50 protein-coding genes and 3 rRNA genes (2 of these 53 running past the window's edge) are annotated in these 57671 nt (G+C 70.5%); 14 read left to right on the top strand and 39 right to left on the bottom strand.

Annotated features, from left to right (window positions below; all coding sequences use genetic code 11):
- Positions 1-1077, bottom strand: the 5' portion of a protein-coding gene (locus OGH68_RS07585; RefSeq protein ID WP_264242560.1) for a prephenate dehydrogenase. It extends 9 nt beyond the left edge of the window; the window shows 1077 of its 1086 coding nt (coding positions 1-1077); the start codon lies at positions 1075-1077; the stop codon falls past the left edge of the window.
- On the bottom strand, positions 1074-1436 hold the full coding sequence (gene aroH / locus OGH68_RS07590) for a chorismate mutase (protein WP_264242561.1): 363 nt from the start codon (positions 1434-1436) through the stop codon (positions 1074-1076). Before aroH ends, OGH68_RS07585 begins: the two co-directional genes overlap by 4 nt.
- Before the next feature lie 136 nt (positions 1437-1572).
- Here aroH and OGH68_RS07595 point away from each other — a divergent pair, with 136 nt between their 5' ends.
- From OGH68_RS07595 to OGH68_RS07605, 3 genes are all read left to right on the top strand, one after another.
- Positions 1573-1902, top strand: coding sequence for a DUF952 domain-containing protein (locus OGH68_RS07595; RefSeq protein ID WP_264242562.1), 330 nt, complete (start codon positions 1573-1575; stop codon positions 1900-1902).
- A gap of 129 nt (positions 1903-2031) precedes the next feature.
- Positions 2032-2466: a Rieske (2Fe-2S) protein gene (locus OGH68_RS07600; RefSeq protein ID WP_264242563.1), complete on the top strand. Its 435-nt coding sequence runs from the start codon at positions 2032-2034 to the stop codon at positions 2464-2466.
- A gap of 87 nt (positions 2467-2553) precedes the next feature.
- The gene (locus OGH68_RS07605) at positions 2554-3234 is read left to right on the top strand and encodes a nucleotidyltransferase domain-containing protein (protein ID WP_264242564.1); all 681 of its coding nucleotides are present in this window, start codon (positions 2554-2556) and stop codon (positions 3232-3234) included.
- A 21-nt stretch (positions 3235-3255) separates the two neighbouring features.
- Here the strand turns inward: OGH68_RS07605 and OGH68_RS07610 are convergent, their stop codons facing one another.
- The 14 genes from OGH68_RS07610 to OGH68_RS07675 all read right to left on the bottom strand — a co-directional run bounded on the left by OGH68_RS07610 (position 3256) and on the right by OGH68_RS07675 (position 19727).
- Entirely contained in the window at positions 3256-4041 is a 786-nt protein-coding gene (locus OGH68_RS07610) for a nucleotidyltransferase domain-containing protein (protein WP_264242565.1), read from the bottom strand.
- A gap of 3 nt (positions 4042-4044) precedes the next feature.
- Positions 4045-5076 (bottom strand): ADP-ribosylglycohydrolase family protein, encoded by a 1032-nt coding sequence (locus OGH68_RS07615; RefSeq protein ID WP_264242566.1) that lies wholly within the window; start codon positions 5074-5076, stop codon positions 4045-4047.
- Entirely contained in the window at positions 5073-5846 is a 774-nt protein-coding gene (locus tag OGH68_RS07620; RefSeq protein WP_264242567.1) for an NUDIX hydrolase, read from the bottom strand. Before OGH68_RS07620 ends, OGH68_RS07615 begins: the two co-directional genes overlap by 4 nt.
- Positions 5843-6913, bottom strand: coding sequence for an AAA family ATPase (locus OGH68_RS07625; protein ID WP_264242568.1), 1071 nt, complete (start codon positions 6911-6913; stop codon positions 5843-5845). The genes OGH68_RS07620 and OGH68_RS07625 overlap by 4 nt, the downstream gene beginning before the upstream one ends.
- Entirely contained in the window at positions 6910-7554 is a 645-nt protein-coding gene (pnuC, locus tag OGH68_RS07630) for a nicotinamide riboside transporter PnuC (protein ID WP_264242569.1), read from the bottom strand. The genes OGH68_RS07625 and pnuC overlap by 4 nt, the downstream gene beginning before the upstream one ends.
- A 122-nt stretch (positions 7555-7676) precedes the next feature.
- Complete coding sequence (locus OGH68_RS07635; RefSeq protein WP_264242570.1) at positions 7677-8783, bottom strand: pseudouridine synthase; 1107 nt, start codon at positions 8781-8783, stop codon at positions 7677-7679.
- Positions 8783-9361, bottom strand: a complete 579-nt coding sequence (gene scpB, locus OGH68_RS07640) for an SMC-Scp complex subunit ScpB (protein ID WP_264249958.1) — start codon at positions 9359-9361, stop codon at positions 8783-8785. The genes OGH68_RS07635 and scpB overlap by 1 nt, the downstream gene beginning before the upstream one ends.
- 32 nt (positions 9362-9393) lie before the next feature.
- Positions 9394-10617: a segregation and condensation protein A gene (locus OGH68_RS07645; protein ID WP_264242571.1), complete on the bottom strand. Its 1224-nt coding sequence runs from the start codon at positions 10615-10617 to the stop codon at positions 9394-9396.
- 48 nt (positions 10618-10665) lie between these two features.
- Positions 10666-11229: a hypothetical protein gene (locus OGH68_RS07650; protein WP_264242572.1), complete on the bottom strand. Its 564-nt coding sequence runs from the start codon at positions 11227-11229 to the stop codon at positions 10666-10668.
- A complete protein-coding gene (locus OGH68_RS07655; protein ID WP_264249961.1) occupies positions 11214-12362 on the bottom strand; it encodes a ParA family protein in 1149 nt (382 codons plus the stop codon). The genes OGH68_RS07650 and OGH68_RS07655 overlap by 16 nt, the downstream gene beginning before the upstream one ends.
- A 409-nt stretch (positions 12363-12771) precedes the next feature.
- A complete protein-coding gene (ald, locus tag OGH68_RS07660; RefSeq protein ID WP_264249962.1) occupies positions 12772-13884 on the bottom strand; it encodes an alanine dehydrogenase in 1113 nt (370 codons plus the stop codon).
- A 144-nt stretch (positions 13885-14028) separates the two neighbouring features.
- On the bottom strand, positions 14029-16125 hold the full coding sequence (locus OGH68_RS07665) for a tetratricopeptide repeat protein (RefSeq protein WP_413471090.1): 2097 nt from the start codon (positions 16123-16125) through the stop codon (positions 14029-14031).
- Between the two features lie 1253 nt (positions 16126-17378).
- Positions 17379-18005, bottom strand: coding sequence for an NUDIX domain-containing protein (locus OGH68_RS07670; protein ID WP_264242573.1), 627 nt, complete (start codon positions 18003-18005; stop codon positions 17379-17381).
- An 87-nt stretch (positions 18006-18092) separates the two neighbouring features.
- Positions 18093-19727, bottom strand: coding sequence for a CTP synthase (locus OGH68_RS07675; protein WP_264242574.1), 1635 nt, complete (start codon positions 19725-19727; stop codon positions 18093-18095).
- A gap of 548 nt (positions 19728-20275) precedes the next feature.
- Between OGH68_RS07675 and OGH68_RS07680 the strand changes: the two genes are divergently transcribed.
- Together OGH68_RS07680 and OGH68_RS07685 are read left to right on the top strand one after the other, a co-directional pair.
- On the top strand, positions 20276-22078 hold the full coding sequence (locus OGH68_RS07680) for a glycoside hydrolase family 15 protein (protein ID WP_264249965.1): 1803 nt from the start codon (positions 20276-20278) through the stop codon (positions 22076-22078).
- A gap of 48 nt (positions 22079-22126) precedes the next feature.
- Positions 22127-23749 (top strand): PucR family transcriptional regulator, encoded by a 1623-nt coding sequence (locus OGH68_RS07685; RefSeq protein WP_264242575.1) that lies wholly within the window; start codon positions 22127-22129, stop codon positions 23747-23749.
- Positions 23750-24485: 736 nt separating this feature from the next.
- Here OGH68_RS07685 and OGH68_RS07690 read toward each other — a convergent pair.
- From OGH68_RS07690 to OGH68_RS07710, 5 genes are all read right to left on the bottom strand, one after another.
- Positions 24486-25568 (bottom strand): glycosyltransferase family 4 protein, encoded by a 1083-nt coding sequence (locus OGH68_RS07690; protein ID WP_264242576.1) that lies wholly within the window; start codon positions 25566-25568, stop codon positions 24486-24488.
- A gap of 141 nt (positions 25569-25709) precedes the next feature.
- On the bottom strand, positions 25710-27452 hold the full coding sequence (gene recN / locus OGH68_RS07695) for a DNA repair protein RecN (protein ID WP_264242577.1): 1743 nt from the start codon (positions 27450-27452) through the stop codon (positions 25710-25712).
- An 88-nt stretch (positions 27453-27540) separates the two neighbouring features.
- Positions 27541-28470 (bottom strand): NAD kinase, encoded by a 930-nt coding sequence (locus OGH68_RS07700; protein WP_264242578.1) that lies wholly within the window; start codon positions 28468-28470, stop codon positions 27541-27543.
- A complete protein-coding gene (locus OGH68_RS07705; protein WP_264242579.1) occupies positions 28467-29282 on the bottom strand; it encodes a TlyA family RNA methyltransferase in 816 nt (271 codons plus the stop codon). The genes OGH68_RS07700 and OGH68_RS07705 overlap by 4 nt, the downstream gene beginning before the upstream one ends.
- 7 nt (positions 29283-29289) lie before the next feature.
- The gene (locus OGH68_RS07710) at positions 29290-29559 is read right to left on the bottom strand and encodes a hypothetical protein (protein ID WP_264242580.1); all 270 of its coding nucleotides are present in this window, start codon (positions 29557-29559) and stop codon (positions 29290-29292) included.
- A 42-nt stretch (positions 29560-29601) separates the two neighbouring features.
- Between OGH68_RS07710 and OGH68_RS07715 the strand changes: the two genes are divergently transcribed.
- Entirely contained in the window at positions 29602-29949 is a 348-nt protein-coding gene (locus tag OGH68_RS07715) for an SCP2 sterol-binding domain-containing protein (RefSeq protein ID WP_264242581.1), read from the top strand.
- Between the two features lie 179 nt (positions 29950-30128).
- Here OGH68_RS07715 and OGH68_RS07720 read toward each other — a convergent pair whose 3' ends face one another.
- The 4 genes from OGH68_RS07720 to OGH68_RS07735 all read right to left on the bottom strand — a co-directional run bounded on the left by OGH68_RS07720 (position 30129) and on the right by OGH68_RS07735 (position 34188).
- Positions 30129-30947: an ABC transporter ATP-binding protein gene (locus OGH68_RS07720; protein WP_264242582.1), complete on the bottom strand. Its 819-nt coding sequence runs from the start codon at positions 30945-30947 to the stop codon at positions 30129-30131.
- A 65-nt stretch (positions 30948-31012) separates the two neighbouring features.
- The gene (locus OGH68_RS07725) at positions 31013-32050 is read right to left on the bottom strand and encodes a FecCD family ABC transporter permease (RefSeq protein ID WP_264242583.1); all 1038 of its coding nucleotides are present in this window, start codon (positions 32048-32050) and stop codon (positions 31013-31015) included.
- Positions 32047-33099, bottom strand: a complete 1053-nt coding sequence (locus tag OGH68_RS07730; RefSeq protein WP_413470948.1) for a FecCD family ABC transporter permease — start codon at positions 33097-33099, stop codon at positions 32047-32049. Before OGH68_RS07730 ends, OGH68_RS07725 begins: the two co-directional genes overlap by 4 nt.
- Before the next feature lie 60 nt (positions 33100-33159).
- Positions 33160-34188: an HAD hydrolase-like protein gene (locus tag OGH68_RS07735; protein ID WP_264242585.1), complete on the bottom strand. Its 1029-nt coding sequence runs from the start codon at positions 34186-34188 to the stop codon at positions 33160-33162.
- A gap of 91 nt (positions 34189-34279) precedes the next feature.
- On the opposite strand from OGH68_RS07735, the gene OGH68_RS07740 reads away from it, so the two are divergent.
- Entirely contained in the window at positions 34280-35560 is a 1281-nt protein-coding gene (locus tag OGH68_RS07740; RefSeq protein WP_264242586.1) for a DUF1015 domain-containing protein, read from the top strand.
- A gap of 124 nt (positions 35561-35684) precedes the next feature.
- Here OGH68_RS07740 and OGH68_RS07745 read toward each other — a convergent pair whose 3' ends face one another.
- From OGH68_RS07745 to OGH68_RS07770, 6 genes are all read right to left on the bottom strand, one after another.
- The gene (locus OGH68_RS07745; protein WP_264242587.1) at positions 35685-36425 is read right to left on the bottom strand and encodes a tetratricopeptide repeat protein; all 741 of its coding nucleotides are present in this window, start codon (positions 36423-36425) and stop codon (positions 35685-35687) included.
- On the bottom strand, positions 36410-37531 hold the full coding sequence (locus OGH68_RS07750; RefSeq protein ID WP_264242588.1) for a hypothetical protein: 1122 nt from the start codon (positions 37529-37531) through the stop codon (positions 36410-36412). Before OGH68_RS07750 ends, OGH68_RS07745 begins: the two co-directional genes overlap by 16 nt.
- Positions 37532-37874: 343 nt before the next feature.
- Positions 37875-37991 (bottom strand): 5S ribosomal RNA (gene rrf / locus OGH68_RS07755).
- 110 nt (positions 37992-38101) lie between these two features.
- A 23S ribosomal RNA gene (locus tag OGH68_RS07760) occupies positions 38102-41226 on the bottom strand.
- 288 nt (positions 41227-41514) lie between these two features.
- A 16S ribosomal RNA gene (locus OGH68_RS07765) occupies positions 41515-43042 on the bottom strand.
- The 16S, 23S and 5S rRNA genes sit together here, the layout of an rRNA operon.
- A 522-nt stretch (positions 43043-43564) precedes the next feature.
- Positions 43565-44215 carry a DNA-3-methyladenine glycosylase gene (locus tag OGH68_RS07770; RefSeq protein ID WP_264242589.1) on the bottom strand — a complete coding sequence of 217 codons (651 nt, stop codon included), beginning with the start codon at positions 44213-44215 and terminating at the stop codon, positions 43565-43567.
- Positions 44216-44340: 125 nt separating this feature from the next.
- Between OGH68_RS07770 and OGH68_RS07775 the strand changes: the two genes are divergently transcribed.
- The 3 genes from OGH68_RS07775 (at position 44341) to OGH68_RS07785 (ending at position 46405) form a co-directional block, all read left to right on the top strand.
- The gene (locus OGH68_RS07775; protein WP_264242590.1) at positions 44341-45123 is read left to right on the top strand and encodes a sporulation protein; all 783 of its coding nucleotides are present in this window, start codon (positions 44341-44343) and stop codon (positions 45121-45123) included.
- A gap of 43 nt (positions 45124-45166) precedes the next feature.
- The gene (locus OGH68_RS07780) at positions 45167-45703 is read left to right on the top strand and encodes a YbhB/YbcL family Raf kinase inhibitor-like protein (protein WP_264242591.1); all 537 of its coding nucleotides are present in this window, start codon (positions 45167-45169) and stop codon (positions 45701-45703) included.
- 192 nt (positions 45704-45895) lie between these two features.
- Positions 45896-46405 (top strand): HNH endonuclease, encoded by a 510-nt coding sequence (locus OGH68_RS07785; protein WP_264242592.1) that lies wholly within the window; start codon positions 45896-45898, stop codon positions 46403-46405.
- A gap of 50 nt (positions 46406-46455) precedes the next feature.
- Here the strand turns inward: OGH68_RS07785 and OGH68_RS07790 are convergent, their stop codons facing one another.
- The 4 genes from OGH68_RS07790 to OGH68_RS07805 form a co-directional block, all read right to left on the bottom strand.
- Positions 46456-47229, bottom strand: a complete 774-nt coding sequence (locus OGH68_RS07790; RefSeq protein ID WP_264242593.1) for a sulfite exporter TauE/SafE family protein — start codon at positions 47227-47229, stop codon at positions 46456-46458.
- A 79-nt stretch (positions 47230-47308) separates the two neighbouring features.
- Complete coding sequence (locus tag OGH68_RS07795; protein WP_264242594.1) at positions 47309-48277, bottom strand: SPFH domain-containing protein; 969 nt, start codon at positions 48275-48277, stop codon at positions 47309-47311.
- Positions 48278-48410: 133 nt separating this feature from the next.
- Entirely contained in the window at positions 48411-48839 is a 429-nt protein-coding gene (locus OGH68_RS07800) for an NfeD family protein (RefSeq protein WP_264242595.1), read from the bottom strand.
- A 75-nt stretch (positions 48840-48914) separates the two neighbouring features.
- A complete protein-coding gene (locus OGH68_RS07805; protein WP_264242596.1) occupies positions 48915-49706 on the bottom strand; it encodes an ABC transporter ATP-binding protein in 792 nt (263 codons plus the stop codon).
- A gap of 156 nt (positions 49707-49862) precedes the next feature.
- On the opposite strand from OGH68_RS07805, the gene OGH68_RS07810 reads away from it, so the two are divergent.
- Positions 49863-50663, top strand: coding sequence for a hypothetical protein (locus tag OGH68_RS07810; RefSeq protein WP_264242597.1), 801 nt, complete (start codon positions 49863-49865; stop codon positions 50661-50663).
- A gap of 217 nt (positions 50664-50880) precedes the next feature.
- Here the strand turns inward: OGH68_RS07810 and OGH68_RS07815 are convergent, their stop codons facing one another.
- The 3 genes from OGH68_RS07815 to OGH68_RS07825 all read right to left on the bottom strand — a co-directional run bounded on the left by OGH68_RS07815 (position 50881) and on the right by OGH68_RS07825 (position 53080).
- Positions 50881-51129, bottom strand: a complete 249-nt coding sequence (locus OGH68_RS07815; RefSeq protein WP_264242598.1) for a chaplin — start codon at positions 51127-51129, stop codon at positions 50881-50883.
- Positions 51130-51297: 168 nt separating this feature from the next.
- Complete coding sequence (locus tag OGH68_RS07820; RefSeq protein WP_264242599.1) at positions 51298-51942, bottom strand: response regulator; 645 nt, start codon at positions 51940-51942, stop codon at positions 51298-51300.
- Positions 51935-53080 (bottom strand): GAF domain-containing sensor histidine kinase, encoded by a 1146-nt coding sequence (locus OGH68_RS07825; RefSeq protein ID WP_264242600.1) that lies wholly within the window; start codon positions 53078-53080, stop codon positions 51935-51937. Before OGH68_RS07825 ends, OGH68_RS07820 begins: the two co-directional genes overlap by 8 nt.
- Before the next feature lie 184 nt (positions 53081-53264).
- Here OGH68_RS07825 and OGH68_RS07830 point away from each other — a divergent pair, with 184 nt between their 5' ends.
- From OGH68_RS07830 to OGH68_RS07840, 3 genes are all read left to right on the top strand, one after another.
- The gene (locus tag OGH68_RS07830) at positions 53265-53960 is read left to right on the top strand and encodes an SDR family NAD(P)-dependent oxidoreductase (protein ID WP_264242601.1); all 696 of its coding nucleotides are present in this window, start codon (positions 53265-53267) and stop codon (positions 53958-53960) included.
- Entirely contained in the window at positions 53957-55060 is a 1104-nt protein-coding gene (locus OGH68_RS07835; protein WP_264242602.1) for an S-adenosylmethionine:tRNA ribosyltransferase-isomerase, read from the top strand. The genes OGH68_RS07830 and OGH68_RS07835 overlap by 4 nt, the downstream gene beginning before the upstream one ends.
- 262 nt (positions 55061-55322) lie before the next feature.
- Complete coding sequence (locus tag OGH68_RS07840) at positions 55323-56072, top strand: transglycosylase SLT domain-containing protein (protein WP_264242603.1); 750 nt, start codon at positions 55323-55325, stop codon at positions 56070-56072.
- Between the two features lie 112 nt (positions 56073-56184).
- Here the strand turns inward: OGH68_RS07840 and OGH68_RS07845 are convergent, their stop codons facing one another.
- A protein-coding gene (locus OGH68_RS07845) for an FHA domain-containing protein (RefSeq protein WP_264242604.1) crosses the window boundary here: on the bottom strand, positions 56185-57671 show its 3' portion. It continues 1081 nt past the right edge of the window; the window shows 1487 of its 2568 coding nt (coding positions 1082-2568); the start codon falls outside the window, past its right edge — the gene reads right to left on this strand; the stop codon is at positions 56185-56187.

Raw genomic sequence — 57671 nt, forward strand, 5'->3', positions numbered from 1 at the left:
GATCGACCAGCCCCGTTCCCGCAGCGCCGTGGTGAGGAGCGGCGCCGCCGTGGGCTCGACCATGAGCTGGACCAGGCCGGCCTGCTGGCCCGTCGCGTGCTCGATGCGGACGTCCTCGATGTTGACGCCCGCCCGGCCCGCGTCGGCGAAGATGCGGGCCAGCTCGCCCGGCTGGTCGCTGATCAGGACCGCGACGATCTCGTAGGAGGTGGGTGCGGTGCCGTGCTTGCCCGGTACCCGCACCCGGCCGGCGTTGCCGCGGCGCAGGACGGCCTCGATGCCCTCGGCGCCGTCCTGGCGCTTGGACTCGTCGGAGGACTGCAGGGCGCGCAGCGCACGGACCGTCTCGTCCAGGTCCGCGGCCACCCCGGCGAGCACGTCGGCCACCGGAGCGGGGTTCGCGGAGAGGATCTCCACCCACATCCGGGGGTCGGAGGCCGCGATACGGGTCACATCGCGGATGCCCTGCCCGCAGAGCCGTACGGCGGTGTCGTCGGCGTCCTCAAGCCGCGCCGCGACCATCGAGGAGATCAGCTGCGGCGTGTGGGAGACGAGGGCGACCGCCTTGTCGTGGGCATCCGCGTCCATCACGACGGGGACGGCCTTGCAGAGGGCGACCAGCTCGAGCGCGAGGTTGAGTACCTCGGTGTCGGTGTCCCGGGTGGGGGTGAGCACCCAGGGGCGGCCCTCGAAGAGGTCCGCGGTGGCCGCAAGCGGGCCGGACCGCTCCTTGCCGGACATCGGGTGCGTGCCGATGTACGCGGTCATGTCGACGCCGAGCGCCTCGAGCTCCCGCCGGGGGCCGCCCTTGACGCTGGCGACGTCGAGGTAGCCGCGGGCGACGCCCGCGCGCATGGCGTCGGCGAGGGTGGTGGCGACGTGCGCCGGGGGGACTGCGACGACGGCGAGGTCGACGCGGCCGTCGGGCTGCTCGTCGGTGCCCGCCCCGAGCGCGGCGGCGGTACGGGCCCGCTCGGCGTCGTGGTCGGCCAGGTGCACGGTGACCCCGCGTCCGGCGAGGGCGAGCGCGGCGGACGTGCCGATCAGTCCGGTTCCGATGACGAGCGCGGTTCTCACTGGGCGATGTCCTTGCGGAGGGCGGCTGCGGCACCGAGGTAGACGTGGGCGATCTCCGCCTTGGGCAGGTCGGACTCGACGTGCGCGAGTATCCGTACGACGCGCGGCATGGCTCCGGCGACGTCGAGTTCCTGCGCGCAGATCAGCGGCACGTCGACGATGCCGAGCTTGCGTGCGGCGGCGGCCGGGAAGTCGCTGTGCAGGTCGGGGGTGGCCGTGAACCAGACGCTGATCAGGTCGTCGGCGACGAGGGCGTTGCGTTCCAGGATGGCGGTGAGCAGCGCGCTGACCTGCTCGTCCATGTGCGCGGCGTCGTCCCGTTCCAGCTGGACGGCTCCACGGACAGCTCGTACCGCCACGTCATGCTCCTTACGTGTGTGCCCGCGCGGGTCGTGCGCGGGTGCTTGCGTTTCAGCGTAGTCAGCGCAGAGCGCCGTGAGCGTGGTGACCGCTCTGCGAGACGGGGCACGGCGGCTCGCTGCTACAACTGGACGCATGATCTTCCATGTCGTGCCCGCCGGTGAGTGGACCGCCGATACCGGGCGGGCCTACGCCCCCGCCTCCCTCGCCGCCGAGGGCTTCATCCACTGCAGCTCCGACGAGCCGGCCGCCCTCGCCGTCGCGGAGGCCCGCTTCCGTGAGGTCCCGGACCTGCTGGTCCTGGTCATCGACGAAGGCCGGCTCCGGGCCGACGTCCGCCGGGAGGGCCCCGGTGACGCGTTCCCGCACGTGTACGGGCCGATCGAGCGTTCGGCCGTGGAGTCGGTGATGGCGGTCCACCGGGACGCGGACGGCCGTCCGCGCCGGCTCGTCCCCTGGAGTTGACCGCCCACCGGGGCGCACACTGGGCCGACGGGCGGACACGCGCTGCCCGGTTGCTTCTTCTCCGCCCGGTCAAGGGCCACGATGCTCGTGTCCCGAGCGGGTCGGGGGTCACGAGCCGAGGAGAGTGCCATGGACACACGTCGACGGACGGTCCTGGCCGCGGGCGCGGCCGGAGCGGCCGCTCTGGTGGCGGGCTGCGGGGACGGAGGCGGCGGGGAGGACCCGGCAACGCGGCCGCCCGCTCCAAAGGAGGACGGCGGCACGCCCTCCCCCGCCGATGAGGAGCTCACGAGCACCGGAGAGATCCCGGTGGGCGGCGGCAGGGTGTTCGCCGACAGGAAGGTCGTGGTGACGCAGCCGGAGGCCGGGGACTTCAAGGCGTTCTCCGCGGTCTGCACCCATCAGGGCTGCACGGTCGCGAACGTCTCCGACGGGACCATCAACTGTCTGTGCCACAGCAGCAAGTTCCAGATCGACGACGGGTCGGTGGCGAGCGGCCCGGCGACGAAGCCGCTGCCGGCGCAGCCGATCACGGTCTCCGGGGACTCGATCCGCGTCGACTGACGCGAAGGGGCTTGGTCCGGGTCGCCGGGGCGGACGGACCCGGTCCCGACCGGCGGGTGCGGCGGGGCCTCACGTAACCTCTCGCGCATGATCCCCGAGAGGCTCGTGCGCGACCACACGGTCTACTCCTGCGTCATGGGCTCGCGGGCCTTCGGGCTGGCCACCGACGACAGCGACACCGACCGGCGCGGGGTGTTCCTCGCGCCCACGCCGCTGTTCTGGGGTTTCGAGAAGCCGCCCACACACATCGAGGGCCCCGCGCAGGAACAGTTCTCCTGGGAGCTGGAACGTTTCCTGGAGCTGGCGCTGCGCGCCAACCCGAACATCCTCGAGTGCCTGCACTCCCCCCTCGTCGAGCACGTCGACGACACCGGCCGCGAACTGCTCGCCCTGCGCGACGCCTGCCTGTCCCGCCGGGTGCACGAGACGTTCGTGCGGTACGCGGCCGGCCAGCGCCGGAAGCTGGAGGCGGACGTGCGGCAGCACGGGGCGCCGCGATGGAAGCACGCCATGCACCTGCTCCGGCTGCTCAGCAGCTGCCGCGACCTGCTGCGCACGGGCGAGCTGGTGATCGACGTCGGCGCGGACCGGGAGCGGCTGCTGGAGGTCAAACGGGGCGAGGTGGCCTGGGAGCGGGTGGAGTCATGGATGATCCGCCTCGCCGAAGAGGCCGAGGCGGCGGCCACCGTCTCCCCGCTCCCACCCGCCCCGGACCGCCCCCGCGTGGAGGACTTCCTGGTACGCGCCAGGAGGGCGTCGGCCGCGTGAGACCGGCGCGGCGCTCGGCGCTCAGTGCGCCGCGTCGTACGCGGCCTCGGCGGCGTTGTGCAGCCGCGTGCGGGTCACCAGCCGGTCCAGGTCGTCGAACGCCGACGGCTCCTCCGGCAGCTCTGTCGCCTCACGCGCCTCCTCCAGCACCGTGTGCAGGGCCTCGACGTCCGTCCGGACCCGCTCCCCGTCGTCGAGGACGGCCGGGCCGTGTTCCGCGTCCGCCTTGGCCGCGATCAGGTCCGGCAGGTAGCCAGGCGCTTCCACCTGCCCCAGCAGGGTGGGCAGATGAGCCTGCACCTCGCCGCTGCGCATGAGGTGGATGCCGGTCAGCAGGGCGCGGAACGTGTAGAGCAGCGACTTGAGCTCGGCCGTCTTCTCGAACAACCGCCACTGGGTACGGGCGAATCCCCGGTAGTGGTGCGCGTGATGTGACGTCAGCACTCCGGGCACGTGCGCCACGAGTTCGGCGTGGACGTCCGTCGCCGCGACGACGAGCGGCGACAGCAGCTGCTCCAGCACATAGCCGTTGCGCCGCAGCATCAGCCGGACGAACTTGCGCAGGTCGTGAGTGACGAGGTCCATCTCGACGCCGTCCTGCTCCCACATCCGCGTGGTCGTCTCCTCAGGTTCGCGCAGTCCGACGAGGTCGGCGAGCGGGAGGAGGTGCACGCCGCGCAGGTCCACGTCGGAGTCCCGGGACGGGAAACCGTAGAGGTGCGCTCCGGAGACGGTGGCGAAGAGGATCCCGCCGGGGCGCACGGGCAGGGCCGTGCGCAGGCCGGCGAGGTCGAGCGAGTGGGTCATGGATCAAGCGTCCCAGAGGGCTCCCAGCGTCACGAGTTCACCCCGGTACTCGATCCGGTCCGCCCATGCGCTGGGCCACGCCCTCGATCCCAGGTGCGCGCCCGCAAAGGCGCCGGCCAGGCAGGCGATCGAGTCGGAGTCGCCCTTGGTGCAGGCGGCCCGGCGCAGTGCCGTCAGGGGCTCCTCGGGGAACATCAGGAAGCACAGCAGGCCCGTGGCGAGCGCCTCCTCCGCGATCCAGCCCTCGCCGGTGGCCAGGCACGGGTCGAGCTCCGGCTCGGGCGAGCGCAGGGCCGCGGCGAGGCGTTCGAGGACCTGGAGGCACTCGTCCCAGCCGCGCGCGATGAACGCCTCGGGCGTCGGGTCGTGCGAGTACGTCCACAGGTCGCCGAGCCAGCGGTGGAGGTAGCGGCTGCGGTTCTCGTACGCGTGGGAACGCAGCTGGCCGACCAACCCGGTCGGTTCCGCGCCCTGGGCCAGCAGGTGCACAGCGCGGGCCGTGAGGTCGCTCGCCGCGAGGGCGGTGGGGTGGCCGTGGGTGAGGGCGGCCTGCAACTGCGCCGCGCCGGAGCGCTGTTCCTCGCTCAGGCCCGGCACGAGCCCGACCGGCGCGACGCGCATGTTGGCTCCGCAGCCCTTGGAGTCGAGCTGGCTGGCCTGCTGCCACGGCCGGTCGCTGTCGAGCTTCTGGCAGGCGACCAGGCAGGTACGGCCCGGGGCCCGGTTGTTGTCCGGCGAGTGGTACCAGTCGACGAACTCCTCGCGCACCGGCCGGACCAGCCGGGAGGCGACGAGCAGGCCGCGGGACATGGCCGTGCGGATGCCGCGGGCCAGCGCGAGCGTCATCTGGGTGTCGTCGGTGACGATCGCCGGCGTGGGCAGTTCCATCCGCCGCCACGGCCCGCACTTGGCGAGGATGGACGGCACGTCGTTGAACTCGGTCGGGAAGCCGAGGGCGTCGCCGAGGGCGAGCCCGGTCAGCGCCCCGGTGGCGGCCTGCTTGGTGATGGTTCTGGTGCTCCTCGTGGTGGTCATGTCTGCTGCCGTCCCTCCGGTCGCAGGAGTGGTGGGTGCAGGACGGAGGCGGCTCCGGCCCGGTAGAGCGCGGCCGGTTTGCCACGGCCGCCGGTTCGGCGCGGTTCGCCCTCGACGGCCTCGACGAAGCCGGGGGTGGCGAGCACCTTGCGCCGGAAGTTGGGGCGGTCGAGTTCGACGCCCCAGACGGTCTCGTACACCTGCTGCAGTTCCCCGAGCGTGAACCGGGGCGGGCAGAAGGCGGTGGCGAGACAGGTGTACTCGAGCTTGGCGCCGATGCGGTCGTACGCGTCGGCGAGGATGCGGTCGTGGTCGAAGGCGAGCGGAGCGGGACGGCGGTCCCGGCCCGGGGCCCCGGGAGGCGCCGCCGCGGGCAGCGGCGTCCAGCGGGCATGCGCCGCGTCCCCGCCGCCGCGCGGCTCCGGCAGGTCCGGTACAAGCGCGGTGTACGCGACGGAGACGACACGCATCCTCGGGTCGCGGTCCGGTTCGCTGTAGGTCCGCAGCTGTTCCAGGTGGAGGTCGGCCGCGGTCCGCTCCGACAGTCCGGTCTCCTCCGCCAGCTCCCGGCGGGCGGCCGTCTCCGCGGACTCCCTCGGCAGCAGAAAACCGCCGGGCAGCGCCCAGGCGCCCTGGTAGGGCTCCTGCCCGCGTTCGACGAGCAGCACGTGCAGCCGGCCCTCCCTGACCGTGAAGACGGCCAGGTCGACGGTGACGGCGAACGGTTCGAAGGCGTACGGGTCGTAGCCTTCGGGGCGGGTGGCGCTCATCGTTTCTCCGGGAGTGGGGGCGCGAGGTCCCAGCCCTCGCCGATCAGTGCGTCCACGGCCGCCACAGCTGTGGCGAGCCGTTGCTCGTGCGGGCCGGTGAGCTCGACGGCCGGGCGGCCGGTGCGGGCCAGCTCCTCGCGGAATCGGCCGGTCATCCACGGCCGCAGGTGCTCGCCGTCGCGCAGGCCGTCGTCCTCGAAGGCGACGCCTTGGTGGTCGGTCAGCAGCCACAGGTGCTGCCGCCGGGGTTCGGGGGCCGCCTGGTAGGGCCCGCCCAGGTAGCGCTCGTGCCAGACGGTGGTGGCGAAGGCGTCGGTGTCGCAGAAAAGGACGGGCGATCCCGCCCGCGCCGCCTGCTCCTCCAGCTCCGCCTGCCGGCGGGCGATCAGCGGGAACTCGTCGGACGCGAACGCGACCTCGCTCCACGGGACACCGGGCCGCAGCCGCCGCAGCGCGGCCAGCTTGAGCGCGCTGAACTCCCGTCCGTACTCGGGAACGCAGCGGGTGCGCGCCCACACCCCGCCGCGCCGCCGGTAGTGCTCGGCGAGCGCCCAGGCCATCGTGGTGGTGCCGGTGGACTCCGCGCCGAGGACGACCACCCGGCGGGCGAGCGCGGCACGCACCGGCGGCTCCAGGAAGTCCCAGCAGCCGACGGGGTCCTTGCGCACGGCCGTCCCCGACACCGGGAAGACGCCCCGGTCGGGGTCGACGCAGACCGACTCGGCTCCGAAGCGGCGGCCGAGCTCCTCCCCGTACGCCTCCGAGGTGAAGACGGCGTCCACCCGCTCCGGGACGGCGGCGCGGAACACGGCCATGTGCGCGTCCCAGACAGCGGGGTCGTTCACGTCCACCGGAATGTCGTCCATGGCGCCCACGACCCGTACGCCGGGGTGCACCTCACGCATCCACGCCACGCGGTCGGCGAGCGGGATCGACTCGACGGTCGCGGCGCACACGAGGACGGTGAGCCGCACGCAGCGGTCGGCGGCGGTCCGTACGAGGTGGTGGTGGCCCGCGTGCGGCGGATAGAACTTGCCGAGAACCAGGCCGTGTCCGTAACGCCTCATACGGCCACCGCCTGCCTGCGGGCGGCCAGGTCGCGGGACCAGTTCAGCAGGCCCGCGACGCACAGTGCCATGAAGCCGAGGTAGAGCAGCGACGTCAGATAGAGCCCCTTGTGCGCGTACAGCGGCACGTACACCACGTCGGCGGCGATCCACAGCCACCACGACTCCAGACGCTTGCGGCACTGCCCGTACGTCGCCATCAGGGACAGCGCGGTCGTCAGCGCGTCCCAGAAGGGGACGGTGGAGTCGGTGGCACGGTCGAGGAGGAGCGTGAGCGCGAGGGTCGCCACCACCCCCGCCGCGAGCAGCCAGGTCCATTCGGTGCGGGTGGTGCGTCGCACCGGCAGGACGGAAGAGCCTGGTCCACCCCCGTGGGTCCAGGTCCACCAGCCGTACGCGGCGAGGGTGATGAAGACGATCTGCAGGCCGGCGTCGGCGTACAGGCCCGCCTGGGTGAAGAGCAGGACGAAGAGGACGTTGTTGGCGATGCCGATCGGCCAGTTGGCGATGTGCTGGCGGGCGACGAGCCACACGCAGAGCGCGCCGCTGCCGAAGCCGAGGAATTCGGTCCAGCTCACCTGGGTGCCCAGCACGGTGAACAGCGGCTGCCGCAGCGGTTCGAGGATGTCCGTGAGTCCCACGCCCAAGCTCCTTAATAGTCATGTTGACTATAAAGCGTCCACGGTGGTCGCCACAAGGGCGTAAGACAGCAAAAGGCCCGTGACCTCGGCAGGTCACGGGCCCTTTCTGGGGGTTTGTGCGTTTAGAGACCGACTTCCTTCATCAGCATGCCGACCTCGGTGTTGGTCAGCCGGCGCAGCCAGCCGGACTTCTGGTCGCCGAGGGTGATCGGCCCGAAGGCGGTCCGCACCAGCTTGTCCACCGGGAAGCCCGCCTCGGAGAGCATCCGGCGCACGATGTGCTTGCGGCCCTCGTGGAGGGTGACCTCGACGAGGTAGTTCTTCCCCGTGTTCTCCACGACACGGAAGTGGTCCGCGCGGGCGTAGCCGTCCTCGAGCTGGATGCCGTCCTTGAGTCGCTTGCCGAGTTCACGCGGCAGCGGCCCCTGGATGGCGGCCAGGTAGGTCTTCTTCACACCGTACTTGGGGTGGGTGAGACGGTGGGCCAGCTCACCGTGGTTGGTGAGCAGGATGATGCCCTCGGTCTCCGTGTCGAGCCGGCCGACGTGGAAGAGCCGGGTCTCGCGGTTGGTGACGTAGTCGCCGAGGCACTGGCGCCCGTCGGGGTCCTCCATGGTCGAGACGACGCCCGCCGGCTTGTTCAGCGCGAAGAACAGATACGACTGGGTCGCGACGGTCAGACCGTCGACCTTGATCTCGTCCTTCTCGGGGTCGACGCGGACACCCTGCTCGATCACGATCTTGCCGTTGACCTCGACCCGGCCCGCGTCGATCAACTCCTCGCAGGCCCGGCGCGAACCCATGCCGGCCCGGGCGAGCACCTTTTGAAGCCGCTCGCCCTCCTGGTCCCCGAAGGTCTTGGGGGTCTTGATCTGCGGCTTGTCCGCGTAACGCTCGCGGTTGCGCTCCTCGGAGCGGGCGTCGTACTCGCGCGAGCGCGCGGGTGCCGTGCGGCCGCCGCCGCGCTGCGGCGACTGCCGGGGCCCGCCCTTGGCGCCGCCGCGGGCCGCGCCGCCACGCCCCTTCTTCGGCGCCTCCGGGGAGGAGCCGCCCACGTCGTAGCGGCGCTCCTCCGGACGGGGCCTGCCCGCACGCTTCTGCTGATCGTCCCTGCTGTTGCCGGCGCCCCGGTAGTTCCCGCGCCCGCCGCTGCTGCCGCGGCCGCCGCTGTTGCCACCACGGCTCCCGCCGTTGTTTCCGCTGCTGTTCCTGCCGCTGCTGCTTCGCATCAAATTTCCGTCTTGTCGTCTGCTGCATCGAGATCCGGTGCATCCGGTGCATCCGGATCGAACGACGGAACCCCTTCCGGCGTCTCCGCCTCGATCGCGTCCGCCTCCGGTAGGAAGGGCGCGAGCTCCGGAAGCTCGTCCAGGCCGCGCAGGCCCATCCGCTCCAGAAAGTAGTTCGTCGTCCTGTACAGGATCGCACCTGTTTCGGGTTCCGTGCCCGCCTCCTCGACCAGACCCCGCTGAAGGAGCGTGCGCATCACGCCGTCGCAGTTCACCCCGCGCACCGCGGAGACCCTTGAACGGCTCACCGGCTGCCGGTACGCGACGACCGCGAGGGTCTCCAGGGCGGCCTGGGTGAGCCGCGCGTGCTGCCCGTCGAGCACGAAACGCTCGACGGCGGCGGCGTGCTCCGGGCGGCTGTAGAACCGCCAGCCGCCGGCGACGAGCCGCAGCTCGAAGCCGCGGCCCTGGACGGTGTACTCGTCCGCGAGCTCGCGCAGCGCGTCCGCGACGGCCCTTCGGGGCTGCTCGAGCACCTTGGCGAGGTGCTCCTCGGTCGCGGGCTCGTCCACGATCATGAGGACGGCCTCGAGGGCGGGCTTGAGCTCGCTCACCGCTTCTCCTCCACCACTTGGTCGAACTCGTCCGTCACGGTCACCGCCCGGGCCTCCTCCGCGGCCCAGACCACCGTCAGCTCGCCCAGCGCGTCCTCCTGATCGAGCGCGACGGCCTTCTCGCGGTACAGCTCCAGCAGGGCCAGGAACCGGGCGACGACGGTCAGCGTGTCCGGAGCGTCTTCGGTCAGCTCCTGGAACGAGGCCCTGCCGCGCGCCTTGAGCAGGGCGACCACGACCTCGGCCTGCTCCCGGACGCTGACCAGCGGCGCGTGGATGTGGTCGACGTACACCTGCGGCTTCGGCCTGGGCTGCATGGCCTTCACCGCGAGCTTGGCGAAGCCCTCCGCGCCGATGCTGATGACGACCTCCGGCAGCAGCTCCGCGAGGCGCGGCTCCAGACCGACGGTACGGGGGAACCGCCGGGCCTCGTCGTCCAGTCTCCCGTCGAAGATCTCGGCGATCTGCTTGTACGCCCGGTACTGCAGGAGCCGGGCGAACAGCAGGTCACGCGCTTCGAGCAGCGCGAGGTCGGCCTCGTCCTCGACCTCCGCGGCGGGCAGCAGCCGCGCGGCCTTGAGGTCGAGCAGCGTCGCGGCGACGACGAGGAACTCGGTGGTCTGGTCGAGGTCCCAGTCGGGGCCCATGGCCCGGATGTAGGCCATGAACTCGTCGGTGACCTTGGAGAGGGCCACCTCCGTGACGTCGAGCTTGTGCTTGGAGATGAGCTGCAGCAGCAGGTCGAACGGCCCCTCGAAGTTGACCAGCCTGACTCTGAACCCGGTACTGCCGTCCTCGCTGCCGCCGCGCGACGCCCCCTCGCCGGCGGCATCGGGCCCACCGTCCCCGGGCGACGCGCCCTCTTCGGGAACCGCGTGCCCGCCGACCGCCGCGGGCGACCCGTGGCCCGCGGCCCCGGGCCCGCCGACGGCCGGGGCATCCGCCTCGGGCGCCTCACCGCCGCCCTCGCCGTCGTCCGGCGACGACAGCGGCTCGGCGCCGCGCTCCTCGGCATGCACCGCATGCAGTTCCGGCTCCGGCGCCTCGACCACGTCCGCGCCGCCGGAGCAGCCGTCCGTCGCGCCGGTGTCCGGGGGCTCGCCCACGGTTTCGGGGAGGGGCGGGGTGGGGGAATCGCCCTCCGCCGGACGCGTCGTGCCCGGTCCCCGCCCCAGGGCTCGGCGGCGGGGCGGGCTCGGCGGGTCGTCGTTCGGGGGCATGTGGGTCCAGGGAGCGGGAGGTACGGGGCGCGCCCGCAGGCTACCCGGTCAGCGGCCCCGCAGGCGTCTTACCAGGATGCTCGCGTCGCCCCGCTGCTCGAGGTCCGCGAGGACCACCGCGACCGCCTCGCGGACGATCCGGCCGCGGTCGACGGCCAGGCCGTGCTCGCCGCGCAGCACCAGCCGTGCGTGTTCGAGGTCCATGAGCTCCTCGGCGGAGACGTAGACCGTGATCTTCTCGTCGTGGCGTTCCCGCCCGCTGGGCCGGCGGTTCGCCCCGCGCCCCCGTCGGCGCGGCGGGGCCCCGGCCGCGCCTTCCTGTGCGGGGCGGGCCTTGGCCGCGGCCGGCGCCGCGCCCCGGCCGGACGGTCCCGCGGCGTCAGCGGTCCGGCTGCGACCCTCCTCGGACGCCTCCGCGTCCGCCGCCGAGTGCTCTTCGGACGAGGGCTGCGCCGACGCCTCGTCGGGCTGCTCGCCCTGCGCCGGTACGCGCGGCTCACCGCCGCCCGCACCCGGGTTCGCCTGCTTGCGCGGGGACGACGCCTGCAGCGCCATGCCCCCGGTCGTACGGAAAAGCTCGTCGGCCCCGGGCAGACTCACTCGGCGTGACACCGGGCGAGCACCTCCCTGGCGAGCTGGCGGTACGCGGCGGCGCCCACGGAGTTCGACGCGTACGTCGTGATGGGCTCACCGGCCACGGTGGTCTCGGGGAAGCGGACGGTCCGCCCGATGACCGTGTGGTAGACGTGGTCGTCGAAGGCCTCCACGACCCGCGCGAGCACCTCGCGGCTGTGCACGGTCCGCGAGTCGTACATCGTGGCGAGGATGCCGTCCAGTTCGAGGTCGGGGTTGAGCCGCTCCTGGACCTTCTCGATCGTCTCCGTCAGCAGCGCGACACCGCGCAACGCGAAGAACTCGCACTCGAGCGGCACTATCACCTTGTGCGCGGCGGTCAGCGCGTTGACCGTGAGCAGGCCGAGCGAGGGCTGACAGTCGATCACGATGTAGTCGTAGTCGGCCATCAACGGCTTCAGCGCACGCTGGAGCGTGGACTCGCGCGCGACCTCGCTCACCAACTGCACTTCCGCGGCGGACAGGTCGATGTTGCTCGGCAGCAGGTCCATGTTGGGCACGGCCGTCTTCAGGAGCACCTCGTCCGCCGCCATGCCCCGCTCCATGAGCAGGTTGTAGACGGTGAGGTCGAGCTCCATCGGGTTGACGCCGAGACCCACGGACAGCGCGCCCTGCGGGTCGAAGTCGACGAGCAGCACCCGCCGTCCGTACTCGGCGAGCGCGGCGCCCAGGTTGATGGTCGACGTCGTCTTGCCGACGCCGCCCTTCTGGTTGCACATCGCGATGATCTTCGCGGGGCCGTGGTCGGTCAGCGGGCCCGGGATCGGGAAGTACGGCAGCGGACGCCCGGTGGGGCCGATCCTCTCGCGTCGCTGGCGGGCAGCGTCGGGCGCGAGGGTGGCCGCGTACTCGGGGTCGGGCTCGTACTCGGCATCGGGGTCGTAGAAGTGCCCCTCGGGGACTTCCTCGTAGGCGGCGAAGTGGGTGGACTCTCGGCCACTCTCGTTGCCGGCCATGGCGTTCACGTGTTGGCCGTCCATCGTCTTCATCGTGTGGGCTGTCGTCATGTGCGTCGTGTGCCGGCGCTGGTGCGTGGCGAAGGGGCGGACAGCGACGGAGCCGACAGCCTCGAGACCGGACGACGGGTCCTGGCCCGCCGATGGGGGTGCCACCACGCCCTCAGGGCGTAGAGGGACCGTTCCTGGTTGACCACCCCCGGGAGTAAATGTCGACTCATTCACAAGTCGTCTTACCTCCTTGGACGGTGACCAGGAAACTTATCGATAGGTCAGCGTGGCACCATGCCGACGGTTGGCGACTCTATGGCGTGTCACCGCTCCGCAGCAACACAATCCGCCGGACCCGGCCCGATGTGTCGGCAATCGAACACCCCTCTGTCAAGGGCGCACGAGCTCTCACGCATGCCTCCACCGACACGTTTCAAGGGTGTGCGAAACGGTTAAAGGGTTACGTTCGAGGCGAGTTGAGCGACCACCGCAAAGCGGGCACGGACGAGTCCGGCCGGACCTTGCTCGGCAAGGTCCGGCCGGACTCGTGACGTTGACGACGCTGGTTGACCGCTCAGCCGAGCAGCGTGCTCAGCTCGACGCTCTCGAGGCCGTGCGCCTCGGCGACCTCGCGGTAAACCACCTTGCCGTCATGGGTGTTGAGACCCTTGGCGAGCGCGGGGTCACGGCGCAGCGCCTCGACCCAGCCGTTGTTGGCCAGCGACACGATGTAGGGCAGCGTGGCGTTGGTCAGCGCGTAGGTGGACGTGTTCGGCACCGCGCCCGGCATGTTGGCGACGCAGTAGAAGACCGAGTTGTGGATGTTGAAGGTCGGCTCGGCGTGGGTGGTCGGACGCGAGTCCTCGAAGCAGCCGCCCTGATCGATCGCAATGTCGACAAGTACACTTCCGGGCTTCATCTTGGCGACGAGCTCGTTGGTGACCAGCTTCGGCGCCTTGGCGCCGGGGATGAGCACGGCACCGATGACGAGGTCGGCCTCGACGACGGCCTTCTCCAGCTCGAAGGCGTTGGAGACGATCGTCTGCACCTTGGTGCCGAAGATCTTGTCCGCCTCGCGGAGCTTGTTGATGTCCTTGTCGAGCAGGGTCACGTGGAAGCCCATGCCGACGGCGATCTGCGTGGCGTTCCAGCCGGAGACGCCGCCACCGATGACCACGGCCTTGCCGGCCTGGGTGCCGGGGACACCGCCCGGGAGCACGCCGCGGCCGCCGGCCGAGCGCATCAGATGGTACGCGCCGACCTGCGGGGCCAGCCGGCCCGCGACCTCGGACATCGGGGCGAGCAGCGGCAGCGCGCGGTTCACCTCGACCGTCTCGTAGGCGATCGCCGTGGTGCCGGACTCCAGCAGGGCGTCGGTGCACTCACGGGAGGCGGCGAGGTGCAGGTAGGTGAAGAGCGTCTGGTCCTTGCGGAGACGGTGGTACTCCTCCGCGATGGGCTCCTTGACCTTCAGCAGCAGGTCGGCGGTGGCCCAGACCTCGTCGGCGGTGGCCAGGATGTTCGCACCCGCGGCGACGTACTCGTCATCCGTGATCGAGGAGCCGACACCGGCGTTCTGCTCGACGAAGACCTGGTGTCCGTTGCGCACGAGCTCGTGCACGCCGGCCGGGGTGATGGCCACCCGGAACTCGTTGTTCTTGACCTCGCGGGGGATGCCGACCTTCACGTCGATCACGGTCCTTGGCTCAGGGGATATATCGGTCGATGACACGCGTACCCAGCTACGCACGGGCATACCGGGACACACCACGAGAAGACGTGGTGATGCCAGTCTAATGAAGGATTTCCCACTGTCTAGCCTTGCAAAGACCTAATCTTCGAGCGAACGGCCACGGATTTCGTAGGTGGAATCCTCTGCTCCAAGCATTCTTTCCGCAGCACTGCGGTGCAGCCGTGCCGCTGCGGGGTCGCCCAGCCGGTCGAGAGTGTCGGCGAGCCTGATCCGCAACGCCGCGTGCAGCCGCGCATCACCGGCCCGGCGCGCCAGCTCCACCGCCTCCTGGCAGGTGCGCAGGCATTCCTCGGGCCGGCCCGCGTACTCCTGGACCCGGGCCACCTCGCCCAACGCCCTTGCCCGGGACGGCAGATCGCCTGCCCTGCGGTGGCCGGCGACCGCCGCCCGCCAGCTGCGGAGCGCCTCCCCGTAGCGGCCCGCGTAGGTGTGCACGGTGCCCAGCCGCCCGTACAGCCGCGCCTCGTCGGCGCGCTCGCCGCGTGCCTGACGCTGCGCGAGGGCCCGGCCGTACCAGTCGGCCGCCCGCTGCCAGTCACCGAGCTCCTGGTAGGCGCCGCCTACGGATTCCATCGCCCGGCCGGTCGCGTACGGGTCGTTCGCGGCGCGGCCCGCGTCGAGCGCCGCCCGGTAGCGGGCCAGCGCGTCCTCGGTACGTCCGGTCTGCGCGTCGAGATCGGCGAGATTGAGCAGGGCGGCGGCCTGTTCACGGTGCAGTCCCCGGCGCTCGGCGACGTCCAGCACCAGCTGGTGCAGCCCGTACAGCTCGGGGGCCGCCGCCTCGGTGCCCCAGTGCGCGGCGAGTGCCCTCACCAGGGCCGCGACCAGCCGGCGGGCCAGTGTGTCCAGATCACCGTCGTCGACGACGAGCCGCGCGGACGCCAGCAGCTCGGACCGGCTCGCGCGCAGCCACTCGGCGGCCGCCCCCGCGGAGGCGAAGCGCAGGACGCGCGGCAGAGCTGCCAGCTTCTTACGGGCCGGGGAGCCTTCGGGCTCGGTGGTCGCCCGGCAGGCCTGGAGCCGTCGTACGGTCCGCTCCAGCATCCTGGCGCGCGCCAGCTGAACCTCGGCGGGACGGTCCGTGGCCTCCATCAGCGAGCGCAGGAGCGGCGCGAGGGCGCCCGGCACCTCGAAGGAGCCGCCCGCCCGCCGCACCAGCCCGAGCCCTGCGAAGCTCTCGAGGGTGTCCTGGGCGGCCGGGACGGAGCACCCGGACAGCGCGGACGCGGTGTGCGCGTCCGCCCGCCCGGCCGGTGCGAGCGCCAGCAGCCGCAGCGTCCGCGCGGCGGACTGCGGAAGCGACTCGTACACCAGCCGGAACGCCCTGGCCAGGGGCCGGTCCCCGGCCGAGTGCTCCTCGCCGGGCCGCAGCCCGCGCAGCCGCTTCGCGGCATCGGCGACGGAGACCCCTGGACGGGCGGCCAGCCAGCCGCCGACCAGCACCAACGCGGCGGGCTGACCGCCGCACTCCTCGGCGATCGTCTCCGCGGCCTGCGGGTCGACCGTGATCCGGACCGACCCTGTGAAGGTGGTGAGCAGTTCGATCGCGGACCTCGCGTCCAGACCGCCGAGCGTGCACGGACGTACGCCGGGGATGCCCGTGAGCGGGCCGCGGGAGACGGCCACCACCAGACAGTCCGGGTTCTGCGGCAGCAGCAGGTCGACCTGCTCGGCATCCGTGACGTCGTCGACGAGGAGCAGCATCCGCCGTACGGCCAGGGCCTCCCGCACCATCTCGGTCAGCTCGTCGTCGCCCGCACCGGGCGGCGAGGTGATGCGCAGCCGGTCGAGCAGCCCGCGCGCCGCCTCCTCCATGGGGACCGGCCGGCCGCCCGGCTCGGTGAGCCCGACCCGCAGAACGCCGTCCGGGTAGCGGTCGCCGAGCGTGCGGACGAGTTGCTCCGCAAGCGCGGTGCGGCCGGCGCCGGGCCGGCCGGCGATCAGCAGCACCCGCGCGCGGGGCGCCTTACGGCCGGCGAGTGTGTCGAGCCCGGCCCGCTCGATGTCGGCGACGAGCGCCTTCAGCTCCCGCTGCCGCCCGAAGAACGGCCGCCGCTCACCCCGACCGCCGTCCTGCCCCGGCCGCACTTTCGCACCCCCCACGGCGCCGGACACCGTGACCGGCCCGGCCTCCGGGCCGTTCGGGACGGGCCGGCCCGCGGCGCCGGACGCCATGCCCTTCGCCTGCCCCGGCCGCACTTCCGCCCCCGAACCGGCGGGACCACCGGGCATCGTGACCGGCCCGGCCTCCGGGCCGCACCCGACGGACCCGCCTGTGGCGCCGGACGCCATGCCCGGGTCGGCCTCCGGGCCGTTCGGGACGGAGCCGCCTTCAGCGCCGGGCACCGTGACCGGGTCGGCGGCCGGGCTGTTCGAGACGGGCCCGTTCTCCAGTTCAGGCCCAGACCCCTGCCGCACCGGTCGCGCGCCCTCGCCGGCGCGGCCGCCGGACGCCATGACCGGGTCGTTCCCGACGGACCCGCCTGTGGCGCCGGACGCGATGACCGGGTCGGCCACCGGCTCGTTCAGAACGGTCCCGCTCGCCGGCCCCGGTCGCGCTCCCTCACACGCCGGGTCGCCGGACGCCATGACCGGGTCGGCCTCCGGGCCGTTCGGGACGGAGTCGGCCGGGCGGGCCGGGGCCCGGTTGCCGGTCGGCGGAAGCTCAGCCGGCTCCGGCGCGGCGGACACGCCTGCAGACGTCTTCGCGTCCGGCGACGCCCCCGCCGTCGCGCTGGTGCGTGCGTCGCAGCCGGGAGGGGCGTCGGCGCCTGACAGCTCGTCCGGCCGGGGCTGACGGTCACCGACCACGCCCGGGAGTTCACCCGGCACCGGGCCGTCCGCGGCGGGCCCGTCGCCCTGCACCGCGCGGGGCGTTGCCGCGGACGTCTCGCCCGCCACCCCGAGAACGGGCGCCGTGGGCCCCGCCGACTCGCCGGATCGTGCCGGGGGCGTTCCCCCCGCCGTCGTACGAGGGGCGGCTCGGAGGGCCGATTCGCCGGGGCCTGCCGAAGGCACCTCGCCCGCCGCCGCCGCACGCCAGACGCGGGCGTCGGGGCCGAGGCGGAGGCGCTCGCCGGGGTGTTGTTCCGGGGTGAGGCCGGGCCGGGGGCCGGTGCCGGAGCGGGCCCGGGTGGGCGGCGCCGGCACGGCGCGGGCGGCGGGCGCGGCTTCGGGAGACGGCCGGTCCGGCGCGACGTCGGCGTGGTGGTCCGGCTCAGGAGGGGCCGACCGGTCGGGGCCGTCCAAATCCAGCGCCTGATCCGTCACGGGCCACGCTCCAGTCCGCCGTGCGAGCCGAGCCCGGCGGGGCTCCGCGCGGGCGGTTCGAGCGTAGTTCAGGCACCACGGCGATCCGTGCGGAGCAGGGCGGAGCCGTCGCCCGATCGGATCAGCAGATCGTCACATCAGGCGCGCGGTCGGGGTATTCACGCCTCGAACGGCCGCGCGGGCCACTGCGCCTCCGCGGGGCGCAGCGCGTCGAAACCCTCTCCGCCGCGCGCCGCGACCGCGGACAACACGCCGACGACCAGGCACGTGTTGTGGAGTTCACCGGCGAGCACCCCGCGCACCAGCTCCTCCAGCGGCACCCGCGCCAGCTCCATGTCGGCCTCCTCCTCCGAGACCTCGAAGCGTTCGCCCTCCGCCTCCGAGAGCTCGCGGGCGAGGAAGATCCGCACGGCCTCGTCGCAGCCGCCGGGCGTGGTGTAGACGTCGGTGAGCACCCGCCAGTCCTCGGCCTTGACGTGCGCCTCCTCGTACAGCTCGCGCTGCGCGGCGTGCAGCGGGTTCTCCCCGGGCACGTCGAGCAGCCCGGCCGGAATCTCCCACAGCCGCTGGCGCACCGGGTGGCGGTACTGGCGGAGCACCAGGACCCGGCCCTCGCCGTCGAGGGCGAGCACGGCGACGGAACCGGGGTGAACCTGGTAGTCGCGCTTGACGACCGTGCCGTCGGGCATGACGACGTCGTCGGTGCGGACGCTGGTCTTGTTGCCCCGGAACGGCGTCGCGGTCGCGGTGACCTGCCAGTGCTCGGGCATGTCCTTGATGGCCATCGAAAAGCGTCCTTCCAACCGCACAACGGAAACCGGGGTACGAACCCGTCACAGGTCCGTACCCCGGCCAACCGTATCGCCTGTGTGTCAGTGACCCGACTTGCGCTCCACGGCCGCCTTCACCAGACCGGCGAACAGCGGGTGCGGACGCGTCGGACGGGAACGCAGCTCCGGGTGCGCCTGGGTGGCGACGAGGTACGGGTGCACCTCGCGCGGGTACTCGACGTACTCGACGAGCTTGTTGTCGGGCGACGTTCCCGAGAAGAGGATGCCCGCCTTCTTCTCCAGCTCGGCCCGGTAGGCGTTGTTCACCTCGTAGCGGTGGCGGTGGCGCTCCTCGACGTACGGCTCGTCCGCGTACACCTCGCGCACGATCGAGCCCTCGGCGAGCTTCGCCGGGTACAGACCGAGGCGCATGGTGCCGCCCAGGTCGCCCGCGCCCTCGACGTACGCCAACTGCTCCTCCATGGTGGAGATCACCGGGTGGGAAGTGGCCGCGTCGAACTCGGTGGAGTTGGCGTCGGGGATCTCGGCCAGGTTGCGCGCGGCCTCGATCACGATGCACTGCAGGCCGAGGCAGAGGCCGAGCAGCGGGATCTTGTTCTCACGGGCGTACTGGATCGCGCCGACCTTGCCGTCCACGCCGCGCTCGCCGAAACCGCCGGGGATGACGATCGCGTCGACGTCGCCGAGCTGCTTCTGCGCGCCCGCCGGGGTCTTGCAGTCGTCGGAGGTGACCCACTTGACCTTGACGCGGGCCTTGTTGGCGAAGCCGCCGGCGCGCATCGCCTCGGTGACCGAGAGGTAGGCGTCGGGAAGGTCGATGTACTTGCCGACGAGCGCGACGTTGACCTCGTGGTCCGGGTTGTGGACCCGGTCGAGCAGGTCCTCCCACACCGTCCAGTCGACGTCGCGGAACGGCAGGTCGAGCTTGCGCACGACGTAGGCGTCGAGTCCCTCGGTGTGCAGCACCTTGGGGATGTCGTAGATCGACTTGGCGTCGATGGCGGCGACGACGGCGGCCTCGTCGACGTCGCACATCAGCGAGATCTTGCGCTTGATCGCGGTCGGCACGTCACGATCGGCGCGCAGCACGATCGCGTCGGGCTGGATGCCGATGTTGCGCAGCGCGGCGACGGAGTGCTGCGTCGGCTTGGTCTTCAGCTCACCGGAGGGGCCGATGTAGGGCAGCAGCGAGATGTGCACGACGAAGACGTTGTCCCGGCCGACCTCGTGGCGGACCTGGCGGACGGTCTCCAGGAACGGCAGCGACTCGATGTCGCCGACCGTGCCGCCGACCTCGGTGATGACGACGTCGACGTCGTCGGTCGCCATCCTGCGGATCCGGGACTTGATCTCGTTGGTGATGTGCGGGATGACCTGCACGGTGTCGCCCAGGTACTCGCCGCGCCGCTCCTTGGCGATGACCTGCGAGTAGACCTGGCCGGTGGTGACGTTGGCCGAGCCGTCGAGGTCGACGTCGAGGAAGCGCTCGTAGTGGCCGATGTCCAGGTCGGTCTCGGCACCGTCGTTGGTGACGAACACCTCACCGTGCTGGAACGGGTTCATCGTGCCGGGGTCGACGTTGAGGTACGGGTCGAGCTTCTGCATGGTGACCCGCAGGCCCCGCGCCTTGAGCAGCGCGCCCAGGCTGGAGGCCGTGAGGCCCTTGCCGAGGGAGGAGGCGACACCCCCGGTGACGAAGATGTGCTTGGTCGTCATGGCTGTGCTGTTTCGAAAAGCAGCGGGCGGCATCGCCAAGAGGGGGCTCCCGTGGTCTCGCGAGGTGAGGTGCGTACCGGCCGCCGACCCGGATCCGGGGGTGCCGTCGCTGCGGTTTCGGTGCCTTGCGGCCACCGGTCCACGGGGTACCAGGGTATCAGCGACAGGGAGGGGTCGCCTCCGGTCACGCCCCCCGCACGCGCCCGCAGGCCCGACGGATGTACCGTGACGACAGGTGTGGGAACCGCTCATCGCTGAACACCTGCCGCTCGGCCGTTCGACGCACCCATGTTGCCGGGACACCCACACAGATCGCCGACGTGCGTCGTATCCTGCTCGGACACTCGCTGCCGAGCCGGACGTGTGAACGGCCTCCATCCCCAGACCGTCACCCGGAAAACGGCGCCCCCACCAAGCTTGTGGCAACGCCTCCCGCGTGGTGTTTTTGGGGTAGCCGCGGCTCGTCGACGACTCTTGACCCCAAGGAACCGCAGAAATCGCAGCAAGCGCCCCGCGGGGCGGACGTGGCCGTTCGACTGGAGATGCACGTGGCCGGGCGCATCGAGGATTACGCACTCATCGGAGACATGCAGACCGCAGCACTGGTCTGCCGGGACGGCACGGTGGACTGGCTGTGCCTGCCCCGCTTCGACTCGCAGGCCATCTTCGCCGGGCTGCTCGGAACCGAGGAACACGGCTTCTGGCGGCTGGGACCGGCGTACGGATCACACTCCCAGGCGCCGGTCGCCACCCGCCGCAACTACCGCGGCGACTCGCTGATCCTCGAATCCGAGTGGGACACCCCGCGCGGCACCGTCCGCGTGACCGATTTCATGCCGCCCCGTGACGGCGCGCCGCAGGTGATCCGGATCGTGGAGGGCGTCTCCGGCCGGGTGCCGATGCGCTCCGCACTGCGGATGCGCTTCAGCTACGGCCGGATCGTGCCGTGGGTCCACAAGGTCGACAACCGCACGGTCGGCGTCGCCGGCCCCGACTCGGTGTGGCTCGACGCCGACACCGACACGTACGGCAAGGACCTCACGACCTACTCGGACTTCACCGTCGCCCCCGGGGACCGGATCACCTTCACGCTCAGCTGGCAGCCCTCCCACAAGGAGCCGCCGGCCCTGCCGGACCCGGAGGGCTCGCTGGAGGCGACCGCCGAGTTCTGGCGCGAGTGGGTCGACCACTGCACCTACCACGGGCCGTACCGCGAGGCCGTGGTCCGCTCGCTCATCACGCTGAAGGCCCTGACGTACGCCCCGACCGGCGGCATCGTCGCCGCACCGACCACCTCCCTCCCGGAGGAGATCGGCGGCGTCCGCAACTGGGACTACCGCTACACCTGGCTGCGCGACGCGGCGATCACCCTCTCCTCGCTCCTGCGCACCGGCTACCGCGAAGAGGCCCGCGCCTGGCGCGAGTGGCTGCTGCGCGCCGTCGCCGGCGACCCCGAGAACCTGCAGATCATGTACGGCATCGCCGGCGAGCGCGAGCTCGGCGAGGCGGAGCTCGACTGGCTTCCCGGCTACGAGAACTCCGGCCCGGTGCGGGTCGGCAACGGCGCGGCGCAGCAGCTCCAGCTCGACGTGTACGGCGAGGTCACCGAGGCGCTGCACCTCGGACACATGACGGGCCTCGCCCGCAACGACTACGCCTCCCTGCTCCAGCTGAAGCTGATCCGCTATCTGGAGAAGCACTGGGACCAGCCCGACGAGGGCATCTGGGAGGTCCGCGGACCGCGCCGCCACTTCGTGCACTCCAAGGTGATGGCGTGGGTCGCCGTCGACCGCACCATCAAGCTGATCGAGTCGGGTGACGCGGACGGGCCGCTGGACCGCTGGACCGAGCTGCGTGACGAGATCCACCGCGACGTCTGCGAGAAGGGCTACGACCCCGAGCGCAACACCTTCACCCAGTCGTACGGCTCGCAGGAACTGGACGCGTCCCTGCTGCTGATCCCGCAGATGGGCTTCCTGCCGCCCGACGACAAGCGGGTCATCGGCACGATCGAGGCGATCCAGCGCGAGCTGTCCACCGACGACGGCTTCATCCTGCGCTACCCGACGGAGGGCTCGCACGAGGGCGTGGACGGTCTGCCCGGCGACGAAGGCGCGTTCCTGGCGTGCTCGTTCTGGATGGCGGACGACCTGGCGATGATCGGGCGGGTGGACGAGGCGCGGCGGCTGTTCGAGAAGCTGCTGTCCCTGCGCAACGACCTCGGTCTGCTGGCCGAGGAATGGGACCCGCGGCTCCAGCGCCAGGTGGGCAACTTCCCGCAGGCGTTCAGCCATGTCCCCCTGATCGACACGGCTCTGCGGCTGACCGCGTCCGGGGCGTACGGCGGCTAGCGAGCCGCTGTTGTCCTTGGAACTGTCGCCCCGGTAGCGTCCACGGCCATGGAAACGCAGGGCGGCATCACCGTGCGGCGGGCGCTCGATCTGCCCGGGCTCCGCAGTGGACTCCCGGAGGTCCTCGCCGGGGCCGACCGGCTGGAGCGCACCGTGCGCTGGGTGCACGCCGGCGAGGTGCCGAACATCGCCTCGCTGCTCAAGGGCGGCGAGCTGCTGCTCACGACCGGTCTCGGTCTCGGTACCCGCCCGGCCGAGCAGCGAGCCTTCGTCCACCGGCTCGCCGAACGGGGCATCGCGGCGCTCGTCGTCGAGCTCGGGCCCCGTTTCGCCCGGCTGCCGGCCTCGATCGTGGAGGCCGCTCGGGCGGCCGGGCTGCCGCTGGTGCAACTGCACCGCGAGGTGCCGTTCGTCACGGTGACGGAAGAGGTCCACACCGAGATCGTCAACGGCCACTACGCGCTGCTCCAGCAGGCCGAGGAGGTGTACCGCCGCTGCACCGAGGCCCTCCTCGGCGGGGGCGGCGTGCCGGAGGTGCTCGGCATTCTGGCGTCCTTCACCGGCGACCCGGTGTTCCTCGAGACGCCCGACGGACAACTGCTGTACGCCGCCGACCTGCCGGGGGCCGAATCCGCGCCGGCCGACCCGCTCCAGGTGTGGGAGGGCCTGCGCGGGGGCCGTCCCGACGGCCCGCCGGCCAACGCGGTCCTCGTCGACGTGCCCGGCGGCGGCCGCGGGGCGGGCGCCGTCCGCGCCCGGCTGGTGCTGCTGGCCGTCTCCTCCCCGCTGCTGCCCGTGCACCGGATGGCGGCGGAGCGGGCGGCCGGCATCCTCGCCGTGGTCCTCATGCAGGCCCGCCAGGAGGAGGAGCTCGCCGCCCGCGGACGCGGTGACTTCCTCACCGACCTGGCGGAGGGCCGCATCGCCCCGGAGGCCGCGCCCGCCCAGGCCCGTGTCCTCGGCTTCAAGCCCGGCACCGGGCCGCTGCTGCCGGTGGTCATGCGGCTCGCCGCCGAGCTGACGCCGACCGGCAACTGGGCGGTGCTGGCCCGCGCCGTGTCCGAGGAGCTGTCGTCGCTCGGAGTGCCCGTGCTGCTCGGCGTACGGCCGGTGGAGGGCCGTGTGCCGCTCCTCGTCGGCCTGCGGACGGAGGCCGAGCGGGTCGCCGTCGCCGACCGGGTCGCCGGGGCACTGCGCGCGGGTGTGGCGCGGGCGGGGCTCGAACGGGCGGGCGCGCAGCCGCCGGTCGTCGTGATCGCCGCCGCGGGCGGCTGGGCCGCGGCGAGCGCGGCGCTGCGGCACGCGTCGGAGACGGCGACCGCGGCGCAGGGCCTGGACGACCGGCCCTGGTACGACGCGCGCCGCCTCGACATCGACCTGCTGTTGTGGCGGCTGCGCGAGCACCCGGACCTGGCGGCGTTCGTCGACCGCGCGATCGGGCCGCTGCGGGCCCATGACGCGGCGTCACGGCCGCCGCTGCTGCCCACGCTCGAGACGTATCTGGCGCACGCGGGCCGTAAGGCGGAGACCGCGCGGGAGCTGCATCTGAACCGTCAGACGCTGTACAACCGTCTGGCGCGGATCGGGGAGCTGCTGGGCACGGATCTGGAGGACCCGGAGACGGTACTGGCGCTCAGCGTGGCGCTGAGGGCACGCCGCCACACCCGCTGAGCGGGCCTTCCTCCCCCAAGCCCGCCCCTCCCCGCAACCGGGGGCTCCACCCCCGGACCCCCGCGCCTCAATCGCCGGCGAGGCTGACTTGCCGGTCCCGTCGGGGCTCCACCCCCCAAACCCGCGCCTCAATCGCCGGCGAGGCTGGAACTTGCCGGTCCCATCGGGGCTCCACCCCGAACCCCGCGCCTCAAACCCCGGCGAGGCTGGAACATGCCCGTCTTGTCGGTGCTCCGCCCCCAAACCCCGGCCGCAAACGCCAGGTGCTGGACATGCCGGTCCCGCCAGAACTCCGCCCCCCAAACCCGCGCCTCAAACCCCGGCGAGGCTGGAACATGCCGGTCCCACCAGACTCCGCCCCGAACTCCGCGGCTAAAACTCCCTACGGCCTGGCAGCCGTGGCAGGTGCCCCCAGCGGGGCTGGATGTGTTGCCCTGCGGGCTGGCTTGCCGCGCAGCGGCATTTCCAGCCCGGCCGGCGATTGAGGCCACCGCGCGAAGCGCGGTACGCCGCCCGCAGGGCGGCACGCAGCCCGGGGCGAAGCCCCGTACCCGGCCCGGGGCGAAGCCCATACGGTGCCTGGGGCGAAGCCCGTGCCGGACCCGGGGCGAAGGCCCCTACACGGGGCCTGGGGGCGGAGCCCCCAGTCGCCTGTCGGAGGGCGGACCGGGGGCCGGGGCTTGACCCGATGCGCGTCGGGGCAGCGGGAAGGGGCGGGGAGGGGGAACGTTCGCGGTCAGTGACCCGCGGTCAGTTCGTCGTACACGCTCAGGACCTGCGCCACCGTCTCGTCCTCCGTCGGCCACGTCCTCGCCTGCGCCCTGCCCGCCGTCGACAGCCGCTCCCGCCTCGCCGGGTCCGCCAGCAGGCGTGTCACCGACGAGGACAGCGCGACGGAGTCGCCGTACGGCACCAGCTCCGCCGCGTCGCCCACCAACTCCGGCACTCCGCCGACCGCAGTGGCGACCAGCGGCACGCCCAGCCGCAACGCCTCCTGGGCGAGGAGCGAGCGGGCCTCCCAGCGGGAGGGCAGGACGGCCACGTCCGCCGCGGCCAGCAGTTCGGGGACGTCGTCACGGCGGCCCAGCAGCCGGACCTGCAGTTCCTCGTCGGTGATGCGGCGCCGGAGCGCCTCCCGTGCGGGCCCCTCGCCCGCAATCATCAGCAGCGGCGCCGGGTCCAGGCCGCTCCAGGCGCGGGCCGCGTCGAGCAGCGTGCCGTAGCCGCGCTGCGGCTCCAGCGCGCCGACGGCGAGGAGTAACGGGCGTTCGACCACGCCCAGTTCCGCGCGGAGCTTGCCGCCCCCGCCGGCCGGGGCCCACGGTGCCGGAGGTGCCGTCACCGGTACGAGCCTGGCGTCGCGCGCGCCGCAGGCCCTGGCCCGGTCGACCAGCTCGGAGCATGTGCCGAGGAGGACCGTGGCCGACCGCGCGGCCTTGCGCTCCAGCAGCCCCAGGACCGCCGCCCGTGCGCCGCCCGCGTCGTGAGACCTCGTGTACCAGGTGACGACGAGCGGGACACGGCTGCGCCGGGCGCCGAGGGCCTGCGCGGCACGTACGGCGGCGTGCAGCCCGTGCGCGTGCACCACGTCCGCATCGGCGCACGCCTCGCGCAACGCGGCGACCGTCACCGGGTCGCTGCGGCGCGCCACGGGCGCGAAGTGCGCGCCGGCGAAGTCGTAGACGTGGTCGAGCTCGGCGGGGGCGCACACCGTCACCCGCACGCCCCGTGCCGCGAGCCCCGAGGCCAGCGACATGACGTGCGCGCCGCTGCCCGCACTGCCGCCGCCCAGCACCTGGACCGTACGCAGCTGTGTCACGCGCCAAGGATGCCAGCCCGTACGGACGTCCGGCACCGTCCGGGTGTCGTGCCTGTGTACGGGAACGGGTCGCGCTGATCGGGATCACTCACAGGGGTGAACCGGCCCGCACGCGACCCGCCCGTACATGACCCGCCGCGCCTACCCGTCGGCGCGTGCCGTCGCCAGCAGTTCCTCCGCGTGGGCGCGGGCCGTCTCGGAGTTCTCCTGCCCGGCGAGCATCCTGGACAGCTCGCGTACCCGGTCCTCGCCCTCCAGGACGGTCACGCCGCTCCTGGTGACCGTGCCGTCGTTGGTCTTCTCGACCAGCAGTTGCCGGTCCGCGAAGGCCGCGACCTGCGGCAGATGAGTCACCACGACCACCTGCGCCGACTTCGCCAGCTTGGCGAGCCGGCGCCCGATCTCGACGGCCGCCTTGCCGCCGACGCCCGCGTCCACCTCGTCGAAGAGGTACGTCGGCACGGGGTCGGTCCCCGCGAAGACGACCTCCACGGCGAGCATGACCCTCGACAGCTCACCGCCCGAGGCGCCCTTGGCTATCGGCCGCGGCGGGGCCCCGGGGTGCGGGGCCAGCAGCAGTTCGACCTCGTCGGCCCCGGAGGGCCCGTACGCCACGCGCCGGCCGCCGACCTCGACGCCCTCCGGATCGTCGGTCTGCCGGATCGCGAACGACACCCGGGCGTGCGGCATCGCCAGCGAGGCCAGCTCCTGTGTCACCGCCTCGGCGAAACGTGCCGCGGCCTCGGTGCGGGCGTCCGTCAACGCCTGTGCGAGAGCGGACAGTTCGTCGCGCAGCGCGTCCCGCTCGGCCGTGAGCTCGCCGATGCGGTCGTCGTCGCTGTCCAGTTCGGTGAGCCGGGCGGCGCCCTGCTCCGCCCAGGCGAGCACGGCGGCGACGTCCTCGCCGTACTTACGGGTCAGTTGGGTCAGCGCGGCCCGCCGCTCCTCCACGGCGGCGAGCCGCAGCGGGTCGGCGTCGAGATTGTCGGCGTACCCGGCGAGCTCGCCGGCCACGTCCCCGAGCAGGATGGAGATCTCGCCGATCCGGTCGGCGAGCGCCGCCAGCGCCGGATCGTGGGACCGTACGGCGTCCAGCGCCCGTCCCGCGCCCGCGACGAGTGTGGTGGCGTCGACGACCTCCGGGTCCTCCGGGTTGCCCGCGAGCGCGGCGTGCGCGACGGACGCGGCGGACGCGAGCGCCTCCGCGTGACCGAGCCGCTCCGCCTCCGCGGCGAGCTCGGCGTCCTCCCCGGCACGCGGTTCCACGGCGGCGACCTCGCCCAGACCGAAGCGCAGCAGATCCGCCTCCTGGGCGCGTTCGCGTGCGCGCGTGGTCAGCTCGTCCAGTTCCACGCTGACGGCACGCAGCCGCCGGTACGCGGCCGCGTACTTGGCGTGCGGTCCGGAGACGGCGCCGCCCGCGTACCGGTCGAGGGCCTCCCGCTGCCGGGCGGGCCGCAGCAGGCCCTGCTGGTCGGTCTGGCCGTGCACGGCGACGAGCTCGTCGGCGAGCTCCGACAGCATGCCCACCGGCACCGAGCGCCCGCCGAGATGGGCACGCGAGCGCCCCTCGGCGGAAACGGTCCGGCTGATCAGCAGCGTGCCCTCGTCGAGCTCGGCCCCGGCCTCCTCCGCGCGCAGCGCCGCCGGGGCGCCGGGAGACACACCGATGCGCCCCTCGACCACGGCCGACTTCGCGCCGATCCGCACCAGAGCGGGGTCGGCGCGCCCGCCGAGCAGCAGCCCCAGGCTGGTGACGACCATCGTCTTGCCGGCGCCCGTCTCGCCGGTCACCGCCGTGAAACCGGGCGACAGCTCGACAACCGCGTCGTCGATGACCCCGAGTGACCGTATCCGCATCTCCTCCAACACGGACACGACCATACGAGGTCCGGCGCCCGGTGTGCGACGGACCCCGGCGTCCGATTCACTCTCCCGGGCAATCCACCGCCCCGCACCGCCCGTACGGTCCCTAGTGCGGAGCGCCCCGCCAGCCGGACACCGGAAGCGCGAACTTGGCCACGAGCCGGTCCGTGAACGACGCGTGGTGCAGCCGGGCCAGGCGTACGGGCACGGCGCCCCGCCGCACCTCCACACGCGCCGCGTGCGGCAGTTCGACGGTCCTGCGGCCGTCGCACCACAGCACCCCGTGCGGTGTGTGCGGCTGCACCTCGACCGCCAGGACCGACTGCGGCGAGGTCACCAGCGGCTTCGCGAACAGCGCGTGCGCGCTGATCGGCACCATCAGCAGCGCCTCCACCTCGGGCCAGACCACCGGCCCGCCGGCCGAGAAGGCGTACGCCGTCGAGCCGGTCGGTGTCGCGCACACGATGCCGTCGCAGCCGAAGCCGGTCGCCGGCCGGCCGTCGATCTCGAGGACGACCTCAAGCATCCGCTCGGGCGAGACCTTCTGCACGGCGGCCTCGTTCAGCGCCCAGTCCTGGTGCACGATGTCGCCGTTGCTGCGCACGACGACATCGATGGTCATCCGCTCCTCGACCTCGTAGGCACGGGTGACGACCCGGTCGACGACCTTGTCCAGGTCGTCGCGCTCGGCCTCCGCGAGGAACCCGACGCGCCCCAGGTTGACGCCGAGCATCGGCACCCCCGACGCGCGGGCGAACTCGGCGCCGCGCAGCAGCGTCCCGTCGCCGCCGAGGACGATCAGCAGCTCGCAGCCGTCGAGGACCTCGGGCGTCGCGTCGGTCACGGTCTCGACCAGGGGCGGCAGGGGCAGGTCGACCGCCTCCGCCGCCAGAACGCGTACGCCGATGCCGCTGCGCAGCAGCCCCTGGACGACGAGTTCGGCACTGCGGATCGCCGCCGGTCGTCCCGTGTGCGCGAGCAGGAAGACAGTACGTCTCGAGGTGGTGCCCGGTGTCGGTTCTGATGTCGTGGTCAACGAGGTCCCTCCGCCACTGCACGGTCGACGTCCGCCGGATCGAGCTCGGGCGCACCGGCCCTGAGCCAGAGAAAGTATTCGACGTTGCCCGAGGGTCCCGGTAGAGGGCTGGCCGTGACGCCGCGCACCCCGAGCCCGAGCTGCGCCGCCCGGTGCGCGACGGCCCGCACGGCTTCGGCCCGCAGCTCGGGACTGCGCACCACTCCCCCGCTGCCGAGACGCTCCTTGCCGACCTCGAACTGCGGCTTGACCATGAGCACGAGATCGGCGTCGGGTGCGCTGCAGCTCACGAGCGCGGGCAGCACGAGCCCGAGCGGGATGAACGACAGATCCCCCACCACCAGGTCCACCGGTACTCCGTCGATCGTCTCCAACGTCATTTCTCGTACGTTGGTACGGTCCTTGACGGTCACGCGTTCATCGCTCTGCAGTGACCAGGCGAGCTGCCCGTAGCCCACGTCCACGGCGACGACGTGCCCGGCGCCGGCACGCAGCAGCACGTCTGTGAAGCCCCCGGTCGACGCGCCGGCGTCGAGCGCCCGCCGGCCCTCGACCTGGAGGCCGAGCGGCATGAAGGCGGTGAGCGCGCCCGCGAGCTTGTGGCCGCCGCGGGACACGTAGTCGGGGTCGCTGTCGTCGGCCGCGACGACGATCGCGGCGCTCGTCTCGACCTGCGTGGCGGGCTTGGTCGCCGTGTTGCGGTCGACGGTCACCCGGCCCGCGGCGATCAGCTGGCTCGCGTGCTCGCGCGAACGCGCGAGTTTGCGGCGTACCAGCTCTGCGTCGAGACGGCGGCGGGCCACTCCTGCCACGTGCGGTTCAGCTCCTGTGGTTGTGCGATTCCGGCCGGGGCCCCGGACGGGTGTCCAGCGCGGTCAGCGCGTCCCTGAGGCCCCGGTGTACATCCTCGTACACCTCGAGGTGTCCGTCGGCAGCCAGGTGGTCGACATCGGCCAGCCGCTCGAGCAGCGCGTCGACAGCGGCGTCACCGGTGGGGACGCGCGGCACGCCGAGGGGCGCGGGGGCCGCGGGGCCTGCGGCGGGCTCCGCGGGCTCGGCGGGCTCCGGTCCGGGCATCGAGTCGCTCATGCCCAGACGCTACCGCGAAGCCCTGCGGTACCGTCGCTGGCGATGGTCACCATGCAGGAGTGCCGCGGCGCGCTCGACAAACTCTCGGACAACCTGGCGAACGCTAACCCCGACGTACGGAGCGCTGCCGCGCTCGATAGATCCCTCAGCTGCCACATCACGGACCTGGACGTCACGTTCGCCGGCCGTCTGAAGAACGGCCGGATCGACGTGACCGACACCGTGCAGGGCCCGCCGCGGGACAAGGCCCAGATCCGGCTGGCGATGACCGGCGACGACCTGGTGGCCATGGTGGACGGCTCGCTGAACTTCGCGAAGGCGTGGGCGTCGGGGCGGGTCCGCCTTGAGGCGAGTTTCCTCGACCTGCTGCGCCTGCGCGCCCTGCTCTAGCCCTCCGGAGGCCGCTCGCTCGCTGCGCGAAATCAGCCCGTCCGGCGTTTGAGGACACCCCGCGAAGCGCGGTACCGGGGTCCGGGGCCGGCCCCGGTTTCGGGAAGTGGGGGTCCCCCCACGCCGCCAGGCGTAGGGGGAGGGTAGGGGCACAGGCCCCGCGCAGCGGCCGAGCCCCGTCACCCCACCCCCACCCCGCTCCCTCTCCGCGCCCGCGCCGGAATCACCAGCGGGGTCCCCGACTCCGGGTCCTCGATGATCTGGCTCTTCACGCCGAAGACCTGTTCCACCAGCTCCGCCGTGACCACCTCCGCCGGCGCGCCCTCGGCCACCACCTTGCCGTCGCGCAGCGCGACGAGGTGCGTGGCGTAGCGCGCGGCCTGGTTGAGGTCGTGCAGGACCGCGACGAGCGTGCGGCCCTGCGTCTCGTGCAGTTCGGCGCACAGGTCGAGCACTTCCAGCTGGTGCTGGATGTCCAGATACGTCGTCGGCTCGTCGAGCAGCAGCAGCGGCGTCTGCTGTGCGAGGGCCATCGCGATCCAGACCCGCTGGCGCTGCCCGCCGGACAGTTCGTCCACGTAGCGGTCCGCCAGCTCGCCGACCCGCGTCGCGGCCATCGACTGCTCGACGATCCGTTCGTCCTCCGGCGACCACTGCCGCAACAGCCCCTGGTGCGGATAGCGGCCGCGCGCCACGAGGTCGGCGACCGTGATCCCGTCGGGGGCGATCGACGACTGCGGCAGCAGCCCCAGGGTCTTGGCGACCTTCTTCGCCGGCAGCGAGTGGATGACCCGGCCGTCCAGCAGCACCCGCCCCCGCGTCGGCTTGAGCATCCGCGAGAGCGCACGCAGCAGCGTCGACTTGCCGCACGCGTTGGGGCCGACGATCACGGTGAAGGAGTTGTCGGGTATCTCGACCGACAGGTCCTCCGCGATGACCCGCTGGTCGTAGCCGAGGGTGACCGATTCCGTCGTGAGGCGCTGGCTCTGGCGCTGCATCGTCGTCGTACTCCTGGGGTTCTCTGTGAGGTGCGGGGCGCGCTGTGCGGTGGCCGCGTCGGGCGTCATATCCGGCCCGCCCTGCGCTCGGTGACGAGCAGCCAGAGCAGATATCCGCCGCCGAGCACCGCGGTGACGACACCGACCGGCAGCATGCGGTCGCCGAAGGCGTTGGTGGCGATCCAGTCGGCGACGAGGAGCAGCGCCGCGCCCATGACGGCGGCGGCGGCCAGGTTCGGTCCCGGTGAGCGGGTGAGCCGGCGTGCGAGCTGCGGCGCGCTGAGCGCCACGAAGGCGATGGGCCCGGCCGCCGCTGTGGCGACCGCCATGAACAGCACGCCGGAGCCCATGAGCACGACGCGGGTGCGTTCGACCGGCACCCCCAGCGCGTACGCCGCGTCGTCGCCCATCTCCAGCATCCGCAGCGGCCGTCCGTGCGCGAGCACGAGGGGCATGAGGACCGCGCATATGCCGGTCAGCGGCCGCACCTGCGTCCAGTCGCGTCCGTCGAGCGAGCCGGTCATCCAGAGCGTGGCGCGGGTGGCGTCCACCAGATTCGCCTTGGTGATCAGGAAGTGGATCAGTGCGGTGAGCATGGCGGCGACGCCGATGCCGACAAGCACCAGCCGAAAGCCCTGGACCCCGCGCTTCCAGGCGAGGGTGTAGACGGCGACGCCGGCGACGAGCCCGCCCGCGACCGCGCCGCCCGCCACGGCGAGCGGACCGCCGCCGAACAACACGATCACGGTGAGTGCGCCGACGGTCGATCCCTGCGAGAAGCCGATCACGTCGGGGCTGCCGAGCGGATTGCGGGACAGCGACTGAAAAATGGCGCCGCTGAGCGCGAGTGACGCGCCGACGAGCAGGGCCACCAGCACCCGCGGCAGCCGCACGTCCTGGACGATGAACTCCTGGGCGGCCGTGCCGTTTCCGAGGAGGGTGGCGACCACGTCGCCGAAGGACATCGGGAAGTCGCCGCTGCCGACGAGGACCACCGCGACGGCGGCCGCGACCGCCGCGAGCAGCAGGACGACGCCGGCCGCCCTGGAGTCGACGCGTACGGAGAGCCCGCCGGGCGTGCGCAGTGCTTTCACGGCCTTCACAGCTGGGCCATCCTCTTGCGGCGTACGAGGTGGATGAAGACCGGCCCGCCGATCAGCGCGGTGACGATGCCGACCTGGAGCTCGGAGGGGCGGGCGACGACCCTGCCGACGACATCGGCGCCGAGCAGCAGTACAGGGGACAGGACCGCGGCGTACGGCAGGATCCACCGCATGTCGGGGCCGGTGACGGCTCGGACGAGGTGCGGGATCATCAGCCCGATGAAGACGATCGGCCCGCAGGCGGCGGTCGCCGCCCCGCACAGCAGGGTGATGGCGGCCATCGACAGGATGCGAGTCCGGGTCAGGTGCGCGCCCAGCGAGCGGGCGGTGTCGTCGCCCATCTCCATCGCGTTCAACGGCCGGGCCAGCAGCATGGCGAGCACCAGGCCGGCGGCGACGAACGGCACGATCTTCCTGATGGTTTCCATGTCGGCGGAGGCGAGGGAGCCGACCGTCCAGAAGCGCAGCCGGTCGAGCGCGGCGGCGTCCAGCAGCTGGACGGCGTTGATGTAGCCGTACAGGGCGGCGGTGGCGGCCGTACCGGCGAGCGCGAGCCGTACCGGAGTGGCGCCGCGGCTGCCGCCGAGGACGTACACGGCGGCGGAGACCACGGCGGCGCCGAGGAAGGCGAACCACACGTAGCCGGTGAGCGACGTGACACCGAGGAAGCTGATCGCGGACACGACGGCCGCCGAAGCACCGGCGCTGACGCCCAACAGGCCGGGCTCGGCCAGCGGGTTGCGGGTCAGCGCCTGCATCACGGCGCCCGCGGCGCCGAGGGCCGCGCCGGCGACGAAGCCGAGCACGGTCCGCGGCAGGCGGACGTCCCTGATGATCACGTCGTTGCCAGTGCCGGTGTTGTGGAACAGCCCGTCCCACACATCGGCGACCGGTACGGGCTTGGCACCCACGGCGATGCTCGCGACGCAGATCAGCAGCAGGACGCCGCACGACACCAACAGCCCCATGGCACGCAGGGCGTGCCGTTTCGGGGTGGCTGGTGCGGATACGGGCTCCGCACTCCGGTTCGGGGGACTGTCGACCAACACGAGGTTAGGTTAGCCTACCCTCGCAACACTGATCGATTGGGTGGCCGCCCGCCGCCGGCTCTACAACCCCAGCCGGACCAGCGCCTTCGCGGCGTCGAGCGTGCAGGAACCGTCACCGGCGCTCGTCCACGCGGCCCCGCACAGCGCGCGCAGCCCGTCGAGCGGCTCGCCTTCGCCGTCCAGCGCCAGTTCCTCGCCGCGCGCCGAAGCCGTCCACCCTCCACAGCTGAACACGCCGTCCGCCTCGGCCACTTCGGGCTGCCCTGCCAGCATGCCCCGCAGATCCGCGTCCACATAGGTCGGCCGGTGCCGCGGCACCGCCGCGAGCAGCTGCGCCGCGCCGGTGACCCCGGTCAGGACGAGCAGCGAGTCGACTCCTCCGTTGAACGCCCCCTCGATGTCCGTGTCCAGCCGGTCCCCCACGACCAGCGGCCGCTTCGCCCCTGTACGCAGGATCGTCTCCCTGTGCATCGGCGGCAGCGGCTTGCCCGCGATCTGCGGCTCCGCGCCGGTGGCGATCCGCACGACCTCCACGGCCGCGCCGTTGCCCGGCGCGATGCCCCGCGGGCTCGGAATCGTCAGATCGGTGTTGGACGCGAACCACGGCACACCCCGCGCGATCGCGTAACAGGCCTCCGCGAACCGCCCCCAGGGCAGCTCGGGCCCGCCGTAGCCCTGCACGACCGCCGCCGGGTCGTCGTCCGCCGACTCGACCGGCTCGAGACCGCGCTCGCGCAGGGCGACCCTCAGCCCCTCCCCGCCGACGACCAGCACCCGGGACCCGCCCGGCACCTGCTCCGAGATCAGCCGGGCCACCGCCTGGGCGGAGTTGATCACATCGCCGGCCGCGGTCGGGATGCCGAGCTCGGTCAGATGCCCGGCCACGACGTCGGGGGTGCGCAGCGCGTTGTTCGTGACGTACGCCAGGTGCATGCCCTGCTCGCGCGCCACCGCCAGCGACTCGACGGCGTACGCGATCGCCTCCCCGCCCGCGTACACCACCCCGTCCAGGTCGAGCAGGGCCGTGTCGTACGCCTCACTCAGCGCCACCGCGCTGCCACTCGGCCGGTTCGGTCCCTGCTCACTCATCCGCTTCCGCTCCTCGCTCGCTCCGCGTACCCGCTGCCGGGTCCGCTCCCCCGATCATCGCGCATCCGCCCGCCACGCTTACGATGCCCTGATGAACAACGAAGGTCCTGCGGCCAATGGCGGTCTGCATCTGATCCCGTTCCGTGGACTGCGCTACGTCCCCGAGCGGGTGGGCAGCCTCGCCGCCGTGACCTCACCGCCGTACGACGTGGTCGTCAGGCCCGACGGTCTGCACCATCTGGAGTCGGCGGACCCGCACAACATCGTGCGGCTGATCCTGCCCCAGGCACGCACCACCGAGGACCCCCACAGCCGGGCCGCGCAGACCCTGGAACGCTGGCTGGCGGACGGCGTCCTCGCAGCGGACGAGAAGCCCGCCCTGTACGTGTACGAGCAGCGCAAGGGCGACGTGCTGCAACGGGGCGTCATCGGGGCCCTGGCCCTCTCGGAACCGGCCGCCGGCGTGGTCCTGCCGCACGAGGACGTCATGCCGGACATCGTCGCCGACCGCGCGGACCTGATGCGCACGACCGCCGCGAACCTGGAGCCGCTGCTCCTCACCTACCGCAGCGGCGGCAACGCCGTCGGCACGACGGCCGTCATCGAGCGCACCGTCCGGCGCTCACCTCTGCTCTCCACCACCACGGAGGACGGCTTCAGCCACCGTCTGTGGTGCGTCACGGATCCCGGCGAAATGGCCGAGATCCAGCAGGACCTGACGCGACACCAGGCGATGATCGCTGACGGCCACCACCGCTGGGCGACCTATCTGCGGCTGCGCGCGGAACACACGGCATCCGGTCCCTGGAACTACGGACTGGTGCTGCTGATCGACACCGCGCGCTACCCCTTGCAGGTCCGCGCGATCCACCGGCTGCTCCATCGCCTCCCGGTCGGCCGGGCGCTCGCCGCCCTGACGGGTTCCTTCCGCGTCCGCCGGCTCGACGTGCCGCTGCCTCAGGCCCTCGACGCCCTCGCCGGCGCGGCCGCCGAAGGCAACGCGTACCTGCTCGCCGGAGACGGCCGCTTCCACCTCGTCGACCAACCGGACGCCGGGCTGCTCGACCGTACGGTGCCGGAGGGCCGCCCGGAGGCCTGGCGCACGCTGGACGCGACGGTGCTGCACGCCACGCTCCTTGAACACATCTGGAAGATCCCGGACGCCCCCGAGCACATCGCCTACATCCACGACGCCCAGGCGGCCGTCACCAAGGCGGAGCGGACCGGCGGGACGGCGGTGCTGATGCATCCGGTGAAGGAGGAGGTCGTGCGGGAGCTGGCGCTGGAGGGCGTCACGATGCCCCGCAAGTCGACGTCGTTCGGGCCGAAGCCGGCGACGGGACTGGTCCTCAGGAGCCTCGCGCTGGAGTGAGGCCCGGCCACGGCCGGACATGAGGGAGGGCGGCACCCGTGGAACGGGTGCCGCCCTCGCTCATGTGCCGTTCACCGCACTGCCGCGGCCGGCCGTGTACGCCCGGCCGACCGCGGGGGGCCGACTACGACCGGTCGTCGGGCCGCTCGTCGGTGCCGGACTCCGCGGCGGACTGCGTGCCGGCCGCCGTGTCGCCCGTCGGCTCCGCGTCGGTTGCCGTGTCGTCGGCCTTCGCGTCGCCGAGGACGTCGCGGTCGGCAGACTCGTCGAGGACGTCGTGGACGTCGTGCTCGTCACCGAGGGCGTCGACGAACTCGACACCGTCCATCTCGGCAAGCCGGTCAGACGCGTCGGTGGCGCCGTCCTTGTCCGACTCGAGCGCCTTCGCGAACCACTCACGGGCCTCGTCCTCGCGGCCCGCCGCGAGAAGCGCGTCGGCGTACGCGTAACGCAGTCTCGCGGTCCAGGGCTGAACGGAGTTGGAGGCAAGCTCGGGGCTCTGCAGGGTCACGATGGCGGCATCCAGCTGCCCCATGTCCCGCCGGGCTCCGGCGGCGACGAGACGCATCTCGACCTGGCCCGCCTTGTCCAGCTTCTGCACCTCCGGCTCACCGGCCATCGCCAGCGCACGCTCGGGTCGGCCCAGCCCTCGCTCGCAGTCCGCCATGACGGGCCACAGCTCCACGCTGCCGGTCATACGACGGGCCGCACGGAACTCGGCCAGCGCCTCGGAGTACTTCTGCGTCGCGTACGCGGCGAAGCCGGCGGCCTCGCGCACGGCGGCGACACGCGAGGCGAGCCGCAACGCGATACGGGAGTAGGCGTACGCCTGCTCGGGGTCCTCGTCGATCAGGTTCGCGACCATGACGAGGTTCCGCGCCACGTCCTCGGCGAGACCCTTCGGCAGGCTCTGCAGCTCCTGCCGTACGTCCTTGTCGATCTCGTCGCCCGTGACGTCGTCGGGGATGGGAAGCCGCTTGATGGGCTCACGGTCGGGACGGTCGCGGTCGTCACGACGACCGTAGCCGCCGCGGTCTCCGCGGTCGTCACGCGAACCGCGGTATCCACCACGGTCGCGGTCGCGGTCCCGGTCGTCACGACGGCCGTAACCGCCGCCACCGGAACGGTCGTCGCGACGGAACCCACCGCCGCCGCCACCGGTGGGGCGCCCACCGCGGTCGTCGCGCCGGTCATCACGCCGGTCGTCACGACGGAAACCGCCCTGGCGGTCATCACGGCGATCGTCACGCGGACCCCGGTACCCACCACGGTCGTCATCACGACGGAACCCACCCTGACGGTCATCACGCCGCGGGTAACCACTCTGACCCGCCCGGTCGTCACGACGGAACCCACCGCCACCACCACCGGTGGGGCGCCCACCGCGGTCGTCGCGCCGGTCATCACGCCGGTCGTCACGACGGAAACCGCCCTGGCGGTCATCACGGCGATCGTCACGCCGGAATCCACCCTGGCGGTCATCACGGCGGTCGTCACGACGGAAACCGCCCTGGCGGTCGTCACGCGGACCCCGGTACCCACCACGGTCGTCATCACGACGGAACCCACCCTGACGGTCATCACGCCGCGGGTAACCACTCTGACCCGCCCGGTCGTCACGACGGAACCCACCGCCACCACCGGCTGGACGCCCACCACGATCGTCGCGCCGGTCGTCACGACGGAAACCGCCCTGGCGGTCATCACGGCGATCGTCACGGGGACGGCGGTATCCACCACGGTCGTTGTCACCGCGCCCGTAACCGCCCCGGTCGCCGGACCGGTCGTCGCGGCGGAAGCCGCCCCGGTCGTCACCGCGGTCGTCACGGCGGAAGCCGCCGCCACCACCGCCACCCGGGCGCGGCGAGTACCCGCCGCCACCGGGCCGGCCGCCGCGGTCTCCGCGGTCGTCGCGGGGACCGCGGTATCCACCACGGTCGTCCTCGCGACGCGGACCGCGATCCCGGTCACGGTCACGGTCGTCACGGCGGAAGCCGCCGCTCGCCGGACGACCGCCACGGTCGTCGCGGGGACCGCGGAAGCCACCTCGATCACCGCGGTCGTTGTCACGACGGGGGCCACGGTCCCTGTCGTCCCGACCGCCGCGGAAGCCGCCCCTGTCACCACCGTCCCTGCGACGCGGCTCGCGTTCCGGACGATCGTCGGAAGAGTTGGGGGACATCGGTGTGACTCCTGTCTTCGGGTACCACAGTCATTCTCGCGCAGCCGGCCATCGGACGCGCTTCGTCATTCTCGGCAAAACAAAAGGACCCTTGGTCCAGCGTGAACGCTGGACCAAGGGTCCTGAAAGATTGTTCGGCGGTGTCCTACTCTCCCACAGGGTCCCCCCTGCAGTACCATCGGCGCTGAAAGGCTTAGCTTCCGGGTTCGGAATGTAACCGGGCGTTTCCCTAACGCTATGACCACCGAAACCCTATCGGGTTCAAGCGAACAAGCACACTCTTCAATTAATAAGTGAAACTTGGTTCAACCGGTGCGACTGTTCGCAACCCGGGAACCACACAGTGGACGCGAGCAAATGAGGACAAGCCCTCGGCCTATTAGTACCGGTCAACTCCACCCCTTACAGGGCTTCCATATCCGGCCTATCAACCCAGTCGTCTACTGGGAGCCTTACCCTCTCAAGGAGGTGGGAGTCCTCATCTCGAAGCAGGCTTCCCGCTTAGATGCTTTCAGCGGTTATCCTTTCCGAACGTAGCCAACCAGCCATGCCCTTGGCAGGACAACTGGCACACCAGAGGTTCGTCCGTCCCGGTCCTCTCGTACTAGGGACAGCCCTTCTCAAGACTCCTACGCGCACAGCGGATAGGGACCGAACTGTCTCACGACGTTCTAAACCCAGCTCGCGTACCGCTTTAATGGGCGAACAGCCCAACCCTTGGGACCGACTCCAGCCCCAGGATGCGACGAGCCGACATCGAGGTGCCAAACCATCCCGTCGATATGGACTCTTGGGGAAGATCAGCCTGTTATCCCCGGGGTACCTTTTATCCGTTGAGCGACGGCGCTTCCACAAGCCACCGCCGGATCACTAGTCCCGACTTTCGTCCCTGCTCGACCCGTCGGTCTCACAGTCAAGCTCCCTTGTGCACTTACACTCAACACCTGATTGCCAACCAGGCTGAGGGAACCTTTGGGCGCCTCCGTTACCCTTTGGGAGGCAACCGCCCCAGTTAAACTACCCATCAGACACTGTCCCTGATCCGGATCACGGACCCAGGTTAGACATCCAGCACGACCAGAGTGGTATTTCAACGACGACTCCACCTGAACTGGCGTCCAAGCTTCACAGTCTCCCACCTATCCTACACAAGCCGAACCGAACACCAATATCAAACTGTAGTAAAGGTCCCGGGGTCTTTCCGTCCTGCTGCGCGAAACGAGCATCTTTACTCGTAGTGCAATTTCACCGGGCCTATGGTTGAGACAGTCGAGAAGTCGTTACGCCATTCGTGCAGGTCGGAACTTACCCGACAAGGAATTTCGCTACCTTAGGATGGTTATAGTTACCACCGCCGTTTACTGGCGCTTAAGTTCTCAGCTTCGCCCCACCGAAATGGAGCTAACCGGTCCCCTTAACGTTCCAGCACCGGGCAGGCGTCAGTCCGTATACATCGCCTTACGGCTTCGCACGGACCTGTGTTTTTAGTAAACAGTCGCTTCTCGCTGGTCTCTGCGGCCACCCCCAGCTCAAGCAGCAAGTGCTATCACCAGGAATGGCCCCCCTTCTCCCGAAGTTACGGGGGCATTTTGCCGAGTTCCTTAACCATAGTTCACCCGAACGCCTCGGTATTCTCTACCTGACCACCTGAGTCGGTTTAGGGTACGGGCCGCCATGAAACTCGCTAGAGGCTTTTCTCGACAGCATAGGATCATCCACTTCACCACAATCGGCTCGGCATCAGGTCTCAGCCTCAATGTGTGACGGATTTGCCTATCACACGGCCTACACCCTTACCCCGGGACAACCACCGCCCGGGCTGGACTACCTTCCTGCGTCACCCCATCGCTTACCTACTACAAGTCTGGTTCGTCGGCTCCACCACTCCGACCTCGTCCGAAGACTCAGCCGGCGGCTTCACGGACTTAGCATCGCCTGATTCGATATTGGGCGTTTCAAAGCGGGTACCGGAATATCAACCGGTTGTCCATCGACTACGCCTGTCGGCCTCGCCTTAGGTCCCGACTTACCCTGGGCAGATCAGCTTGACCCAGGAACCCTTAGTCAATCGGCGCACACGTTTCTCACGTGTGTATCGCTACTCATGCCTGCATTCTCACTCGTGAACCGTCCACAACTCGCTTCCGCGGCTGCTTCACCCGGCACACGACGCTCCCCTACCCATCCCAGCGGGCGTTGGCCCTCATGCTGGAATGACACGACTTCGGCGGTACGCTTGAGCCCCGCTACATTGTCGGCGCGGAATCACTTGACCAGTGAGCTATTACGCACTCTTTCAAGGGTGGCTGCTTCTAAGCCAACCTCCTGGTTGTCTCTGCGACTCCACATCCTTTCCCACTTAGCGTACGCTTAGGGGCCTTAGTCGATGCTCTGGGCTGTTTCCCTCTCGACCATGGAGCTTATCCCCCACAGTCTCACTGCCGCGCTCTCACTTACCGGCATTCGGAGTTTGGCTAAGGTCAGTAACCCGGTAGGGCCCATCGCCTATCCAGTGCTCTACCTCCGGCAAGAAACACACGACGCTGCACCTAAATGCATTTCGGGGAGAACCAGCTATCACGGAGTTTGATTGGCCTTTCACCCCTAACCACAGGTCATCCCCCAGGTTTTCAACCCTGGTGGGTTCGGTCCTCCACGAAGTCTTACCTCCGCTTCAACCTGCCCATGGCTAGATCACTCCGCTTCGGGTCTAGAGCGTGCAACTCAAACGCCCTGTTCGGACTCGCTTTCGCTACGGCTTCCCCACACGGGTTAACCTCGCTACACACCGCTAACTCGCAGGCTCATTCTTCAAAAGGCACGCAGTCACGACTGACAGCACAAGTGCTGCCAGCGACGCTCCCACGGCTTGTAGGCACACGGTTTCAGGTACTATTTCACTCCGCTCCCGCGGTACTTTTCACCATTCCCTCACGGTACTATCCGCTATCGGTCACCAGGGAATATTTAGGCTTAACGGGTGGTCCCGCCAGATTCACACGGGATTTCTCGGGCCCCGTGCTACTTGGGTGTCTCTCAAACGAGCCGTATGAATTTCAGCTACGGGGGTCTTACCCTCTACGCCGGACCTTTCGCATGTCCTTCGCCTACCCATACGGTTTCTGACTCGTCGACCAGCCGGCAGACTGATCAAGAGAGATCCCACAACCCCGTATGCGCAACCCCTGCCGGGTATCACACGCATACGGTTTGGCCTCATCCGGTTTCGCTCGCCACTACTCCCGGAATCACGGTTGTTTTCTCTTCCTGAGGGTACTGAGATGTTTCACTTCCCCTCGTTCCCTCCACACTGCCTATGTGTTCAGCAGCGGGTGACAGCCCATGACGACTGCCGGGTTTCCCCATTCGGAAACCCCCGGATCAAAGCCTGGTTGACGACTCCCCGGGGACTATCGTGGCCTCCCACGTCCTTCATCGGTTCCTGGTGCCAAGGCATCCACCGTGCGCCCTTAAAAACTTGGCCACAGATGCTCGCGTCCACTGTGTAGTTCTCAAGCAACGACCAGCCACCCACCACCCCGCCGCAACCGCGACGAGTTCACTGGGGCCGGCATCCCGAAGGACGAGCAACGCTCGCACCCTCAGACACCCAACAGTGTGCCCGGCAGAATCTCCCACCAGCCGCCTCGTTCCACGCTCCGAAGAGCAGTACTGGAAGCAGCAGGCGAGCAAGTCCCTGCCGAATAATCAACGTTCCACCCATGAGCAACCGTGCGAGTCATTCGCTCGCAGTCGGCCATGTGCTCCTTAGAAAGGAGGTGATCCAGCCGCACCTTCCGGTACGGCTACCTTGTTACGACTTCGTCCCAATCGCCAGTCCCACCTTCGACAGCTCCCTCCCACAAGGGGTTGGGCCACCGGCTTCGGGTGTTACCGACTTTCGTGACGTGACGGGCGGTGTGTACAAGGCCCGGGAACGTATTCACCGCAGCAATGCTGATCTGCGATTACTAGCAACTCCGACTTCATGGGGTCGAGTTGCAGACCCCAATCCGAACTGAGACCGGCTTTTTGAGATTCGCTCCGCCTCGCGGCTTCGCAGCTCTTTGTACCGGCCATTGTAGCACGTGTGCAGCCCAAGACATAAGGGGCATGATGACTTGACGTCGTCCCCACCTTCCTCCGAGTTGACCCCGGCAGTCTCCTGTGAGTCCCCATCACCCCGAAGGGCATGCTGGCAACACAGAACAAGGGTTGCGCTCGTTGCGGGACTTAACCCAACATCTCACGACACGAGCTGACGACAGCCATGCACCACCTGTATACCGACCACAAGGGGGGCACCATCTCTGATGCTTTCCGGTATATGTCAAGCCTTGGTAAGGTTCTTCGCGTTGCGTCGAATTAAGCCACATGCTCCGCTGCTTGTGCGGGCCCCCGTCAATTCCTTTGAGTTTTAGCCTTGCGGCCGTACTCCCCAGGCGGGGAACTTAATGCGTTAGCTGCGGCACCGACGACGTGGAATGTCGCCAACACCTAGTTCCCAACGTTTACGGCGTGGACTACCAGGGTATCTAATCCTGTTCGCTCCCCACGCTTTCGCTCCTCAGCGTCAGTAATGGCCCAGAGATCCGCCTTCGCCACCGGTGTTCCTCCTGATATCTGCGCATTTCACCGCTACACCAGGAATTCCGATCTCCCCTACCACACTCTAGCCTGCCCGTATCGAATGCAGACCCGGGGTTAAGCCCCGGGCTTTCACATCCGACGCGACAAGCCGCCTACGAGCTCTTTACGCCCAATAATTCCGGACAACGCTTGCGCCCTACGTATTACCGCGGCTGCTGGCACGTAGTTAGCCGGCGCTTCTTCTGCAGGTACCGTCACTTTCGCTTCTTCCCTGCTGAAAGAGGTTTACAACCCGAAGGCCGTCATCCCTCACGCGGCGTCGCTGCATCAGGCTTTCGCCCATTGTGCAATATTCCCCACTGCTGCCTCCCGTAGGAGTCTGGGCCGTGTCTCAGTCCCAGTGTGGCCGGTCGCCCTCTCAGGCCGGCTACCCGTCGTCGCCTTGGTAGGCCATCACCCCACCAACAAGCTGATAGGCCGCGGGCTCATCCTTCACCGCCGGAGCTTTCAACCGCAGACCATGCGATCCGCAGTGTTATCCGGTATTAGACCCCGTTTCCAGGGCTTGTCCCAGAGTGAAGGGCAGATTGCCCACGTGTTACTCACCCGTTCGCCACTAATCCCCTCCCGAAGGAGGTTCATCGTTCGACTTGCATGTGTTAAGCACGCCGCCAGCGTTCGTCCTGAGCCAGGATCAAACTCTCCATGAATGTTTACCCGTGATCGGGTGCACATCCGAAGAGCGGAACAACCGGTCGGAATAGGACCGGTCGTTCACAGCGTCCTCGCTGTGATTGCCGCCCCGCAAGCGGGACGGACTTTTTCAAAGGAACCTCGACCATCCGAAGATGGACGGGGTATCAACATATCTGGCGTTGATTTTTGGCACACTGTTGAGTTCTCAAGGAACGGACGCTTCCTTTGTACTCACCCCAGATTCCTCTGAGGCTTTCCTCCGGGCGCTTCCCTTCGGTCTTGCGTTTCCGACTCTATCAGATCTTTCCGATCCGATTTCCTCGGTGCTTTCCGGCCTTTCGGCCTTCCGGCGTGTCCACAACTTTAGCGGATTTCCCCGGCGACTCATAATCGAGTCATCGGGGCTGAATTCCGGCATGCCGAAATCGCACCCGATTGGGTTTGTCGTAAGGAGTGGATGGCCGCTCCGGAGCTGCTGAACAGCAGCGCTCCGTCTCAAGCGGCTCGGGCTACGTTAGGCGTCCGCGGTGCCCGAGTCAAGTTGCGCTTCGGCCTCTGCGGCGCGGCACGTGGGCCCGGTAGGGGCTCACCGTCGGGTCGCCGTAGATCCAGAAGCGCCACGGGTGGAAGGCACCCTCTCCGCCCACCCCGGTGCGCGGGCCGTTGCGCACCTGGTCAGGGGACGGCCGACAGCCCGGGAGGAGAGAAAGGGGTGCGGCGGGGCCCAGGCAGAAGTCGGCGCCGTTGAGTGCGCGGTCGACATCGAGCGCAGTGGCCAGCCGGGCCGGGCCTTTGGCCAGTTCCTTGTCGTGACGGGCCGAGAACCGGCGCTTACGGGTCAGCTCTGCGCCCACCCTCACTTCGCCGGCGCGCAGGAGGACTCCGCTCGCCTTGCCCTCCGGGCCGCACACCACATTGAGGCAGTGCCACATCCCGTACGTGAAGTACACGTATGCATGACCGGGCGGGCCGAACATGACCTCGTTGCGCGCAGTGCGGCCGCGGAAGGCGTGCGAGCCGGGGTCGGCCTCTCCCGCGTACGCCTCCACCTCGGTGATGCGCAGTTCGATGGGGCCGTCGTCGGTCAGCCGGGTCAGGGTGCGGCCGAGGAGGTCGGGGGCCACTTCCAGGACCGGGCGGTCGAAGAAGTCGCGGGGCAACGGCGTACGGTCGGAGCGCTCGATCATCGTGTTCGAGCGTACCGGGGAACCGCAGAACGGCGGAGAGACCGGGGAACCGGGGCACTGTGGAACCGGGGAACCCACTGCGGTCGTCGGGCGTATGTAGGGGTCAGGCCCCAGAAGGAGTGGACATGGGCTTCAAGAGGCTGCTTGCGAGCATGGGCGCCGGCGGTGCCTCCGTGGAGACGGAGCTGGCCGAGGCGAACGTCGTCCCCGGCGGCGTCGTCCAGGGCGAGGTGCGAATCCAGGGTGGCTCGGTCGATCAGCAGATCGAGGGGCTGTCCGTCGGGCTGCAGGCGCGCGTCGAGGTCGAGGGCGGTGACCAGGAGGTCAAGCAGGACATCGAGTTCACCAAGCAGCGCCTGGGCGGTGCCTTCGAGGTCAAGGCCGGCGCGGTGCACGTGGTGCCGTTCGGTCTCGAGATCCCGTGGGAGACCCCGATCACCACGATCGAGGGACAGATCCTGCGTGGGATGAACATCGGTGTGACGACGGAGCTCGAGATCGCGCGCGCCGTGGACTCGGGCGACCTCGACCCGATCAATGTGCACCCGCTGCCCGCTCAGCAGGCGATCCTGGACGCCTTCGTCCAGCTCGGCTTCCGCTTCAAGAGCGCGGACATGGAGCGCGGTCACATCCGCGGGACGCGCCAGCGGCTGCCGTTCTACCAGGAGATCGAGTACCTGCCGCCGCAGCAGTACCGGGGGCTGAACCAGGTCGAGCTGACGTTCGTCGCCGACGACCGCGAGATGGACGTCATTCTCGAGATGGACAAGAAGCCCGGTCTGTTCAGCGAGAGCAGCGACTCGTACAAGGCGTTCAAGGTGGGTCACGACGATTTCCGGTCGACCGACTGGACGGCTTACCTCAACCAGTGGCTGGCGGATGTCGGCGGGCGCCGCAACTGGCTCTAGGCTCGGGGCGAAGACGCAGGACGGCCGAATCGGAGGGTTTGACGTGACCGAGCTCCAGAGGGCTCCGCTTCCCCACGACTTTCATCCGGCGGTGCCTTCGTTCACCCTGGTGAGCGATGACATCGAGCCGGGGTCGGTGTTGCCGGACGCGCAGGTCCAGTCGGCGGGCAACACCTCGCCGCATCTGCGCTGGGAGGGTTTCCCGGCGGAGACCAAGAGCTTCGCCGTGACGTGCTTCGATCCCGACGCGCCGACCGGCAGCGGTTTCTGGCACTGGGTGCTCTTCGACATCCCCGCATCGGTGACGGAGCTCCCGGCGGGTGCGGGGACCGGAAAGTTCGAGGGGCTGCCCGACGGCGCGGTCCATGTCCGTAACGACTACGGGTCCAAGGACTTCGGCGGTGCCGCGCCGCCGGCCGGTGAGAAGCACCGCTATGTGTTCACCGTGTACGCGGTGGACAGCGAGAAGCTCGGGCCCGACGCCGATGTGTCACCGGCGGTCGTCGGCTTCAATCTGCGCTTCCACACGATTGCCCGGGCTCAGCTGATCGCCGAGTACGAGGCTCCCGCGCAGAGCTGAAAGTTCGCTTCACGTTTGCCCTGCCCTGGTCATGGAGAGATCAGGGCAGGGCAGTTTTGTTGCCGGGGGCCCTGGTGTCCTCCCCCGGCAAGGCACAGATATTGCGTTGTCCATCTCGGCGCGCCCGGCCAGAGTTGATCCAAGGCTGATGCCCGCCGACGGGGGCCGGGCCGGTGAACGGAGGTGGGCAGGATGCGGGACACACTGGTGCTCAATGCGAGCTTCGAGCCGCTGTCGACGGTGACACTCAACCGCGCGGTGGTGCTGGTGCTCCAGGACAAGGCCGTGGTCGAGCAGTCCCACCCGGCACTGCGGGTGCGTGCGGCGGCGGTGGATCTTCCGGTGCCCCGGGTGATCAGGCTCTGCCGGTACGTACGGGTGCCCTTCCGAAGACAGGCGCCGTGGTCGCGGCGGGGAGTTCTGGTGCGGGACCAGCACCGGTGCGCGTACTGCGGGCGGCGTGCCACGACGGTCGACCACGTGGTGCCGAAGTCGCGCGGTGGTGCCGACAGCTGGCTGAACACGGTGGCCTCGTGCGCGGAGGACAACCACCGCAAGGCGGACCGTACGCCGGAGCAGGCGGGTATGCCGCTGCTGCACGAGCCGTTCGTGCCGTCGCCGGCGGAGGCGATGCTGCTGGGGCTCAGGTCGGGCGAGCGCTCGGCGCTGCCGGACTGGCTGGCGGCGCAGCCCGCGGCGTAGTGGCGTGACGACGAGGCCCGCCCTTCCTTCCGGGGGCGGGCCTCGTCGTGTCAGCGCATGAGCAGCTGGACGATGGCGATGCTCCCGACGACGACGATGAAGGCGCGCAGCACGTCGGGCCTGAGCTTGCGGCCTATCCGGGCGCCGAACTGTCCGCCGAGGGCGGATCCGACGGCGATCAGCAGGACGGCTGTCCAGTCGAATTCGGCGACGAAGAGGAAGAACACGGCGGCGACACCGTTGACGACGGCGCCGAGGACGTTCTTGACGGCGTTCATGCGCTGGAGACTGTCGTCGAGCAGCAGTCCCATGAGGGAGAGGTAGAGGATGCCCTGGGCGGCGCCGAAGTAGCCGCCGTACGCGCTGGCGAGGAGCAGGCCGGTGTGGAGGGCGGGGCCGCCGTGCGGGTGCGGCTCGGTGCCCTGTGCCACGCGGCGGCGCTGTACGGCCCTGCCGAGCCGGGGCTGGAGGACGATGAGGATCAAGGCGAGGGCGATCAGCGCGGGGACGATCGTGTCGAAGGCGTCCGACGGCAGGGCGAGAAGCAGGACGGCGCCGGCCAGGCCGCCGAGGAGCGCGGTGACGCCGAGGCGCAGCACCCGGCCGCTCTGGCCACGCAGTTCGGCGCGGTAGCCGATGGCTCCACTGATGGAACCCGGTACGAGGCCGAGCGCGTTGGACACGTTCGCGGTGATCGGCGGCAGTCCGGTGGCGAGCAGCACCGGGAAGGTGATCAGAGTGCCGGAGCCCACGATGGTGTTGATGGTTCCGGCTCCCACGCCGGCCGCGAATACCGCCAGTGCTTCCCAGATGGACAACGCCATCTCCTTACATGTCCGTGAGTCACCTCCCCGCCGTCAAGGTCGAGGGGCCTCACCGATCATGCATGAAGGTGTGCGCGGGTCAGTCGATGGGGGGCTGCTCGCGTCGCTCGGTACCGTTGCCGTTGCCGTTGCCGCCGCCCTGCTTGGGTACGGTGCCGCCGCCCATGCCGGCCATGGGGTTGAAGTTGCCCATCGCTCCGCTGAGTCCCTTGAGGGCGTCGCCGATCTCGCTGGGGACGATCCAGAGCTTGTTGGCGTCGCCCTCCGCGATCTTCGGCAGCATCTGGAGGTACTGGTAGGCGAGGAGCTTCTGGTCGGCGTCGCCGGCGTGGATGGACTCGAAGACCGTACGGATGGCCTGCGCCTCGCCCTCGGCGCGGAGCGCGGCGGCCTTGGCCTCACCTTCGGCGCGCAGGATCGCCGACTGCTTCTCACCCTCGGCGGTGAGGATCTGCGACTGCCGGATGCCTTCGGCAGTGAGGATCGCGGCGCGCTTGTCGCGGTCCGCGCGCATCTGCTTCTCCATCGAGTCCTGGATGGAGGTGGGCGGCTCGATGGCCTTGAGCTCGACACGGTTGACACGGATGCCCCACTTGCCGGTCGCCTCGTCGAGGACGCCGCGGAGGGCCGCGTTGATCTCCTCGCGGGAGGTCAGGGTCCGCTCGAGGTCCATACCTCCGATGATGTTGCGCAGGGTGGTGACGGTGAGCTGCTCGATGGCCTGGATGTAGCTGGCGACCTCGTAGGTCGCGGCGCGGGCGTCGGTCACCTGGTAGTAGATGACGGTGTCGATGTTCACGACCAGGTTGTCCTGGGTGATCACCGGCTGGGGCGGGAAGGGGACGACCTGCTCGCGGAGGTCGATGCGGTTGCGGATGGAGTCGATGAACGGGACGACGATGTTCAGGCCCGCGTTGAGGGTGCGGGTGTAGCGTCCGAAGCGCTCGACGATGGCGGCGCTGGCCTGTGGGATGACCTGGATCGTCTTGATCAGGGCGATGAAGACCAGCACCACCAGAATGATCAGGACGATGATGATCGGTTGCATCGCGTTCCCTGTGCCCTTCGCTGCCGGATGATTCTGATGATCAGTTTCCCAGAACACGGGCCGGGGTGTGGCCAGTTCGGCCCCTTCGGCCGGTTCGGCCCCTTCGGCCCGGACGGGACCGGGTGGCCGCGCCTCACATCACCACGGCGGTGGCCCCGTCGATCTCGACGACGTCGACCTGCTGGCCCTCTTCGAAGGCCATGGCCGTGTCGAAGGCGCGGGCCGACCAGATCTCACCGGCCAGCTTGATACGGCCGCCGTTGCCGTCGACCCTCTCGAGCACGACCGCCTGACGTCCCTTCAGGGCGTCGACACCGCTGGCGAACCGGGGGTTCTGGGATCTGTGCCGCATCGCGATGGGGCGTACGACGGCGATGAGCGCCACGGACACCGCAGCGAACACGAGGACTTGGGCCACCGTGCCACCGCCGACCGCCGCGACGACGGCCGCTGCCACCGCCCCTGCGGAGAACATTCCGAATTCCGGCATGGCGGTCAGCACGAGCGGAATGCCCAGTCCGACCGCGCCGATCAGCCACCACACCCATGCGTCGATGTCCACATGGGCATGGTAGGGCGGCCGGAGGCGGTCGGGACAGGGGGCGCGAGGGCTCACCCGGCCGAGTCCCGGGGGAGTTCAGCCGAGCGGGAGGCCCTGGGCGGACCAGCGCTCGCCGCTGCGCTCGACGACGAGCGGCAGTCCGAAGCAGAGCGACAGGTTGCGCGACGTCAGTTCGGTCTCCATCGGGCCGGCGGCGAGCACCTTGCCCTGGCGGATCATCAGGACGTGCGTGAAGCCGGGTGCGATCTCCTCGACATGGTGCGTCACCATGATCATGGAGGGGGCGTACGGATCACGGGCGAGCCGGCCGAGCCGGCGGACCAAATCCTCACGGCCACCGAGATCGAGGCCGGCGGCGGGCTCGTCGAGGAGGAGGAGCTCGGGGTCGGTCATCATGGCGCGGGCGATCAGCGTGCGCTTGCGCTCGCCCTCCGAGAGGGTGCCGAACCTGCGGTCGAGGTACTCGGTCATACCGAGGCGGTCGAGGAAGGCGCGGGCGCGCTGCTCGTCCACCTCGTCGTAGTCCTCGTGCCAGGTGGCGGTCATGCCGTAGGCGGCGGTGAGGACCGTCTCCAGCACGGTCTGGCGCTTGGGCAGCTTCTCGGCCATGGCGATGCCGGCCATGCCGATGCGGGGCCGCAGCTCGAAGACGTCGACGCCGCCGAGGCGCTCGCCGAGGACCCGGACCTTGCCGGTCGTCGGGAACAGGTAGCTGGAGGCGAGGTTGAGCAGGGTGGTCTTGCCGGCGCCGTTCGGGCCGAGGATGACCCAGCGCTCACCCTCCTTGACCGACCAGGAGACATCGTCCACCAGAGCACGTCCGTCGCGGACCACGGATACGTCCACCAGCTCCAGTACATCGCTCATGAGCGCGTAGTCTCCCCATGCAGTCGTCTTGAGGTGTTCGGGTGCGATTCGGGTTCTTTTGTGCACCCTGGCGCACCTGTGGGCACACCACCCAGGGAAAACCTACGCCACCGGGTGAGTGCTCCGGTCGCCCGGTCCGGTCCCTAGGCTGGTGCCATGCTTTCGGAACCACGCTCAGGGCGACTGGCCGCCTGGGGAAATGCCCTTCTTGCCGGACTTGTGTCGCCCGACGACGCCGTGCACGCCATCGTCGGTGACGACGCGGTGCACCGTGTCGAGGGCCTGCCGCAGGAAACGGCACCGGTCGGTCTCACGCTGGCACTGGGGCGTCTGCGGGCGCTCGGCGTCACCGGCTACCGGGTGGCGCTCCCCGCCGCGGGCCACCCCTTGGGACTCAGCGGGCCGCCGGAGTTCAACGCCCGGGCGCTCGAGGCGGAGGAGGCGGTCGTCTCGACGGGCGCGGCGTACGGGCTGGTGCCAGAGGTGTACGAGGCGGGCCCGGCCGGCGACCTTCATGTGGAGGTCGTATGGCACTGCCTGCCGGTGCGCGAGGCCCCGCCCGCGGACGTGCCGTCGCTCGGCGAGGCGGAGCGCGAGCTCGCGGAGGCGCTGCGGGACGCGACGGCGGCACTGACGCGGCTCGACGTCGCGGCGTCCGGCCCGGTCGCGGAGGCGGCGCTCGACGCGTACCGGGCGCGGGCGGAACGGGGCTCGGCGACGGAGACCCTGGCCCCGGGGTACCCACCGCGTGCGGTGCGGGTCCTGGAGCTGGCGCAGCGGATCGGTGTGCTGATCTCCCTGGCGTACGAGAACGGCCACGGGGGTGCGGTGAGCGCGTCGGAGATGGCGGCGCGGGTGGAGGCGCTGCGGCCGGTGGAACGGGTGGCACGGAGGGCGCAGGTGGCGGCGTACAACGCGTGCGTGGAGGAGCGGGAGCGTGAGCGGGGTGGCGGCTGACGGGTCCGCTGCGCGGAGCCTGTCCCCTCCCCGCCCCTTCCCGGAACCGGGGCAGGCCCCGGGCCCCGTACCGCGCTTCGCGCGGTGCCATCCATCGCCGGGCGGGCTGGATTTCGCTCCGCGAAATCAGCGTCGCCGGCGACTGAGGCGCGGGGGTCCGGGGGCAGAGCCCCAGGTTCGGGAGGGGGCGGGTAGGGGAAAACGCCCGCCGCAGGCGTCAGGCGTTGATGCCGCCGTTGCCGAACGCCGGGTTCAGCAGGCCGATCACGTTCACCGTGTTGCCCACGACGTTCACCGGCACGTGGACCGGGGCCTGAACCAGGTTTCCGGACAGGACGCCCGGGGAGTGCACGGCCTCACCGTGGGCGTGGGCGCCGCCGGTGGTGGCCGAGGCGACGCCCGATCCCGCGGCGACGAGGCCGCCGGCGATCATGGTCAGGGCTGCGGCCTTCTTCAGGTTCTTCACTTCTTCATTCCTCCTGGCACTCGCTGCGGCCGGCCGCCGCAGCACGCCATGGAGAACGCCCACGAGTCGATCAGGATGCGCCGTGTGGGTTACATACACCCGACAGTATGAATCTCGGACCGGAGTCTGACGCTCCGTACAACCCCCGGCCCCGCCCCGGTCGGGCGGTCATCGCGTCATCCCGTGCCTCACCGCCCACAGCGCCGCCTGCGTCCGGTCCGCCAGGTCGAGCTTCATCAGGATGTTCGAGACGTGCGTCTTGACCGTCTTCTCCGACAGGACCAGCGCCCGCGCGATCTCCCGGTTGGAGCGTCCGTCCGCGATGAGCGCGAGCACCTCACGCTCCCGTTCCGTCAGGCTGCCGCCGCGGCCCGTGCCGCTGCCCGGGTCGTCGTCGGCCAGCAGGGCGCCGGCGATCTCCTGCTGGAGCAGGACATGGCCCGCGTGCACGGAACGGATCGCGCCGGCCAGCGCGTCCGGGTCGACGTCCTTGTACACGTACCCGGAGGCGCCGGCGCGCAGGGCGGGGACCACGGTGCGCTGTTCGGTGAAGCTGGTCACGATGAGGACCTTGGCCGGGTTGGCCAGCTCCCTCAGCTTGCGCAGGGCCTCGATCCCGTCCATACCCGGCATCTTGACGTCCATGAGGACGACGTCCGGCCGCAGTTCCTCGGTGAGGGCGACGCCCTCTGCGCCGTCGCCCGCCTCGCCGACGACCTCTATGTCGTCCTGGACCTCCAGGAACGTACGCAGGCCGCGCCGCACCACCTGATGGTCGTCGACCAGCAGGACACGGATCCTCTTGTCAGCCACCGGGGACCTCCATCTCGACCGTGGTGCCCTTGCCGGGCTCCGATTCGACCTTCAGCCTGCCGCCCACACCGCTCGCCCTGTCCCGCATGGAGACCAGTCCCAGGTGCCGTCCCGCCCTGCGCACCGCTCTCGGCTCGAAGCCCTTGCCGTTGTCGGTGACGGAGAGGACCGCGCCCTGGCCGCGGCGGACCAGCGCCACGTCCACCTCTGCCGCACCGGAGTGGCGCAGCGCGTTGTGCAGGGCCTCCTGGGCGACTCTCAGCAGCGCCTCCTCCTGCGGGGCGGGCAGGGCCCGGATTCCGCAGGTGTCGAAGGTGACACGGGCGCTGTGGGCGCGGTCGAGGACCTGGATCTGGGTACGGAGGGTGTTGATCAGACCGTCCTCGTCGAGTGCGGCGGGGCGCAGTTCGACCACGGCGGCGCGCAGCTCGTCCGCGGCTTCCGCCGCGAGCTGCGCCACCTGCTGGAGTTCCCTCTTGGCCCGGTCCGGGTCGCGGTCCACGAGGGCCGCGGCCGCCTGCGCGGTCAGCCGCAGCGAGAACAGCTTCTGGCTCACGGCGTCGTGCAGTTCGTGGGCGAGGCGGGAGCGCTCCTCCGCGATGGTGAGCTCGCGGCTGCGCTCGTACAGGCGGGCGTTGGTGAGGGCGATCGCGGCGTGCTGGGCGAGGATGCCCAGCAGCTCCTCGTCCTCCTCGGTGAAGCCGCAGCCGCCCTGTGGCCTGGGGCACCTCTTGTTGGCGAGGAACAGGGCGCCCATGATCTCGTCGCCGTCCTTGACGGGCAGGCCGAGGAAGTCCGACATGTCGGGGTGGGCGGCGGGCCAGCCCTCGAACCGCGGGTCCGTGCGGACGTCGGCGAGCCGCTCGGGCTTCGCGTCGCGGAGCATCGAGGCCAGGATGCCGTGCTGGCGGGGCAGCGGGCCGATCGCCTTCCACTGGGCGTCGCTGACGCCGTCGACGACGAACTGCGCGAAGCCTCCGTGGTCGTCCGGCACGCCCAGCGCCGCGTACTCGGCGTCGAGGAGCTCGCGGGCCGAGGCCACGATCGTCTTGAGCACGTCGCGCACCTCGAGATGTCTGCTCATCGCGAGGAGGGCGGTGCTCACAGCGGCGAGGCCGGAGCCGGGTCGGTGACTCATGCCACTCACCGTACCGGCGGGGTGTGACGGTCCGTATGGGCCCGGGGACCGCACCCGACCAGGACCACGGACGTAGGTCGAAGTGCCTTGCCCGGTGGGGCCTCGGGCACGAGGCGGCGGACGGCGGCCCGTTCCTACGTTGGGTCCGTCCACGGAGGCGGCACACCACAAGGGGATGGGCATCATGCCGGTAGCAGTGATCACTGGGGCGTCGAAGGGGCTGGGCCGGGCGCTGGCGGAGGCTCTGGCGGAGCAGGGCTGGGACCTGGTGCTGGGCGCCAGGGGCGCGGACGCACTGAAGGAGAGCGCCGAGAACGCAGGACGCCACGGGACGCGCGTCGTGGCGGTGCCGGGGGACGTCACGGACGCCGGGCACCGCACCGGGCTGGTGGCCGCCGCGGGGCGGCTGGGCGGCCTGGACCTGCTGGTGAACAACGCGAGCGCGCTGGGCGCCGAGCCGCTGGTGCGGCTCGACGTGCTGCCGGTGGCGGGGCTGCGGGCGGCGCTGGAGACCAACGTGGTCGCGGCGCTCGGCCTCGTCCAGGAGGCGCTGCCCCTGTTGCGGCAGTCGCCGGCGTGTGCGGTGGTGGCGGTCAGTTCGGACGCTGCGGCGGAGGCGTACGAGACGTGGGGCGGCTATGGGGCCTCCAAGGCGGCGCTCGACCATCTCGCCGCCGTGCTCGCGGTCGAGGAGCCCCGACTGCGGGTGTGGAGCGTCGATCCGGGCGACATGCAGACGGACCTGTATGCGGCGGCGGTGCCGGACGACACGGATCCGCGCCCGTCGCCCGAGTCCGTGGTGCCCGGCTTCCTGCGACTGGTCGAGGAGCGGCCGGCCAGCGGCCGGTACGCGGCTCCCGCGCTGCTGGAGACCCGATGAGGGCGGGGGCGGACGCCGTGACGGACCTGGAGGCGCTGCGCGTGCCGGACGAGCTGTCGGCCCGCACGCCGGCCGAGCAGCGGGGCGCGGGGCGTGACGACGTGCGGCTGCTGGTCTCGCGGGGAAGTGAGGTGTCGCACCGGTGCTTCCGGGAGCTGCCGGGTCTGCTGCGGGCCGGTGACGTCCTGGTCGTGAACACGTCGGCCACCCTGGCCGCCGCCGTCGACGGGCGGATCGCCGGCGAGGCGGTGGTGGTGCACTTCTCGACCCGCGGTGAGAAGGGCCGCTGGGCGGTGGAGCTGCGCCGCCCCGACGGCTCCGGCAGCACGGCGCCGCGGGCGGGCGGTCCGGCGGGGGCCGCCGTACGGCTGCCCGGCGGCGGCGTGCTGGTGCTCGAGGAGCCGCTGGCACCGGGTGCGGACCGACTGTGGTGGGCTTCGGTGTCCGTGGACGTACCGAGGCTGCTGCGACGGCACGGCAGGCCGATCCGGTACGGGTACACGGCGCGGGACCAGCCCCTGTCCGCGTACCAGACGGTCTTCGCGCTCCCCTCCCCCGACGGCTCGGGATCGGCGGAGATGCCGAGCGCCGCCCGTCCGTTCACCGCGCGGGTGGTGGCGGAGCTGGTGAGCCGGGGGGTGCAGTTCGCCCCGCTCGTCCTTCATACGGGGGTGGCGTCGGCGGAGGCACACGAGCCGCCGTACCCGGAGCGGTTCGACGTCCCGGCGGCCACGGCGTGGCTGGTGAACGCGGCACGTGCCGCGGGGGGCCGGATCGTGGCGGTCGGCACGACGGCCGTGCGGGCCCTGGAGTCGGCCGCCGACGCCGACGGCGTGGTCCGGCCCGCCGCCGGTTGGACGGACCTGGTCGTGACGCCGCGGCGCGGGGTGCGGGCGGTGGACGGTCTGCTGACCGGCCTGCACGAGCCCGAGGCGTCACACCTGCTGATGCTGGAGGCGATCACCGGCCGGCCTGCGCTGACCTGCGCGTACGCCGAGGCGTTGGAGCACCGCTACCTCTGGCACGAGTTCGGCGACGTCCACCTCGTCCTTCCGGCGGAGAACCCTCACACACAGGATTGCTCGCGCAACACTTGGTGAGCCCGTTTCCCGGCCGATGTGAGCCCGCGCATAGGGCGCAGATCACTTACGAAACTCTTTAGTTGATACAAAAGGGGCATCCTGCCACGGACAGCACAGGCTAATCCGGACATTGGGAACATGTGATCCACTACCGCGGATCGTACGTCACACCTTTGCCACGAGATTTTGCGGCAGCTAAGAATTGCCGACGTCGCTTCCGAACAGCGCAGAGCCGAACCGGCCTGGAGCGACTTTCCGCTATTCGAAGAGGTACGTCTGTATGTCCGCGTTCATCACCCCTGAGATCCGACGACGACTCAAGAACCGCAAGACCGCCGTCGCCGGTGTCGCCGCCGTCGCCGCCACCACGGTCGCGCTCTCGCTCGCCCCCTCGGGCGACGCCGAGGCCGGCGTGAAGACCGAGGCCGCCGCCTCGGCCCCGGTGGCCTGGAAGGCCGACGCCCAGAAGACCGCCGCTCTGCACGAGAGCATCACCAGCCAGAAGTCCGCCTTCGAGGCCCAGCTCGAGGCCACCAAGGCGAAGGCCGAGGCGAAGGCGAAGGCCGAGGCGAAGGCCGAGGCGAAGGCGAAGGCCGAGAAGAAGGCCGCCGCCGAGAAGAAGGCCGCCGCGAAGGCCGCTGCCGAGAAGCGCGCCAAGGAGCAGGCCGCCAGCCGCGCCGCCGAGCGCAAGCCGGCGAAGGTGACCTACCCGAACAACCTGGACGGGTGGATCCGCGAGGCCATGGCGATCATGAAGAAGCACGACATCCCCGGCAGCTACGAGGGCATCCACCGCAACATCATGCGGGAGTCCTCCGGCAACCCGCGGGCCATCAACAACTGGGACATCAACGCCATCAACGGTGTCCCCTCGAAGGGTCTGCTCCAGGTCATCAAGCCGACCTTCGACGCCTACCACGTCCCCGGCACGTCCTGGGACCAGTACGACCCGGTCGCCAACATCGTCGCCGCCTGCAACTACGCGGCCGACCGCTACGGCTCCATGGACAACGTGAACAGCGCCTACTGAGGCACCGACACGCCGAGCCGGCAGCGCAGCCGGCGGACATCCACAGACACTGAAGGGCGCACCCTGTGCGGGGTGCGCCCTTCGGCGTCGTGCCTGAGCGGCGTGAGGTGCGTTACTTGCGCATGACCTCGGGCTCGTGGCGGCGCAGGAAGCGGGCGACCAGGAACCCGCACAGGGCGCCGAGCGCGAGCAGCGCGCCCATGTCGAGGAGCCAGGCCCCTGCGTCGTGGTCCCACAGCGGGTCGGTGCTCGTCGGGTCGTCCGTGTTCGGGTTGATCTTGTTGAAGTCCAGCGTCGTTCCGGCGGCGGCGACCGCCCAGCGCGACGGCATCAGGTACGAGAACTCGTTGACGCCGACCGTGCCGTGCAGGATGAACAGACAGCCGGTGAACACGACCTGGATGATCGCGAACATGACCAGCAGCGGCATGGTCTTCTCCGCCGTCTTCACCAGGGCGGAGATGATCAGGCCGAACATCATCGACGTGAAGCCGAGGGCCATGATCGGCAGCGAGAGCTCGAGCATGACCGCCCCGCCGAGGACCAGGCCCTCGCTGGGCAGCTCGCGGGTGGCGAAGCCGATGGCTCCCACCAGACCGCCCTGGATCACCGTGATCATGCCCAGGACGATGACCTTGGACATCAGATACGCGGAGCGTGACAGGCCGGTCGCCCGCTCCCGCTCGTAGATCACGCGTTCCTTGATCAGCTCACGGACGGAGTTGGCCGCGCCCGCGAAGCAGGCGCCGACCGCGAGGATCAGCAGCACCGTGGTGGCCGTGCCGTTCGGGATGATCCGGCCGGTCTGCGCGTTCTGGTTGACGAGCAGGCCCTTGTCCGGGTCGATGAGCAGGCTCACCGCACCGAGCACCGCGGGCAGGATCAGCATCAGGGCCATGAAGCCCTTGTCGGAGATGATCACCGAGATGTAGCGGCGCATCAGGGTGAACAGCTGGGAGCCCCAGCTCTGCGGCTTCGGCGGCCGCATCTGCTGGGCCGACGGCATGTTCACCGACTGCGGGGCGACGGCGTCGATGTCCGCGGCGTACATCTGGTAGTGCTGCGAACCGCGCCAGCGGCCCGCCCAGTCGTAGTCGCGGTAGTTCTCGAAGGCGGAAAAGACATCGGCCCACGTGCTGTAGCCGAAGAAGTTGAGCGCCTCCTCCGGCGGACCGAAGTACGCCACGGACCCGCCGGGCGCCATGACCAGCAGCTTGTCGCACAGCCCCAGCTCCGCCACCGAGTGGGTGACGACGAGAACCGTGCGGCCGTCGTCGGCCAAGCCGCGCAGCAGCTGCATGACGTCGCGGTCCATGCCCGGGTCGAGGCCGGAGGTCGGCTCGTCCAGGAAGATCAGCGACGGCTTGGTCAGCAGCTCCAGGGCGACGGACACGCGCTTGCGCTGACCGCCGGAGAGCGAGGTGACCTTCTTGTCCTTGTGGATGTCGAGCTTGAGCTCGCGCAGCACCTCGTCGATACGGGCCTCGCGCTCGGCCTCGGCGGTGTCACCGGGGAAGCGGAGCTTGGCCGCGTACTTCAGCGCCTTACGGACGGTGAGCTCCTTGTGCAGGATGTCGTCCTGCGGGACCAGACCGATGC

This window comes from Streptomyces peucetius (genome assembly GCF_025854275.1).
GTDB lineage: Bacteria > Actinomycetota > Actinomycetes > Streptomycetales > Streptomycetaceae > Streptomyces > Streptomyces peucetius_A.

Bases quoted from the DNA above. Each gene is read 5' to 3' on its own strand.
- OGH68_RS07595 (WP_264242562.1), top strand. From the start codon at position 1,573: ATGATCTTCCATGTCGTGCCCGCCGGTGAGTGGACCGCCGATACCGGG.
- OGH68_RS07600 (WP_264242563.1), top strand. From the start codon at position 2,032: ATGGACACACGTCGACGGACGGTCCTGGCCGCGGGCGCGGCCGGAGCG.
- OGH68_RS07605 (WP_264242564.1), top strand. From the start codon at position 2,554: ATGATCCCCGAGAGGCTCGTGCGCGACCACACGGTCTACTCCTGCGTC.
- OGH68_RS07610 (WP_264242565.1), bottom strand. From the start codon at position 4,041: ATGACCCACTCGCTCGACCTCGCCGGCCTGCGCACGGCCCTGCCCGTG.
- OGH68_RS07615 (WP_264242566.1), bottom strand. From the start codon at position 5,076: ATGACCACCACGAGGAGCACCAGAACCATCACCAAGCAGGCCGCCACC.
- OGH68_RS07620 (WP_264242567.1), bottom strand. From the start codon at position 5,846: ATGAGCGCCACCCGCCCCGAAGGCTACGACCCGTACGCCTTCGAACCG.
- OGH68_RS07625 (WP_264242568.1), bottom strand. From the start codon at position 6,913: ATGAGGCGTTACGGACACGGCCTGGTTCTCGGCAAGTTCTATCCGCCG.
- OGH68_RS07635 (WP_264242570.1), bottom strand. From the start codon at position 8,783: ATGCGAAGCAGCAGCGGCAGGAACAGCAGCGGAAACAACGGCGGGAGC.
- scpB (WP_264249958.1), bottom strand. From the start codon at position 9,361: ATGATCGTGGACGAGCCCGCGACCGAGGAGCACCTCGCCAAGGTGCTC.
- OGH68_RS07645 (WP_264242571.1), bottom strand. From the start codon at position 10,617: ATGCCCCCGAACGACGACCCGCCGAGCCCGCCCCGCCGCCGAGCCCTG.
- OGH68_RS07665 (WP_413471090.1), bottom strand. From the start codon at position 16,125: ATGGCGTCCGGCGCCGCGGGCCGGCCCGTCCCGAACGGCCCGGAGGCC.
- OGH68_RS07670 (WP_264242573.1), bottom strand. From the start codon at position 18,005: ATGGCCATCAAGGACATGCCCGAGCACTGGCAGGTCACCGCGACCGCG.
- OGH68_RS07675 (WP_264242574.1), bottom strand. From the start codon at position 19,727: ATGACGACCAAGCACATCTTCGTCACCGGGGGTGTCGCCTCCTCCCTC.
- OGH68_RS07685 (WP_264242575.1), top strand. From the start codon at position 22,127: ATGGAAACGCAGGGCGGCATCACCGTGCGGCGGGCGCTCGATCTGCCC.
- recN (WP_264242577.1), bottom strand. From the start codon at position 27,452: ATGGTCGTGTCCGTGTTGGAGGAGATGCGGATACGGTCACTCGGGGTC.
- OGH68_RS07710 (WP_264242580.1), bottom strand. From the start codon at position 29,559: ATGAGCGACTCGATGCCCGGACCGGAGCCCGCCGAGCCCGCGGAGCCC.
- OGH68_RS07715 (WP_264242581.1), top strand. From the start codon at position 29,602: ATGGTCACCATGCAGGAGTGCCGCGGCGCGCTCGACAAACTCTCGGAC.
- OGH68_RS07720 (WP_264242582.1), bottom strand. From the start codon at position 30,947: ATGCAGCGCCAGAGCCAGCGCCTCACGACGGAATCGGTCACCCTCGGC.
- OGH68_RS07735 (WP_264242585.1), bottom strand. From the start codon at position 34,188: ATGAGTGAGCAGGGACCGAACCGGCCGAGTGGCAGCGCGGTGGCGCTG.
- OGH68_RS07740 (WP_264242586.1), top strand. From the start codon at position 34,280: ATGAACAACGAAGGTCCTGCGGCCAATGGCGGTCTGCATCTGATCCCG.
- OGH68_RS07745 (WP_264242587.1), bottom strand. From the start codon at position 36,425: ATGGTCGCGAACCTGATCGACGAGGACCCCGAGCAGGCGTACGCCTAC.
- OGH68_RS07770 (WP_264242589.1), bottom strand. From the start codon at position 44,215: ATGATCGAGCGCTCCGACCGTACGCCGTTGCCCCGCGACTTCTTCGAC.
- OGH68_RS07775 (WP_264242590.1), top strand. From the start codon at position 44,341: ATGGGCTTCAAGAGGCTGCTTGCGAGCATGGGCGCCGGCGGTGCCTCC.
- OGH68_RS07785 (WP_264242592.1), top strand. From the start codon at position 45,896: ATGCGGGACACACTGGTGCTCAATGCGAGCTTCGAGCCGCTGTCGACG.
- OGH68_RS07790 (WP_264242593.1), bottom strand. From the start codon at position 47,229: ATGGCGTTGTCCATCTGGGAAGCACTGGCGGTATTCGCGGCCGGCGTG.
- OGH68_RS07795 (WP_264242594.1), bottom strand. From the start codon at position 48,277: ATGCAACCGATCATCATCGTCCTGATCATTCTGGTGGTGCTGGTCTTC.
- OGH68_RS07805 (WP_264242596.1), bottom strand. From the start codon at position 49,706: ATGAGCGATGTACTGGAGCTGGTGGACGTATCCGTGGTCCGCGACGGA.
- OGH68_RS07810 (WP_264242597.1), top strand. From the start codon at position 49,863: ATGCTTTCGGAACCACGCTCAGGGCGACTGGCCGCCTGGGGAAATGCC.
- OGH68_RS07825 (WP_264242600.1), bottom strand. From the start codon at position 53,080: ATGAGTCACCGACCCGGCTCCGGCCTCGCCGCTGTGAGCACCGCCCTC.
- OGH68_RS07830 (WP_264242601.1), top strand. From the start codon at position 53,265: ATGCCGGTAGCAGTGATCACTGGGGCGTCGAAGGGGCTGGGCCGGGCG.
- OGH68_RS07835 (WP_264242602.1), top strand. From the start codon at position 53,957: ATGAGGGCGGGGGCGGACGCCGTGACGGACCTGGAGGCGCTGCGCGTG.
- OGH68_RS07840 (WP_264242603.1), top strand. From the start codon at position 55,323: ATGTCCGCGTTCATCACCCCTGAGATCCGACGACGACTCAAGAACCGC.